33 protein-coding genes (1 of these 33 running past the window's edge) are annotated in these 57,671 nt (G+C 68.5%); 13 read left to right on the top strand and 20 right to left on the bottom strand.

The genetic code is table 11. The annotated features are described in order from the left end of the window. Positions 1-604, top strand: partial view of a TetR/AcrR family transcriptional regulator gene (locus CHC09_RS40490; RefSeq protein ID WP_179277490.1) — the 3' portion only. 8 nt of this gene lie to the left of the window's left edge; only the last 604 of its 612 coding nucleotides appear in the window; its start codon lies beyond the left edge, outside the window; it ends in the stop codon at positions 602-604. Here the strand turns inward: CHC09_RS40490 and pdxY are convergent. From pdxY to CHC09_RS40470, 4 genes are all read right to left on the bottom strand, one after another. After that, entirely contained in the window at positions 559-1,410 is an 852-nt protein-coding gene (gene pdxY, locus CHC09_RS40485; protein WP_089298572.1) for a pyridoxal kinase PdxY, read from the bottom strand. The genes CHC09_RS40490 and pdxY overlap by 46 nt on opposite strands. 146 nt (positions 1,411-1,556) lie before the next feature. Then, complete coding sequence (locus CHC09_RS40480; protein WP_143232852.1) at positions 1,557-4,874, bottom strand: toll/interleukin-1 receptor domain-containing protein; 3,318 nt, start codon at positions 4,872-4,874, stop codon at positions 1,557-1,559. A gap of 274 nt (positions 4,875-5,148) precedes the next feature. Next, entirely contained in the window at positions 5,149-8,049 is a 2,901-nt protein-coding gene (locus CHC09_RS40475; RefSeq protein ID WP_179277489.1) for a PAS domain-containing hybrid sensor histidine kinase/response regulator, read from the bottom strand. Between the two features lie 42 nt (positions 8,050-8,091). Further along, complete coding sequence (locus CHC09_RS40470; RefSeq protein WP_089298569.1) at positions 8,092-8,328, bottom strand: hypothetical protein; 237 nt, start codon at positions 8,326-8,328, stop codon at positions 8,092-8,094. Between the two features lie 321 nt (positions 8,329-8,649). Between CHC09_RS40470 and CHC09_RS40460 the strand changes: the two genes are divergently transcribed. The 3 genes from CHC09_RS40460 (at position 8,650) to CHC09_RS40450 (ending at position 13,788) form a co-directional block, all read left to right on the top strand. Further along, on the top strand, positions 8,650-10,665 hold the full coding sequence (locus CHC09_RS40460) for an APC family permease (protein WP_425320683.1): 2,016 nt from the start codon (positions 8,650-8,652) through the stop codon (positions 10,663-10,665). 163 nt (positions 10,666-10,828) lie between these two features. Next, positions 10,829-12,382 carry a GGDEF domain-containing protein gene (locus tag CHC09_RS40455; protein WP_239138846.1) on the top strand — a complete coding sequence of 518 codons (1,554 nt, stop codon included), beginning with the start codon at positions 10,829-10,831 and terminating at the stop codon, positions 12,380-12,382. 176 nt (positions 12,383-12,558) lie between these two features. Then, complete coding sequence (locus CHC09_RS40450) at positions 12,559-13,788, top strand: sensor histidine kinase (protein ID WP_143232851.1); 1,230 nt, start codon at positions 12,559-12,561, stop codon at positions 13,786-13,788. On the opposite strand, the gene CHC09_RS40445 is transcribed toward CHC09_RS40450, so the two are convergent. Beyond that, positions 13,776-14,411, bottom strand: coding sequence for a transcriptional regulator (locus tag CHC09_RS40445; RefSeq protein WP_089298565.1), 636 nt, complete (start codon positions 14,409-14,411; stop codon positions 13,776-13,778). The genes CHC09_RS40450 and CHC09_RS40445 overlap by 13 nt on opposite strands. A 224-nt stretch (positions 14,412-14,635) precedes the next feature. On the opposite strand from CHC09_RS40445, the gene CHC09_RS40440 reads away from it, so the two are divergent. From CHC09_RS40440 to CHC09_RS40415, 6 genes are all read left to right on the top strand, one after another. Then, positions 14,636-16,402 (top strand): hypothetical protein, encoded by a 1,767-nt coding sequence (locus CHC09_RS40440; RefSeq protein WP_143232850.1) that lies wholly within the window; start codon positions 14,636-14,638, stop codon positions 16,400-16,402. A gap of 411 nt (positions 16,403-16,813) precedes the next feature. Then, positions 16,814-19,168: a sensor histidine kinase gene (locus tag CHC09_RS40435; RefSeq protein ID WP_239138847.1), complete on the top strand. Its 2,355-nt coding sequence runs from the start codon at positions 16,814-16,816 to the stop codon at positions 19,166-19,168. Positions 19,169-19,215: 47 nt separating this feature from the next. Then, the gene (locus tag CHC09_RS40430; protein WP_089298601.1) at positions 19,216-19,641 is read left to right on the top strand and encodes a roadblock/LC7 domain-containing protein; all 426 of its coding nucleotides are present in this window, start codon (positions 19,216-19,218) and stop codon (positions 19,639-19,641) included. A gap of 73 nt (positions 19,642-19,714) precedes the next feature. Continuing rightward, on the top strand, positions 19,715-20,128 hold the full coding sequence (locus tag CHC09_RS40425) for a DUF742 domain-containing protein (protein ID WP_089298563.1): 414 nt from the start codon (positions 19,715-19,717) through the stop codon (positions 20,126-20,128). Next, a complete protein-coding gene (locus CHC09_RS40420; RefSeq protein ID WP_089298562.1) occupies positions 20,112-20,714 on the top strand; it encodes a GTP-binding protein in 603 nt (200 codons plus the stop codon). Before CHC09_RS40425 ends, CHC09_RS40420 begins: the two co-directional genes overlap by 17 nt. Further along, entirely contained in the window at positions 20,708-21,667 is a 960-nt protein-coding gene (locus CHC09_RS40415) for an ABC transporter substrate-binding protein (protein ID WP_089298561.1), read from the top strand. The genes CHC09_RS40420 and CHC09_RS40415 overlap by 7 nt, the downstream gene beginning before the upstream one ends. Positions 21,668-21,701: 34 nt before the next feature. Here CHC09_RS40415 and dacB read toward each other — a convergent pair whose 3' ends face one another. From dacB to CHC09_RS40370, 8 genes are all read right to left on the bottom strand, one after another. Then, entirely contained in the window at positions 21,702-23,309 is a 1,608-nt protein-coding gene (gene dacB, locus CHC09_RS40410) for a D-alanyl-D-alanine carboxypeptidase/D-alanyl-D-alanine endopeptidase (protein ID WP_179277488.1), read from the bottom strand. A 134-nt stretch (positions 23,310-23,443) separates the two neighbouring features. After that, positions 23,444-24,868 carry a WGR domain-containing protein gene (locus tag CHC09_RS40405; RefSeq protein WP_089298559.1) on the bottom strand — a complete coding sequence of 475 codons (1,425 nt, stop codon included), beginning with the start codon at positions 24,866-24,868 and terminating at the stop codon, positions 23,444-23,446. A 120-nt stretch (positions 24,869-24,988) separates the two neighbouring features. After that, positions 24,989-26,992 (bottom strand): hypothetical protein, encoded by a 2,004-nt coding sequence (locus CHC09_RS40400; protein ID WP_143232848.1) that lies wholly within the window; start codon positions 26,990-26,992, stop codon positions 24,989-24,991. 117 nt (positions 26,993-27,109) lie between these two features. Next, positions 27,110-27,880: a hypothetical protein gene (locus CHC09_RS40395; protein ID WP_143232847.1), complete on the bottom strand. Its 771-nt coding sequence runs from the start codon at positions 27,878-27,880 to the stop codon at positions 27,110-27,112. A gap of 288 nt (positions 27,881-28,168) precedes the next feature. Continuing rightward, the gene (locus tag CHC09_RS40385; RefSeq protein ID WP_089298555.1) at positions 28,169-29,455 is read right to left on the bottom strand and encodes a TIGR02679 family protein; all 1,287 of its coding nucleotides are present in this window, start codon (positions 29,453-29,455) and stop codon (positions 28,169-28,171) included. Continuing rightward, the gene (locus tag CHC09_RS40380; protein WP_089298554.1) at positions 29,452-33,609 is read right to left on the bottom strand and encodes a TIGR02680 family protein; all 4,158 of its coding nucleotides are present in this window, start codon (positions 33,607-33,609) and stop codon (positions 29,452-29,454) included. Before CHC09_RS40380 ends, CHC09_RS40385 begins: the two co-directional genes overlap by 4 nt. 17 nt (positions 33,610-33,626) lie before the next feature. Next, the gene (locus CHC09_RS40375; protein ID WP_089298553.1) at positions 33,627-34,793 is read right to left on the bottom strand and encodes a TIGR02678 family protein; all 1,167 of its coding nucleotides are present in this window, start codon (positions 34,791-34,793) and stop codon (positions 33,627-33,629) included. Next, positions 34,790-36,328, bottom strand: coding sequence for a DUF2397 domain-containing protein (locus CHC09_RS40370; protein WP_089298552.1), 1,539 nt, complete (start codon positions 36,326-36,328; stop codon positions 34,790-34,792). Before CHC09_RS40370 ends, CHC09_RS40375 begins: the two co-directional genes overlap by 4 nt. Before the next feature lie 410 nt (positions 36,329-36,738). Between CHC09_RS40370 and CHC09_RS45845 the strand changes: the two genes are divergently transcribed. Continuing rightward, positions 36,739-37,221 (top strand): hypothetical protein, encoded by a 483-nt coding sequence (locus tag CHC09_RS45845; RefSeq protein WP_143232846.1) that lies wholly within the window; start codon positions 36,739-36,741, stop codon positions 37,219-37,221. Positions 37,222-37,372: 151 nt separating this feature from the next. Here the strand turns inward: CHC09_RS45845 and CHC09_RS40365 are convergent, their stop codons facing one another. After that, on the bottom strand, positions 37,373-38,185 hold the full coding sequence (locus tag CHC09_RS40365; RefSeq protein ID WP_089298551.1) for an IS3 family transposase: 813 nt from the start codon (positions 38,183-38,185) through the stop codon (positions 37,373-37,375). A 420-nt stretch (positions 38,186-38,605) separates the two neighbouring features. Here CHC09_RS40365 and istA point away from each other — a divergent pair, with 420 nt between their 5' ends. Next, positions 38,606-40,246 (top strand): IS21 family transposase, encoded by a 1,641-nt coding sequence (gene istA, locus CHC09_RS40360; protein WP_089298550.1) that lies wholly within the window; start codon positions 38,606-38,608, stop codon positions 40,244-40,246. A gap of 17 nt (positions 40,247-40,263) precedes the next feature. Continuing rightward, positions 40,264-41,031, top strand: coding sequence for an IS21-like element helper ATPase IstB (gene istB / locus CHC09_RS40355; protein WP_089298549.1), 768 nt, complete (start codon positions 40,264-40,266; stop codon positions 41,029-41,031). A gap of 402 nt (positions 41,032-41,433) precedes the next feature. Here istB and CHC09_RS40350 read toward each other — a convergent pair whose 3' ends face one another. From CHC09_RS40350 to CHC09_RS45840, 6 genes are all read right to left on the bottom strand, one after another. Further along, positions 41,434-41,898, bottom strand: a complete 465-nt coding sequence (locus CHC09_RS40350; protein ID WP_239138848.1) for a phospholipase D-like domain-containing protein — start codon at positions 41,896-41,898, stop codon at positions 41,434-41,436. 243 nt (positions 41,899-42,141) lie between these two features. Beyond that, the gene (gene drmB, locus CHC09_RS40345; RefSeq protein WP_239138849.1) at positions 42,142-44,196 is read right to left on the bottom strand and encodes a DUF1998 domain-containing protein; all 2,055 of its coding nucleotides are present in this window, start codon (positions 44,194-44,196) and stop codon (positions 42,142-42,144) included. Beyond that, positions 44,193-47,870 (bottom strand): DISARM system helicase DrmA, encoded by a 3,678-nt coding sequence (gene drmA / locus CHC09_RS40340; RefSeq protein ID WP_239138850.1) that lies wholly within the window; start codon positions 47,868-47,870, stop codon positions 44,193-44,195. Before drmA ends, drmB begins: the two co-directional genes overlap by 4 nt. Before the next feature lie 8 nt (positions 47,871-47,878). Next, complete coding sequence (locus CHC09_RS40335) at positions 47,879-51,958, bottom strand: Eco57I restriction-modification methylase domain-containing protein (protein ID WP_089298547.1); 4,080 nt, start codon at positions 51,956-51,958, stop codon at positions 47,879-47,881. Beyond that, entirely contained in the window at positions 51,958-55,131 is a 3,174-nt protein-coding gene (gene drmD / locus CHC09_RS40330) for a DISARM system SNF2-like helicase DrmD (RefSeq protein ID WP_089298546.1), read from the bottom strand. Before drmD ends, CHC09_RS40335 begins: the two co-directional genes overlap by 1 nt. A 530-nt stretch (positions 55,132-55,661) precedes the next feature. Beyond that, entirely contained in the window at positions 55,662-57,611 is a 1,950-nt protein-coding gene (locus CHC09_RS45840) for a tetratricopeptide repeat protein (protein WP_143232844.1), read from the bottom strand. Between the last annotated feature and the right edge of the window lie 60 nt (positions 57,612-57,671).

Below are 57,671 nucleotides of genomic sequence, written 5' to 3'. Positions count from 1 at the left end.
CACTCGAGCCCAGGTCGTCGCCGCCGCGGCCACTGTCGCCGACCGGCAGGGGCTGGCCGAGGTCAGCCTCGCCACGGTCGCCGCGACTCTCGGCGTACGTACCCCCTCGCTCTACGCACACGTCGACGGGCTCACCGGGCTCCGGCGGGCCCTGGCCCACCGCGCCGGCGAGCGTCTCGCCGCGTGCCTCGCCGCTGCCGCCGCGGGTGAGCCGAGCCCAGCCGCGTCGCTGCGCGCGATCGCACGGGCCTACCGGGCGTTCGCACGGGGCCATCCCGGCCTGTATGCGGCGTTGCGCTCGGGGCCCTCCGCGGAAACCGATCCCGAGTGGGCGGGCTGGGTCGCGGAGCCCACGCAGGTGATCGTGACCGTGCTCGGCGTGACCACCGACCGGCACATCCATCTGGTCCACACCCTGCGCGCGATCCTGCACGGCTTCACGGACCTCGAGCAGAGCCACGGCTCCACGCCGGCCGGCCCGGTCGACGACTCCTTCGAGACAGCCCTCGATCTCGTCATCCACGCACTGACCGGCGAGGCGGTCGACGGGATCGCGACTCAGCGCACCTGTCTGGCGCTGAACTGCATTCGCGGCGTGGCGTAGAACTCCTGGGCCGGCACCAGTTGGAGCTCACGCTGGCCGGACCGATAGGTCATCTCGATCAGATCGAAGACACTGGAAGCCGTTCGTTCCAGCGCGACCGCCGCATCCTTGGTCGCCACGTAGTGGGCGGTGAACAGCGCGGCCGTGACGTCGCCCGATCCGTTCGCCTTGAACGGCAGGTGCGGGGTGCTCACGATCCAGGCCCCCGACCCGTCCACGACGAGCATCTCGATCGTGCCCGCCTCCCGGTCCGGCCGCTCCACGCTGGTGACCAGCACGGTCGAGGGTCCCATGCCACGGGCCAGGTCGGCCGCCGCGAGGGTCGACTCGAGGCTCGCCGGCTCGGTCCCGGTCAGGAATCCCAACTCGAACTGGTTCGGCGTGATGATGTCGGCCACCGGCACGACTCGGTCCCGTAGCAGTACCGGGATCTCGGGCGCGACGAAGCATCCGGACTTGGCATTGCCCATGACCGGATCGCAGGCGTACACCGCCGAGGGGTTCGCGGCCTTCACCCGGCGCACCGCGTCGATGATGACGTCCGCGATGCCCGTCCCGCCCTGGTATCCGGACAGCACGGCGTCGATCTGTGGAAAGACTCCACGCTCCTCCACCCCGAGAAGAATCTCGGCCACGTCCGCCGGCGGGATCAGCGGCCCCCGCCAGGCGCCGTACCCCGTGTGGTTGGAGAAGTTCACCGTGTAGACCGGGACGACCTCGACACCGATGCGCTGCAGGGGGAACACGGCCGCGGAGTTCCCGACATGGCCGTGGGCCACCGCCGACTGGACGGACAGAACCTTCATCCCCCCAGCCTAGAGATCCACCCACAGGTCACAGCGGGCGCGTAATGAGAGTCGATTGGTTCCGAAGATCGGCCGGCACGCACACGAGACCGCGGTCGTGCCCGGGAACGCAGGGGTTCCCGGGCACCGCCGCGAGCGGCGAGCCGTCAGCCGGTGCACGAACGCTGGTACGGGATTTCCGGAATGTAGCGGGCCCATTCCCGGGCGTCCAGGCCGCGGCCGGCGACGGCACAGGCGAATTTCGCCGGGTCAGCGCGGAGCCTGTTCAGCTTCGTGTAGTCCAGCAGCGTGACGGTCGCGCCTCGGCTGCCGGACTGGCCGGCGACGGCCAGGGTGCGCCCGTCGGGTTTGAACAGCACCGCCTGCACCCGGCCGCCGAGGCCACGCGGAATGACGAGCCGGATCGGCCCGGCGGGGTTGGCGATGTCCCACAGGAACGCCTCGGAGCCCTTGTCCCCGGTCACCAGGGTGTGCCCGTCGGGGCTGAAGGCCACCGTGCTCACCACGAGGTCGTGGCCGTTGAGTGTGGCGAGCCGGAGCGGACGGGTCCGGTCGGTGACGTCCCAGAGCATCGCGATGGCGTCGGAGCCGCCGCTCGCCACCGTGTGCCCGTCCGGGCTGAAGGCCACCGACGCCGCGGGTTTGCGGTGGCCGGCCAGCGTGCCGAGCCGGACGGGGGCGGAGCGGTCGGTCAGATCCCACAGCGTCAGGGTCCGATCGCCGCCGCCGGTGACCAGAGAGCGTCCGTCCGGGCTGAAGGCCACCGCCGCCCCGAACTTCACGCCGCCGCTCAGCGTGGCCAGCAGGGCCGGGCGGGTCCGGTCGGCCACGTTCCACAGCAGCAGTCTGGTGGGGCCGGCGACGACGGCAAGGGTGCGCCCATCCGAGCTGAACGCCATCGCGTTCGTCCCTGCCACGGCCTCGATCGAGGTGGGAAGCGTCACCGGCTGGCTCGGGCGGGTCACATCCGTCAGCGTCAACTGTCCGTCCTCGCGCCCGACGGCCGCCGCCGTGCGGCTGTCGGGGCTGAACGCCACCGACCTGACGCCGCCGCCGCGGATGGTCAGGTCGGCACCCCGGACGGGCCGGGCGGGGTCGGTCACGTTCCAGGAGTTCGCCGTGCCGTCGGAGCCGGCGGCGACCAGGGAACGTCCGTCCGGCCGGAACGCCGCCGCCTGGACCTGCCCACCCTGGACGGTGAGCGCGGCAAGCGGGTCCGGCGTGCCGAGGGGCGTGACGTCCCAGAGAGTCGCCACCGCCGAACTGTCGGCGGTGACCAGCGTTTCCGTGCCCGAGTCGACGGAGACCCCGCTGATTGCGCCGTTGGCCCGCACGGTGTTGACCAGACTGGGCCCCTCCGCCTTCGTCATGTCCCACACGGCCGCCGTGCCCTGCCCGCTGCCGGCGGCCAGATAGTGCCCGTCCGCGCTGTAGGCGATCGCGCTGGCGTAACCGGAAATGCCGGTCAGCCACTCGAACGGATCGAATTCCGGCTCCTCGGGAGGCATGTCCGGCGGCTCGATCGGGTCGGTGTCCGGCTCCTCGGGAGGCATGACCGGCGACTCGACCCGACCTTGCGTGACCCGGGCGTTGGTCGTACGCCTCATGTCATACAGACTCACCTGGCCCTCGAGTTCCCCGACGGCCAGGGTTGAACCGGTCGGATCGAACGCCATCGCCGTGAAGGTGAAGCTGGGTAACTCGCGGAACCAGACGGGATCGGTTCGATCGCTCAAGTCGAAGGCCGTGACGAATCGGCCCTTGTCCACGATCAAGATGCCGCCGTCCGGGCTGAACAAGAGCTTGTTCGCCGTATAGGGGGCCCCATCGGTCATCGTGGCGAGCTGCCGGGGCCGGGATCGGTCGGCGATGTCCCACAGGGTCGTCTTCCCGGATCCGTCGCTCGTGGCGAAGGTGATCCCGTCCCCGCTGAACGCCTCCGTCTGCACGTGGCCGCCGTTCGACAGCGTGGCAAGCCGGACCGGATGGGACCGGTCGGACAGGTCCCACAGGACCGCGGCGCCCTCCTTGCTGACAACGGCCAGGGTCCGCCCGTCCGGGCTGAGCGTCACGGGGGTCTCGACCGGATCGCTGATCGTGGTGACCCGGGCCGGATTCCTCCGGTCGGTCACGTTCCACAGCGACAGCCTGCCGTCGGCGCCGAAAGCCGCCAGGACACCGTCCGGCAGGAAGACGGCCGATGTCACGTCGCTGATCGTACCGGCGTAGCTCGTCGCTGTGACGACGCCGGTGACTTCGCTGCGGGTCCCGATGTCGGGCGAAAGCGCCTGGGCGGCCGCCCCCAGCATCAGGGCCGTCTTCGGGTCGCTGCCGACCGTCGCGTTGGCCTGAACCGTCAGCCGTCGACTGCTCGCGATCCGCTGCTGCTGGTCCGCTTTGGCCTGCTGCCTGGCGGCCTCCTCGGTCGCCTTCTGAGCCTCCCGCTGCTTCTCCTCGGCGATTTTCGTCAGCCGGCGCGCCTCCGCCTCCAGCTTCCGCGCCTCCTGCTCCAGCTGCCGTACCCGCTGGTCGGCCGCCTTCGCCAGCCCCTGTAGTTCGCGGGTCCGCTTCGCCGCCTGATCCGCGATCCGCTGCTGCCGCTGGGCCTCGGCCGTCGCCCGATCCGCCAGCCACTGCTGCTCCTGCGCCGACTGCTCCGACTGCTGCGCCTCAGCCTTCGCGGACGCCGCCAGAGCCTGCTGCTGCTGCGCCGCCTCCTGCTGCCGGGTCGCCTCCTCCGCGGACCGATTGGCGTTGCCGCGTTGCACCTCCGCCACCTGCTGCTGACGCAACGCCTCCTCTGCCGCGGCGGTCGCCCGGTCCGCGTTGCGCACCGCCGAAACGCTGGTCAGCCCCACCAGCAAGGTCAGCACCACCAGCATCGCAACCGCCCCGGACCCCAGCCGGCGCGCCCGGCGATGCTGCCGGACGTCCTCACCCTCCAGTTCGTCCTTGCTCACCCCGTGCATCGGCGCGGCCAGTTGGGCGATCGCATCCCGGAAACGGGAATGTTGCAGGCTGAGATGCTCGCTGCCGCGCGCCCACCGCAGATCCAGGAACAGCGGCTCCTCGTCGAACACGCCCCGCAGCGCCTCGGGCACCGCCGTCGATTCCTCGGCGAAGTCGTGACGTTCCTGGTCCCACGCCCACTCCCCGTCCGTCACCACGGGCAGGATCCGATCCGCCGACTTCGTGGCGATCCAGTGCTCGATCTCCCGGTTCACCCAGCGCGATTGCGCCGCCTCGGGCGAGGCGAGCAGCACGAAGTACTCCGAGCCGTCCAGGGCGGTCTGGATGGAGGACCACAGCCCCGGGGTCACCGACAGTCCGGTCTGATCCCGGAAGATCCACAGGGCGCGCCGCCGATGCCAGGGCTTGGCCAGACGGTGCAGACCCCGTTGCACGGCCGGCGCCAGTCGCCCGTCCGCGGCATGGCTGTACGAAATAAACCCATTGAAGGTCACTACAGGTCCCCTGGTGATCAACACGTTCGGCGACCAAAGATCGCCGCCTGCCTCGGCCCCATCATGAAGGAACGAGATCGTATCGACCGTCGTCGCCGCCGATCCATCCGGACCGCGGACCGCGACACGCGGCAGCGGCCGCGCGGCGGCACGGGCATCGCGCGACACCGGCACGGCAACGAGGCCGCGAGGCCTGTCCACGGGACCCCATCGGCCGTACCAGGGAATATGGATCTTGAAAGCCTGTTGTCCTTCGCTCTGTCTCCGACCCGTCTCAGGGACGGGTCGCGCAGGCGGTGGTGAACAGGGTGTGCACGGTGTCGAGCAGCTCGCCGGCGGTGAACGGTTTCTGGATGAGCCGGGTGGTTTCGGTCAGGAGGTGCTGGGCGGACAGGAGCCCGTCGCTGTAACCGGACATGTAGATCACCGGTAGGCCGGGGTCGTTCCGGCGCAGGGCGTCGGCGAGGTCGCGGCCGTTCATCTCGGGCATGATGATGTCGGTGAGGAGCAGGTCGACATGCTCTTGTTCGACCAGACTCAGCGCGTGTGGCCCGGATTCGGCGATCAGGGTGGCGTAACCGTTGCGGTTGAGTATGCGGGCCACGAGGTGGCGGATGGCCGCCTCGTCGTCTACGGCCAGTACGACCTGCCCCTGCCCGCGGGGTGGTTTGGCCGCTGGCCCGGTGACGACCTGCTCGGCGGCCGGCCGGGCGACCAACGGGAGGTAGACGCGCATCGTGGTGCCCACATCGACCTCGGAATAGATCTTGATTTGGCCACCGAGCTGGGTGACGGTGCCGTAGGCGGTGGCCAGCCCGAGGCCGGTGCCCTGCCCCTTGGGCTTGGTGGTGAAGAACGGCTCGAACACCCGCTCGACCACCTCGGGGGGTATGCCGGTGCCGGTATCGCTGACCAGCAGCCGGGCGTACCTGCCCGGGTCCAGGCCCAGCGAGGGGCTCGTGGACTGCGGGTCGAGGTCGATGGGGGTGGCTTCGATGATCAACGTGCCGCCCGCGGGCATCGCGTCGCGGGCGTTGAAAGCCATGTTGAGCAGCACCTGCTGGATGCGAGCGGGGTCGGCACGGATCGGCAGCTCGACGTCGGACGGGGTGACAGCCAGGTGGATGTCCTCGCCGAGGGTGCGTTGCAGCAGCCGGCGTACGTCGGCGAGCGTGGTGTTGAGGTCGAAGACCTCGATGGTGGCCGGCTCGGTGCGGGCGAAGATCATCAGCTGGTCGGCGAGGGCCGCGGCGCGTTGGGCCGAGGTGGTGATCTGGGTGGCGTCGGCGTGGATCGTGCTGTCGGGTGGGGTCTGCTCGGTGATGAAGGTGGCGTAGTTGCCGATGATGGCGAGCATGTTGTTGAAGTCGTGAGCCACCCCGCCGGCGAGCTTCCCGAGGCTCTCCAGGCGTTCGGCGGCCTGCGAGCGGTCCCGCAGCATCTGCTCTTGGGCCTCGGCGGCCTTTCGGGCGGTGATGTCGTGCGCGAGCACGGATACGCCGGTGACCGCGCCGGCCTCGTCGAGGAGCGGGGCCAGGCTGATCGATACGTCGACCACCGTGCCGTCCTTGCGGATCCGCTGGCCGTCGAACCGGTCGACGTGCTCACCCCGGCCGACCCGGCTGATCCGCTCACGCATCATGGACTCCTGGCCCGCGGGGATCAGGGGGTAGACGCTCCTGCCGATGGCCTCCTGCGCGGAGTAGCCGTACAGGAGCTCCGCGCCCGCGTTCCAGGCGGTGACCCTCCCGTCCAGCTCGAACGCGATGATCGCATCGTCGGAGAACTGCACGATGGCGGCCAGCCGGCGCGCCTCGGCCTGGGCGACCTTGCCGGCGGTGATGTCACGGGCGATCGTCGCGGCGCCGGCCACGGAGCCGGTCTCGTCGAACACCGGTGCGATGCTCACCGACACGTCCAGCACCCGGCCGTCCTTGCAGACTCTGCGGGTCTCGAAGTGCTCGATGTGTTCGCCGTGACCGACGCGGGTCAGCAGGGCGGGCAGGTCGGCCGCATGATCCGGCGGCATGATCATGGTGGTGTTGCGGCCGATGGCCTCCTGCGCGGAGTAGCCGTACAGCAATTCCGCGGCCGCGTTCCAGGCAGTGATCGTGCCGTCCAGGGTCACGCTGATGATCGCGTCGTAGGAGGACCGCACGATCGCGGCCAGCCCGCGTAGGTCGGCGTTGGCGCGATCCAGCGCCTGGTTACGCCGGTCCAGTTCCTCGTTGGCGGCCGCGACCGCGGCCTGTGCCGCGGCGCGGGACTCGACCTCCTGGCGCAGCTGGGCGGCCAGCCGGGCGCGTGCGTCCGCGCGGTTCAGCTCAGCGGCCAGCCAGACCACGACCGCGACCAGGCAGCCCACGATCAGCACCAGCACCACAGCCGTGCCCAGCTGCGCCTCGACCAGGCCGTACCGCTCGCCGAGGTGTTGCAGCCAGCCCAGGGTCAGCGGTACTCCGACCGCGATCGGCAGCAGCCGGCGGGCGGCCACACCGCCGGCGTGCTCGCTCAGGATCACGGCCATCAGCCCCTGCCGGGGGCGGGCCGCCAGCGCTCCCAGCGCGGCGAGCAGCAGTGCCCACACGGTGGGATAGGCGATCGCGTACAACCCGGTCAGCAGCGGCACCGCGTACAGGTGCCCGACCGCCGCGAGCAGCCCGACCGCGGCGGACGCCAGCAGGCACGCCTGGCCCAGCCCGCGCAACGCGGGCCGGCGGGCGTCGTGCAACAGCAGCCCCGAGCCGATCAGCCAGAGGCCCGCCATCGCCATGACCGACATGCGGCCCGGATCGAACACCTCCGTCGCCGCCCAGCGGTCCTCGATCAGAATCTCGGCGATGTACGCGCGACCGGACAGGTACTCGAGCGCGGTGATCGCCGCCACCGCGATCGCCCCCGCCGCCAGCCCGTACCCCCACCGGCGGGCCCGGCGGCCCGGCGACGGGCCGCCCAGCATCGTCACCGCCAGACCCAACGCCGCGTAGCCGACAGCGGTGTTGAACTTCGTCGTCCCCGCGGTGCGGGAGAAAGCGGCCAGCCAGCGCACGTCCAGGAGCCAGCCGCAGATGACCACCCCGCTGATGGCCGTCGCCGCGACGCCCGCGATCCGGGCCACGGCGTGGCTACGCGCGACGTGGGCCTCGGGAACCACCAGCTCGACGTGTAACGCCACCGCAGGCCCCGCAGCAGCACCCGAACGAGCGGACATGACGTCTCAGCCCCGCCGGTCCGCCGGCGCGGACACCCCTTCGTCCAGGGCGTCACCCGCCGAGGGCCGGTCCGGCCGATCATTTCGCAACGCCGCCCGCTGGTCGTCAAGGCGGTGCCGCCACGGCTCGACCGCCGCGGCCGGCTCGCCGTGCCGGGCCGGCGGCACCGGCCGGCCTTCAGCGGCCACCCGGAGCACCGCCGACAGCTGCGCCCGGGCCGGATGCACCTCGATCCTGCGCATACCGAAAGTGTGTACACAAATCGGCTTCGACAAGGGCGGCTTCGGCAGAACCCGCCGCTGGTGCCGGACGACCGAGACCGGCGCCGCATTCTTGAACACCTGGATCTCCGGCGTCGATGCGGACGCGCGGGGTGGTGCGTACGCGGCCGGCGGGCTCACCTCGGCGGCGACCGCCGTGACCCTCTCCGCCCGTCGTCGCCGGCAGCGTGGTCGTACCCGGGCGGCTTCATCAAAGACCTTGCAGCCGGCTGTCCTCGTATCTGGGGCATAACGTCACCAACCGGGCACGCCACCGGTGTGGGGTGTCGTAGCGTTCGCGGTGTGGCGAAGAAGGCGGACGAGCCCGATACGCAGGCGGAAGCCGGTAACGAATTCGCCGTTCCCGCGGTGATCGACACCCCGGCGGCCCGGCCGCAGCCGGCCCGTGGACTGGCCGGCTGGCTGCTCAAGCACCGGGTGCAGCCGAGCGGGCCGGCAGCCGGCGAGGCGCACGCCGAGCAGCACCCCTGGTGGCAGGTGATGTGCCTGACCGGAGTGGACTACTTCTCCAGCCTGGCCTATGTCCCGGCGATCGCCGCCGCGGCCGCCGGCGTGGCGTCGCCCCTGGCAACGCTGCTCATCGTCTTGTTGACCCTGCTGGGCATGCTGCCCATGTACCGCCGGGTGGCCGAGGAGAGCCCGCACGGCGCCGGGTCGGTGGCGATGCTGGAGCGTCTGCTCCCGTTCTGGCGCGGCAAACTCTTCGTGCTCGTCCTGCTCGGTTTCGTCGCCACCTCGTGGATCATCACGATCACCCTGTCCGCGGCGGACGCCACCCTGCACGTGGTCGAGAACCCGCATGTTCCCAGCGCCTTGCACGGCCACGAAGTGATCTTCACCGTCGGTATGTTGCTGGTGCTCGGCGGGGTGTTCCTGCTCGGGTTCAGTGAGGCGGTCAGCGTGGCGATCCCGCTGGTCGCGGCCTTCCTCATCCTCAACGCCGTCGTCGTCACCAGGGGTCTGGCCGAGATCGTCGGCAAACCCTCGACCTGGTCGGCATGGACCTCGGCGCTGACCTCCGGCGACGGCGGCTTCGGCCACCTGATCGGTCCGGCGTTACTGGCGTTCCCCCTGCTGGTGCTGGGCCTGTCCGGGTTCGAGACCGGGGTGAGCATGATGCCGTTGGTCGCGTCCGAGGGCACGGACGCCGAGCAGCGGCTGCGCTCACGGATCCACAACATGCGCCGGCTGCTCACCTGCGCCGCGGTGATCATGAGCGGGTATCTACTGACCAGCAGCGTGGTCACCACCGTGCTCATTCCGGCCGAAGAGTTCGCCCCGGGCGGCGACGCCAACGGCCGGGCCCTGGCCTGGTTGGCCCACAAGTATCTCGGCGAGACGTTCGGCAGCCTCTACGACATCAGCACCGTGCTGATCCTCTGGTTCGCCGGCGCGTCCGCGATGGCCGGATTGATCAACATCGTGCCGCGTTACCTGCCGGGCTACGGCATGGCGCCGGAGTGGGGCCGCGCGGTGCGGCCGGTAGTGCTGGTCTACACCGCGATCAGCATCGCCATCACCATCGCGTTCGACGCGGACGTCGACGCCCAGGCGGGCGCCTACGCCACCGGGATCCTCGCCATGATGGTCTCCGGGGCGTTCGCGGTGACCATCTCCGCGATCCAGCGTCGGCAGCGGTCGTTCGCTGCCGGATTCGGGCTGTTGACCACGGTGCTGGCCTACGCACTCCTCGCCAACATCATCGCCAAACCCGACGGGCTCGCAATCTCGGCGATGTTCATCGCCGGTATCATCATCATTTCCCTGATCTCCCGGGTGGCGCGTACCACCGAGCTGCGCGCGGATCAGATCGTGTTCGACGATGACGCTCGTCGATTAATCACGAATACGCTGGCCCATGACCAGCAGATCAACATCATCGCCCACCGGCGCCTTGCCGGCGACGCCACCGAATACGAACTCAGGGAACGCAAGCAGCGCGGTGACAACCCGGTGCCCGGCAACGCTGACGTGATCTTCCTGGAGATCGACGTCATCGACCCGTCCGATTTCAGCGACACCCTCACCGTGCACGGCGTCGAGGTCGACGGTCACCGGGCCCTGCGGGCCGAGGCACCGGCCGCGCCGAACGCCATAGCCGCGATCCTGTTCGCCCTGCGCGACACCACCGGGGTACGGCCGCACTGCTACTTCGCTTGGGCCGAGGGCAGCCCGCTGGTGCACATGGTGCGGTACTTCCTGCTCGGCCGCGGTGACACCGCCCCGGTCGTCCGGGAGATCGTCCGTAAGCACGAACCCGACCCCGGCCAACGCCCGGGCATCCACGTCGGCGCCTGATCGACCGGCAGCTCGGGCGGGTGGTCCTGAACCGGCGCCGAGTAGGTGTATCAGGCGATTCAAGGGGTTCGTCCCCGGTTGGGCATCCTGGCAAAGCTCACAGTTGTGTCAGGTCGGGTTGTGTGAGGTCGATGTGAGGCGGAACGCGATACGGGGGTGAGCCTTGAACAGCAGCATGTCCGGCGCCGAGCAGCTGTCGGCTGCCCTCTCGGCGATGGAGAACGAGATCGTCTGGGACGCCGAGGCCGCCTATGCCGCTGCGGTGGAGCTCGAACGCCAGGCCGACGCCCTGGGCGACGAGACTCTTGTCGTACGGGCCCGGCTCTGCCGGATCTGCATGGAAATGCGCACCGGTGACCTCGAGGGGGCGGCACGGCAACTCGATGACATCCACGACTGGGCTGTTGCGCACGACGATTCCAACCTGCAGGCCCGCACCCATTTGACCTGGGCGAACATTCGCCGTCTCTCCGGTGACCTGGCCCAGTGCCTGGAGCACTCGCTCAGCGCGGTCGAACTGCTCGACGAGAGCGCCACGCCGTACATGCAGGTCACACACCGTACGAGGCTGGCCGACGCGCTGGGCCTCAACGGGGCGATCGACGCTGCCCGCGCACGGTACCGCCAGGCTGAGGAACTCGCCCGGGAGTTGCACCAGTGGGAGCTGCTCACCATGCTCCTCAACAACTGGGCCTACACGGAGTACAGCTCCGGCGACTTCTCGCGCGCCCAGCAGGTGGCCCGCCGGTTGCAGGAGCACGCCACTACTCATGGTCCGGAGCTCGACCCCGCGGCGCTGGACACGATCGGCGTGATCCAGATCGAGAACGGCGAGTACGCGGAGGCCGTACAGACGATGCGGTTGTGCATCGCTCGCCATGCCGCCGGGTACAGCGACGACGCTGACGATCTGGCCGAGTATCACCTCACCCTGGCGCGCGCCCAGCGTGGCCTCGGCGCCTTCGACGAGGCCCAGGCCGGCCTGGACGCGTCACAGGCGTTGTGCGTCGAGCGCAAGCTGCACCAGGTGCTGGTCCGGGTGTACCAGGAACAGGCTGAGCTGCACGCCGCGCGCGGCGAGTACGCCGAGGCGTTCCGGATGCACAAGATCTTCACCGACGCCAGCGACGGTCTGCAGTCGCGCCAGGCGGAGGTCCAGGCTCAGACGAGGCTGGCGTTGTTCGAGCGGGCCGAGGCCCGTGAGGACGCGGAACTCTTCCGGGAGCAGGCCCGCCGCGACCCGCTGACCGGCCTGCCCAACCGCCGCTACATCGACGAGGAACTGCCCGGGCTGATCGCGACGGACCCTGAGCTCACCGTGGCGATCGTCGACCTGGACCACTTCAAGCAGATCAACGACCGGCTCTCCCACGACGTCGGCGATCAGGTGCTGGTGCAGACAGCGAGGATCCTGGAGAGCCGTCTGACCGCCGCCGCCCCGGACGGATTCGTCGCCCGGCTGGGCGGCGAGGAGTTTCTCCTGGTTCTGCCCAGGACGTCAGATGCCGTCGCCGCCGTTCAGCTCGACGACATCCGCAAGGCCGTCAGTACGTACGGGTGGCAGGAGATCACGGGCGGGCTGCCCGTCACGGCCAGCATCGGGGTGGCCGGCATGCACGATGTCCGCACCCGCAGCCAGGCTGCCGTGCTGTCCGTCGCGGACCGCAATCTCTACACGGCCAAGCGGGCCGGACGGAACCGGGTCGTCTCGGGCTGATGCCGGCCCGCACCGTCTGAGGCGTGTCCCCAGCCTGGCCCCGCCGGAGTCACAGCGCCGGGCATGCGCCCGGATCGGACGGTCACAGGCGGGGCTCGCCGGCGCCGGATGGTGGGAACTGTGGGCTACAGTCCCGCTGACCAGGACGGATCGGTGGCGAAGGCAGGGTGGCGGAAGTGCAACGGGAGGTTCTGTCCCGGGTGCGGTCCGGCTGGGTCGACGTACGGCGTAATTGGGTCCCGCGCAGCGGGCAGCACGCGCTGCGGCTGGTGGCAGTGGTGCTGCTGGTGCAGCGGTCGAGCTACATCGCGGGTGCCGTGACGAACTCGTGGTCGCACGGCGCGACGCATGTCGTGAACCCGGCGGCGAACGCGGCGGCGATCGGCGTAGCCGTGGCGTGGAACGGATGGCTGACCGTCGCGGTGTGGCGGCGGGGCTGGATCACCGAGCGCCTGCTCGGGGTGGACGTCCTGGTCACCGTGGCATTGCTGTTCGCGCAGAGTCACATTCTGCAGACGGCGTTCGCGACGTCGACCGAGAACTGGGCGCGGAAGTTCGTGATGGCGACGGCGGCCACGGCCGGGGCCGTACTCGCGCTCCGGCGGGCGCTGGCGCTGGTCGCGCTGGTGTTGCTGGCTGCTCTGGCAGCGCTCGTGGTCCACACGGGAGCGCTGCCGCCGCTGACACCCGGCTTTCTCGACCTTGCCAACTGGAGCATGTGGTTCGCCTTGGCGCTCTACTTCGTCGCCAAGCAGGCGCGGGCGGCGGACGAGGCGACCCAGCGGCACATCGAGGCGCGGGCGGCACGTGCCGCGGATCGGGCTCGGTTCGCCGAACGACTACAGCATCACCGGGCCTTGCACGACACGGTGCTCGCGACGCTCACGGCGATCGCCCGCGGTGGCCTGGACCACCGGTCGGAGGCGGTCCGGCAGCGCTGCGCCGCCGACGCGGACTACATCCGGCGGTTGGTCGCCGCCGAGGAGGAGGAAGAAGCGTCGCCGTCGACGCTGGGGTGCCGCCTCGCCCGGGTCGCCGCGGACGCCGGGGCGCTCGGCCTGCGGGTCAATCTGTATGTCGGCGAACTTCCGGCGTGGTTGTCGCACCGGGCCGCCGAGGCGATGTCGGACGCGTGTCGCGAGGCCTTGAACAACGTGGCGAAGCACGCCGGTGTCCAGGAGGCGTGGCTGACGACGGAGTGGACCGGCCGGCGACTGACGGTCCGGGTGGTCGACCGGGGCTGCGGCTTCGACCCGGACATCACCGGGTACGGCTTCGGGTTGCGGCACTCGATCGGTGAGCGGATGCGCGAGGTGGGCGGCGAGCTGCTCGTGTTCTCGATGCCCGGCGAGGGAACCAGCGTCGAACTGGCGCTTGACGCCGTCGATGCCGTTCAGGCCGGGTAACGGACGAGCCCGTCCTCGCGTACCCGGTCGGCGAGGTCGAGCTTGGTGTAGGTCGGCCGTCCGGCGTCGCCGTACTTGGCCTTGACCCGGTCGAGGTACTGCCGGGCGGTGGCGGGGCTCACGCCGGCCTTGCGGGCGGTCGCCGCCAGGGTCAGCCCGGAGGCGTAGGCCACCAGGACGGCGCGTTCCTGGCCGGACAATCGAGGGCTGCCGGGCCCGTCGTCGGTGGACCAGGCGAACGCGAGCTCCGGCGAGTGGGCGTGCCGGCCGGTGGCGACCTCGCGAATCGCGTCGGCCAGCACCGGCAGCCGGTGATCCTTGGTGAGATAGCCCAGCGCACCGGCCCGCGCGATGTCGATGCCGTGCCGTGCCTGCGGAATGACGCTGACGACGAGCACCCGGCGGCCGTCGTCGCAGAGCCGCCGGACGTTCGCGACAGGCTCGGAGCCGTCGGCGAGCAGCAGGTCGAGCACGACGACCTCGGCCGGCTCGGGCTCGATGGCCAGGAGTTCGGCGACGGTGGTGGCGGAGGCGACGATCCGCAGGTCCGGGGCGTCACAGAGCCAGGCGGTCATGCCGTCGAGCAGCATGCGGTCGTCGTCCACTACAGAGACGGTGATCACGATGACTGACCGTAAGCACGAGATCGGCCGCCTGTCAAGACGGCGGTTGGTGCGTCTGTTGCACACCACCCCTGGATCTCTAGCGTTGTGACGAGTTCGTCTCCGAACGACGAAGGCCGATGCGACGGCCTGACCCGCGGCCTTCTCCATCCGGAGGCCCGACCCCGCCCGCGCGTCCTCCCGGCCGCTCCGCGGGCGGCGTTTCACCCATTCAAGGAGCACCATTGCGACTCACTCGCATCCGAGCCATAACCGCCGCCGTTGCCCTAGGTCTGTCGGTCACCCCCTTGGTGCTGGCCGCCGCGGCGTCGGCAGCCGACGACGTCGTCGAGTGGGCGACCACTGACGGCGAGCCCGTGAAGATCGCCACCACCTCCGCGGACCAGAAGGCGCATGTCTTCTTCACCGGTTCCGCGGGCCGGCACCTGATCGTGTCGTGCGATCCGGGCACCACCGCGTCGTCCTATGTGATCCAGCGAGCCGACGGCAGCGAACTCAAGAAGAGCAAGTGCGACGCGCACAAACCATTGGACTTCGACCCCTTCCGGGACAGCGGCCGCCTCCGGATGCTGTTCACGGGCGAGAACGGCCAGCCGTTCAGCGCGACCATCAAGGTCCTGATGATCGAGGACGTCACGGGCACCGTCACGCCGGGCGGTGCGCCGCTGACCCTGGCGGCGGCCAAGCCGGAGCAGAACCTCTCGTTCGCCCTCCCGCTGCGGGCGGGACAGCGGGTCCAGATGATGTGCCAGTCGACCGCCACCCCGTGGATCATGATGGTCGACCCGCGCGGAAAGGCCGTCGAGGAGGACTTCAAGGCGTTCGCCCGCTGCGGGAGCAGCGACCCGGACGAGGCCGGGCTGTACACCGCCGGCGAGGCGGGCACGTACCGGTTCGTGATCTACCCGGGAAGCCGCGGGAGGACCTACAGCGCCACGGTGAGCGCCGTCTCGACGCTGCCTGACGTGACGGCGGAACTCGCCACCGACGGCACCCCGGTCACCCTGGCGACCACCGTCGCGTACCAGCGGGTCAAGGCCACCTTCTCGTTGCAGGCCGACACCCGCGTGTACATCACGTGTGAGCGGAAGGGCAACGCGTTCACGCTTGCCTGGTTGTACAAGCCGCGCTACTACGGTCAGGTACTGGACGGCTGCCAGGACGACGGCCCCGGCGGGGAACCGACCTTCTTCAACGGCCTGCTGCAGGCCGGCACCTCGACCATTCTGATCAACCCCGGCGGCGAGAACACCGATGAGTTCACCCTGCGGGTTCACACGGTTCCCGCACCGGTGACGGCCGAGCTGCCGCTCGATGGCACGCCGGTGACGCTGGAGACCACCACGCCGGGCCAGGTCGCGCAGGTCACCGTCAAGGCCGAGGGCGGCGAACGGGTCTGGATCGGCTGCCGGCTCGGCTCCCACCGCGCACCGATGCGGTGGACCGACACCGACCGGGCACGTGTCGGCTTCACCCAGCCGGGTGGGCAGATCCTCGCCCAGGGCGCCTGCAACGCCGCGGAGGACTCGCCGTACAACGACTACCCCTCCGCGTTCAGCTCTTCCTCCCGATACACCGCCACGATGACGAAGGCGGGCACGCACACCCTGACCGTCGCCATGAACACGGCGGAGACGAACACGGTGACGCTCTGGGCCTACCGGATCCCGGGCAACGTCGAGGCCACCGCGGCGGCGGACGGCGTCCCGGTCACCGTGGAGACCACGGTCCCGGGCCAGCAGGCGCACGTCCGCTTCACCGGTGTCGCGGGCAGCAGGTACACCTTGTCGTGTGATGTCACCGGCAGCAGCCGGACGGGGACGGTCTGGCTGACGAGCCCGAGCGGCAAGCAGGTCGACCTCACGCATTGCAGCCCGACCGGAAAGATCACCACCAGTCCCCTGACGGAATCCGGGGACTTCCGGCTCGAATTCTTCTTCGCGAAGGACGGCACCGGCAAAGCCGCCCTGGCGGTCACGCCCGCCGGCTGAGGGTGCTCCAGCAGTGATGGGGCCGGCGCACAGCGCCGGCCCCATCGTCAGTCGATATCCGTAGTGGAGTCCCCGTCCTCCCACCCTCCGGAGGTCGGCGGCATTGGGCTTCCCGTCGCATTCACAGGCAGCGACTGAGAGCGCTCCCAGATGACCTTGAGTGATCGCGCCGATGCGTAAAGACGTTGCACCGACGTAAATATCGGCCCGCGGTGTTGACCATCAAGGACAAAAAGCAGATTCTAATGCGGCGATCATGGTGGGTCGGCCCCATTCCCCCATGGCCGCATCTCGCGCTGCGCCGCCTCTCCACTCTGCGAAACAAACTTAACGGTAAATCCGTAGCAATGATCGCCGTTGCCTGCCGGCCGTAACCGTGCCGGGCCGGCAGTCGACAGAGGAGCTGATCGCTTGTCCGTCCATACTGAGGGCGCCGAGCAGTCCGCGCCGGACGGGGAGAACCCGCCCGACCCCAGCGCCGGCCTCACGAACCGGCGGCACCGAACCGGCGGCACGATCCGCCGGCGCGTGGTCCGCACCCTGGCCCTGCCGGTCGCGACGACCCTGATGCTGCTCGCCATCGTGGCGGTCGACGAGGTCCGGAACTATCGCACGGCGTCCGCGACCGCCCGCGCCGTGACCGTCGATCTCGCGGTGCAGGAGCTGATCCAGGGCCTGCAGACGGAACGTGGCCTGGCCGCCGGGCTGCTCGGCGGCAACGACGGATTCCGTTCCGAGCTGCAGCGCGCCCGCAACGAGGTCGACCTGAGCCGCGGCTCGGTGGAGCGGCTGATCGACGACGGCGGCGAGGCCGACGAACGGGTCGCCGGCGTGGTGCGTGAGCTGGACGGCCTGACCAGTGTCCGGGCCGGCACCGACACCGGCTCCGGCAAGCCGGCCCCCACCTTCGCCTACTACACCCAGCGCATCACCGCGCTCGGCAACCTCGACTTCGACCTGGACAGCGCCGACGACGAGGAGCTGCGCCGGGGTGCGGCCACGCTGGAGGCCCTCGGCGAGGTCAAGGAGGCGATCGCGCAGGAGCGGGCGTTCCTCAACGGCGTCTTCTCCGCCAGCGGCTTCAAACGCGGCGAGTACCTCCAGTTCGTCACCATGCGCGCCACCAAGGACACGGCACTGGCCGGCTTCGACCGCTTTGCGGACCCGACCGCGCGGGCCGGCCGCGACTACGCCCTGGACACCGGTGCGGCGCGCGAGGCCGCCTACTTCGAGCAGGTCGCCCTGCTCTCCGGTGACGACAAGTACCTGCAGGTCAACCCGCAGTCCTGGTGGTCCGCGCAGACCACCGTGCTGGACGACATCCTGCAGCTGGAACACCACGTCGGCTCGGTCATCTCGGTTCGCGCCGCGACCCTGAAGGACGAGGCCTCGGTCCGGCTCGGCGTGCTCCTCGCGGTGGTGCTGATCTGTCTGGCCGGCTCGGTCTGGCTGGCCACGGTCGCCTCGAAGTCGGTGGCCCGGCCGCTCGCCCTGCTGGCCGGCGAGGCCAACCAGTTGGCCGGCGAGCAGCTACCGGAAGCGGTCGAGCGGGCCTCGGCCGGGGCCGGCACCGACCCGCCGCCACCGGTGCTCGTGCCCCGCGGCGCCAGTGACGAGGTCCGGCTGGTGGCCGACGCGTTCGACCGGGTGCAGGCGACGGCGTACGCGCTCGCCACCGAGCAGGCGATGCTGCGCCGCACCACCGCCGAGTCGCTGGCCAACCTCGGTCGCCGCAATCAGAACCTGCTCCGCCGCCAGCTCGCCTTCATCACCAAGCTGGAACGGGAGGAGTCCAGCCCGACCGGGCTGGCGAACCTCTTCGAACTCGACCACCTCGCCACCCGCATGCGCCGCAACGCGGAGAGCCTGCTGGTCCTGGTCGGTGCGGCGAGCCCGCGACAGCTCTCCGGGCCGCTGCTGGTCCCGGACGTGATCCGCGCCGCGCTCTCCGAGGTCGAGGAGTACCGACGGGTCACGCTGCGCCGAGTGGACGACGTGCTGGTGGCCGGCTCCACGGTCAGCGGCATCGCGCACATGCTGGCCGAGCTGATCGAGAACGGCCTGTCGTTCTCCCCGCCGGACATGGACGTGGAGATCCACGGCCGCCGGATCGGCTCCGATTATCTGATCGCCATCACCGACCAGGGCGTCGGCATGACGCCGGACGACATGCGGCGGGCCAACGCCCGGCTGCGCGGCGAGGGTGACTTCATCACCGCGCCGGCCCGCTTCCTCGGCCACTACGTGGTCGGCCGGCTGGCCCTGCAGATGGGCATCGACGTTCAGCTCACCCCGTCGCCGGTGACCGGGGTGACGGCGCGGATCACCCTGCCCGCCGAGCTGCTGACCGACCAGCCGGTGGTCACCGCGCCCCGTCCGGCCCGGGCCCCGGCGCGCCAGGTCACCGCCACGGTCGAGCCGGCCCGGCCACTGCGGCTGCCCACCGCCGAGCACGCGCCCGTCCAGCCGGCGACGACCACGGTCGTCGCCGTCGACCGGGCGCTCCGGTCCACGGCGATCGAGTACGTGGTGGTGGACGACACCGTGCCCGCCTTCTCTGACGACGGTGTGCCCCGCACCCCGAACGGCCTGCGCAAGCGCATCCCCCGTGCGCAGCGCGACCGGCCGCGCGTGGACGCGCCCAGCACCGCGCCGGCCGACCGGCCGGCCCCGGTCAGCGACTCGCCGGAGGCGGTACGGGCTCGGCTCAACGCGCTGCGCGGCGGCATTCAGCGTGGTAACGCCGAAACAGCGGGGTTGTCGTGACCGGAGTTCCGAAATGGCCCCTTGGCAGCAACCTGGAAAGAAGAATGATGAGCGTTGACACCTCGGCGGATCGCCACCAGTTCAACTGGCTGCTCGGCAACTTCGTTCACCAGACGGACGGCGTGCGCGACGCCGTGGCGGTGTCCTCCGACGGATTGCTGATCGCCAGCTCGGACGGGCTGAACCGGGCCGAGGCCGACCAGCTGGCCGCCATCGTCTCGAGTCTGGCCAGCCTGGCCCGCAGCGCGTCGCGCCGCTACGACTTCGACGGCCTCAAGCTCATCATGATCGAGATGCATCGGGGCTTCCTGCTGGTCTCGGTCATCACCGGCGGCAGCGTCCTCGGCGTGGTGGCCGGCAGCGAATCCGATCTCGGCCTCGTCGGCTACGAGATCTCGCTGCTCGCCGACCGCTTCGGCACCCTGCTCACCCCGGCCCTGATCGCAGAGTCCCGGCAACACCTACCGCGATGAGCGAGCTTGCGAGCGAATCAGTCAGCTCAGTCATCAGGTCATGCCGACGCCGGAGCGCAGCGGAGGTGGCGGCATGACCGATTCTTCGTGGGGTTCCGGGGCCGGCTTCCCATATGCCGGCGCGCCGCGCACATCCGTCGGGCGGCAGTCCGACGACTTGGACGAGGACCCGGTGATCCGGCCGTTCATGCTCACCAACGGGCGCACCCAGCCGCTGCACGACGGCTTGCGGGTCGAGACGTTGTTGCGTGCGGAGCCGGCCGCGCTCTCCGCCCCGCTGCGCTTCGAGTCGCGGCGCATCGTCGAACTCGCACAGTCACCGATGTCGGTGGCGGACCTGTCGGTGGTGCTGCGGGCACCGCTCGGCGTGGTCCGCGTGATCGTGGCCGACCTGATCACTCAAGGGTTCCTCGCCGTGGAGAAACAGCCCGAGGAACTGTCCACCAGTTTGATCGAGAGGATCAGGGACCGTGTCCGGGCGCTCTAGGGAACCGTCGGCAGCGCACCCCATCGCTGTCAAAATCGTCATCAGCGGCGGTTTCGGCGTCGGCAAGACCACCTTCGTCGGCGCCATCTCCGAGATCGAACCGCTGGTCACCGAGGCCGAGCTGACCGAGAGGTCGATCGGCATCGACGACACCTCCGCGGTCGCCGGCAAGACCACCACCACGGTCGCCCTCGACTTCGGCCGGATCACCCTGGACGAGGCGCTGCTGCTCTACCTGTTCGGCACCCCCGGCCAGGACCGCTTCGCCTTCCTCTGGGACGACCTGGTCACCGGCGCGCTCGGCGCGATCGTCCTGGTCGACACCCGCCGGATCGAGGACTCCTTCCCCGCGATCGACTACTTCGAGGAGCACGAGATCCCATTCATCATCGGCATCAACCGCTTCACCGGCGCACAGCGCTTCAACCCCGCCGAGATCCGCGACGCGCTGGGCGTCAGCGCGGGCGTCCCGATGGTGGAGTGCGACGCCCGCAACCGCGAGTCGGTCAAGAGCGTGCTGGTGTCGCTCACCGAAGAGGTTCTCGCCAAGCGCGCGACCCGGGTGCGGGCGGAGTCGACATGGTGAGGCGCGGACTCTCCCTCGGACTCGCCGTCCTCGGCCTGACCGCCCTGGCCGCCTGCTCGAGCAGCGAGGCGACGGTCACCCCGCCACCCGGGGTGCCGGCCCGGTCCGCCTGCGGCACCGTGAACATCGCGGTCAACCCCTGGTCCGGGTACGCCGCCGACGTCGCCGTCGTCGGATACCTGCTCAAGTCGAAGCTCGGCTGCACCGTGGTGACCAGCGAGCTGAGCGAGACGACGTCGTGGGCCGGCCTGGCCGACGGCAGCGTCGACGTGATCCTGGAGAACTGGGGCCACGACGACCTGAAGAAGAAGTACATCGACGGCCAGAAGGTCGCCGTCGAGCTGGGCCTGACCGGCAACAAGGGTGTCATCGGCTGGTACGTCCCGCCGTGGATGGCCAAGAAGTACCCGGACATCACCGACTGGACCAAACTCAACGACCGCGCCGACCTGTTCCGGACGTCGCGCTCCGGCGACAATGGACAGTTCCTGGCCGGTGACCCGTCATTCGTCACCAACGACGCCGCCCTGATCAAGAATCTCAAGCTCGACTACACCGTGGTCTACGCCGGCAGCGAGGACAAGCTGATCGCCGCGTTCCGGAAGGCGGAGAAGCAGAAGACCCCGCTGATCGGGTACTTCTACGAGCCGCAGTGGCTGCTGTCGGACATCGAGCTGGTGCACATCCCGCTGCCGAACTACACGCCCGGCTGCGACGCCGTCGCGGACAAGGTCGCCTGCGACTACCAGCCGTACGACCTCGACAAGATCGGCCGTAAGGCGTTCGTCGACTCCGGCTCCCCGGCGGCCACCTTCATCAAGAACTGGACCTGGACCAACGCCGACCAGAACCAGGTCGCCAAGGACATCACCCAGAACGGCCTCTCCCCCGAGGCGGCCGCCAAGAAGTGGGCCGACGCCCACCGCGGCACCTGGGAGAAGTGGCTCGGCTGAGGACTGCTTTTGTGCCGAGCCACTTCGCTGCTTCTCAGCAGGCGTTGGGCACCCAGGAGCACTCGACCTCTTCGCCGTCACGGGTGACCACGTGCGGTTTGACCTCGATGTTGCTCAGCTTCCGCTGCATCAGGGTCGCCGACTGCGCGGCGCCCGAGCTGGCCAGCGCCACGGCGGCCCGGTCCAGGATGTCGGCGACGCTGGCGGGCGCGGCGTTGGAGACCGAGGAGAAGACGAGCGTACGGCCGGACTGGTCCTTGACGTAGCCGGACAGAGCGTTGACGCCGGTCAGGGTGCCGGTCTTGCCGTGCAGGTTTCCCGCCGCCGGGGTTCCGACCATCCGGCTGCGCAGCGTCCCGCCGACCAGCGGGTTGGGGTCGCCGGCGACCGGCAGCGCCGCATACCAGGTGGCGAACCACGGACGGGTCTGCGCGGCGTTGAGCAACGCGGAGATCTGGCCGGTGGTCAGCCAGTTGCGGCGGCTCAGCCCGGAGCCGTCACCCATGGTGATCTTGCTGGTGTCGACGCCGAGCTGCTTGAGCGCACCGGTGGACGCGGCGAGCCCGGTCGTCCAGCTGCCCGCCGACCCGGGCGTCTTGGCCCGGCCCATCGCCTTGGTCAGCAGTTCGGCGTGCCCGTTGTTGGAGAGCTTGAGGAAGTACGGCAGCAGTTGGCCGAGCGGGATCGAAGCGTGGTCGGTCAGGAGCGTCGTGCCGGACGGCGTCGTCCCGGTGGTGGTCGCGCCCGTGATCGTGACGCCGCGCCGCTTGAGCGCGTCACGGAAGACGCCGATCGCCAGCTTCGTCGGGTCCTGTGTCGCCACCAGGCTGGTGTGGGTGGCGGTCGGCTTCAGCGGGGTGGAGCCGCTCACGGTGATCGTGTTGCTGCCGTGCGCCCGGGTCGCGGTGACCGTGTTGGCCGAGCCCTGCTTGCCGGTGACGGTGTGGTTGACGATGGTGACGACCGAGTTGGCCGGCGTCACGGTCAGCACGCCGGCCTTGCCGGCCGCGGTGCCGGGCTTGTCGACGATCGACAGGGCGCCGGTGTTGTAGTTCCCGTCGGCGGCCACGGTCAGCGCCGAGATCGGCGCGTTGTCGAAGTACGGCTCGTCCTGCCACGACCAGTCCAGGCCGAGCGGCACGCGATCGAACCACGAGTCGTCGGCGACCAGGCTGCCGGTGAACTTCTTGACACCGGTCTTGGCGACCGCGGCGGCCAGCGCGTCGAACTGCGCGTACGTCATCGTCGGGTCGCCCTGCCCACGCAGGTAGAGATTGCCGGTGACGGTCGTGCCGCTGCGCTTGCCCGAGTAGCGGGCCACGGTGTGGAATTTGTAGCTCGCCCCCAGCACCTCGAGCGCCGCCGCCGAGGTCAGAAGCTTCTCGTTGGACGCCGGGATGACCCGCTGGTCGGCGTTGTGCGAGTAGATCACCGTGCCGGTGGCACCGTCGCGCACCTGCATGCCGGTGGTCGACCCGGCCAGACGCGGGTCGGCGAACACCTGGTCGAGCGTGGCGACCAACGCGGCGTCGGCAGTGGTGTCCGCAGACGCGGCGTTCACCGTCGACAGCGCGAACGCGGTGCCCGTGACGGCCACCGCGGCGACCGCCACGACGGAGAGGGTACGACGGGAAAGGCGCATGACACTCCGCAGGATAAGACGATGATCAATGGCGGCGTACATGATCGCACAGCCCGGCCCGGCGCGCGGACCGTTGTCCGGTTTCGAGATGTCCGTCCCGCCGGCCGATGTCACTCGCGCGTAAGGCGCTACCGTCAGGTGAGGCGGCGGATCTCACCGTAGGCGCGGTAGAAGCCGCCGCGGGAGGCTTCGCGGATGCCGGTGACGACGTAGCGGGTGCCGCGTTCGCGGATTCCCTTGGGGAACTGGACCTGCCAGTCCTGGTGGTAGCCGGCGGAGACCACGCGGATGCGGAGGCGACCGGACTCCTCGACGCATTCGACGACGATGCCGTCGGCCGGGTCGTGGACGATCTCGACGATGGTGGAGGGTGCCACCTCCGCCATGCGGGGCGGCGCCTTGACATCCACGACCTGAGGGACGGTCCCGTCGACGGCCGAGCGGATGGCCTGCTCGCTGGCGTCGATGCAAGCAAGGGAGCCATCGGTGGTGACGATGTATAGGCGCTCGTCGTGGTACTGCATGGAGTAGGCGGATCCGCACCCGGTAGCGAGTTTCCAGAGGCGGTTGCCGGCAGCGTCGAAGCAGTAGATGGAGGAGGAGCTGTCGCCGGCGAAGATGTAGCGGCCGTCCTCAGCAGCGGCACAGGAGAAGACGGCAGAGTCGCACTGGTAGCTCTGGCGGTGGGTGCCGTCCTTGCCGAGCTCGGCAACCTTCCGGTCGGACGTGCCGGCGTAGACCGTGTCGCGTTCCTGCCAGCCGAACAGGACAGCGCCGCGGGTGCCGGTGTGCCACAACTCCCGGCCGGTACGCCAGTCGTAGCTGGTGACACCGGCACTGTGGCCCTGGTGGACGGCGTTGTCGTCGCAGCGGACCATCCAGCCCGACGAGCCGCGGCCGGGGCGCTGCCACAGGAACTCATCCTCGTGGTCGATGGCGGAGATACCGCCGTTGGCGTCGGAGACACCGAGAACACCGTCGTGGATGTCCAGCCAGTAGATGTCGATCTCGGGGGCGATGCGGTACGCCAGGCGGGGCACCTTGCCGGAGAGGTCGTACACGTTGCCGTCGTCGCAGCCGGCGTAGATCCAGCGGTCGTCGGCGACGATGCACTTGACACCGTCGGGGAGCCGGAACTGCTGCTGCACCTCGGCCTGATGGCTCAGCGTGGTGATGAGACCGGCCTCGTTACCGACCATGCAGACGTCGTCGTCCACGAAGACACCGAACGCGGGGCTGCCGGTCTTGTAACGCCAGAGGACGGGAGCACGCTTGGCGGTGGAGCGGGTACTGACGATCTGCCTGCGGGTGACGGAGCGGGCCTGCCGCTGACCCATGACGGCCGGTGCGTACCCCTTGCGGACCTTCTCGCCGATCTTCTTGGCCGCCTCGGAGCGCGCCTTGTCCTCGTTGGCGTAGGACGACTTCTTGACCTGGCCACTGTCGCCGATCCGCCCGAAGCGGACGGTCAGGTCAGTGCCGTCGATGGTCACCTCGTAGAACTTGTGGGAGGTCCCACCGTCTTCGGAGAGTTCGAGGTACGTCGTATCGGCCGGCATCCGGGCCACCTTTCGGCAGAAGGGGGAACGCCGAAGAACATAGCCAGGGGGTACGACATTCTCGCCTCGCGTGAACGACAGGTGGGCGTCGTCGACCCTCGTGGGCAGTTGAATGCGGTGTCAGGTGGTCGCTGTGACGGCCGCCAGCGCCTTCCGGCACAGCGCCAGGTAGGCCTCGTCGTCCTCGATGTCGGCGCTCCCGTGGCTGCCCGGCTCGTACGTCGACCGTACCGGCTCCGCCAATTCCGCGCGGAGCAGCGGCTCGGCCGCGGCCGCCGCCGGGCCCATCTCGATCCAGGCCTCTGCCGTCAGATTGTTGCGGGTGCGCTTCCGTCGCCAGTTCTCCAGGAGGGCGGGGAGGTAGGTGTCGGTGTCGCCGGTGATCTTCCACAGCAGGGTGAGGACCGCCTCCGGGAAGAACGCCTTCGTGACAGCCGCACGCAACCGGGGCACCAGATGGACCGCGGCCGGCCCGACGGTACGCAACGACCAGTAATCGTTCTCCGCGTAGGCGTGCAGGACCTCCGCCGCCGGGACCCCGATCGCGCGGAGCCCGTTGGCGGCGCCCTTGCGCACGTCGGCGTTCTCGTGCGCCAGCAGTGCCCGGAGTTCCGCCTCGGCGGCGCCGCCGAGGACGGCCGCGAGCGTCTCGGCGGCCTGGCCAATGATCCGTGGGCCGCCGTTGACAAGACGCTCCCGGACCAGTGGCGCCGCCGAACTCGCGGCGGGCCCCATCTCCGCCAGCGCCAGCAACGACTGGCCCCACGAGGTGTCGTACGGCACCAGCGCCGATACCTCGGGCAACGCTTCGACCGCCGCCGGCCCCGCGCGGCGCAGGTTCCACAGCAGATCCAGCCCTGCCTCGTGATCGCCGTCGGTGATCGCCCGCCGGATCTGTCCGCCCAGCAGAGGGACCAACGGTGCGATCTCCTCACGGTAGGCATACAGGGGCGGCCGACAGCCGACCGGCAGCACATCCTCCTCGAGCGCACGCGCGATGATCGGCAACGCCCGGGGGTCCCGCAGCTTCGCGAGCGTGGTGGTGAGCGCCCAGATCGTTCCGCCCTCGAAACTCCAGAAGTGCGGTTTCTGAGCGGCGTAGACGGGGGCGCCCCGGCCGAGCGCCTCCTCGATGAACCCGAACACCCGGTCGGCCACCGGAGCGACGAGCGGCCAGCTGTCCCCAGCGAGCATGCGCAGGGCGAGAGGACGGGTCCGGGGGTTCGGAAGCAGTTCGGTGAACGCGAGCATCAGGTCGCTGTAGTCGCCGCGCCAATGGCTTGCCGCACCGGACGCCGCCCACATCGCGTTGAGCCGGCGACTGTCCGAGCCCGCACGGACGATCCGTGTCAGCAGGCTGTTGCGTACGGCAACGCGGTCGCCCAACGCTTCACGCAGGTCGCGCAGATCGATCGCATCGGTCTCGCCGAGCATGTCGTGCAACGTCGACGCAAGGTCGTCGTCCGACTCGTCGGTCAGACGCAGCCGCTCGGTGAGGGCGGCCAATCGTACGTCGGGATGGGGAGAGCCGGCGACGAGCTCACCGAGCCAGGCGAACAGCTCGTCGGAGTCGGCACCGTCGAGGTGCCCCGCGCGCAGACGCCGCACGATGGTGCCGATGGCGCTGATCATGGCGGCCCGCGTGGCGACGTCCTTCTCCACGGCAAGACGCTCCCGCAGCGACCGCACTGTCCCGGCGGTGCGGTCGCGACATACCAGCAGCACCTCGGGCGCCGAACGCCGAACACCCTTCGTGCGGTCGGCGAGCAGGGTCAGGAACGTCGAATGCCCCTGTGCCACCGCCGGTTGCGCGGCACGCCACAACCCGCCCGTCGCGGGCAGCGCATCGAGGTCGTCGACCTCCGCGCTCCCGATGCTCGCGAGCAGCCGCAGGATTTCGGCGCGACCCGGAAGGTCGGGTGTCGCGGCCGCTTCAAGGAGGAACGGGACGGCCCGGAGCGTGCATTCGTAGACGTCGCCCTGATGATGGATTCCGGACCACATGCAGTCCTGCGCCCAGGATCGGGTCTTCTTCCGCTCCGCGATCAGTCCGCGGATCACCTCGGGCATTTCGGCCGCGGGCCCGTAGGCGTGCCTCATCGAGGCCCAGTCGATCTCATCCATCCCGGCGAACATGGCGCCAACATCTACCAGACGGTGTCACTCCCGGGGTGAGATCGACGCACGGGTCCACGCGATGACACGCATAGCGTGCTCGGGGAAACCAGGGTTGGCCGGGCGTCAGTGCTTCGCGGCCCACAAAAGCACGGTGGTCAAGTCCACGACCGACTCCGCCGGTGGGGCCGCGATCTGCCCGAATTCCGTCCCGAAGTCGCTGAGCGCGGCCGTCGTGGTGAAAAGGTTGAGCTGGAGCGGGTAGGGCTCACCGGTCGCGGCCACGACGATGGAGTCGAAGCTCTTTTCGACGCCGAACGAGAAGGCGGCCTGACCGTTGACCTCCGTCGACCCGCCCTTGGCGACCTTGTCGATCGAGTCCAGCTCCGCGATGACTGCGGCCGGCCTGAACACGGCGCCGTACCGCGGGAATTTCTCCGTATCGACCCATCGGTCGCCCACGTACTTGACGATCGCGTCCGCCCCGGCCCGGGTGTCGTCGAACTCCTGCTCCCACCACGCCGCGTCCGGTCGCATGTAGTAATGGCCGCCGACCGACAGGATCTCCGCTCTTCCCGCCAGGATGTCCCCTTCCCCGTCTGCCGGCTTCAGCAGGCCGATGAAGTCGTTACCGACAGACTGGTATTCGGCGCAGTCCCAGGGCCCGCCGACCCGCTTGCCCCGGCAGCCGTTGAAACGGAACGAATCCGCACCTCGCAGCGCGTTCTGTGTCCGCTCCAGCGCCTGTTCCACGGGGAGAGTCTCGACGCCGTTGGAGGACGGTGCCAAGGACACCGGCGGCGGGACGGGTTTCGCCCTATCCAGTCCCTGGCAACCGGCGAGCAGCAGACCGGCGGTCAGCGTAGCCGTAGCCGCTCCCCATGCTCTGATCGTCATCCTGATCCTCCCGTGATCGACGTCCGGGACCCTACCCGGTGAAGATCACCGAGGCCGCTCGGTTTCAGGCCCGCGCGGGCGGTGCCCGCCGCAACCGCGCCGGCCAGCCCGCTCGGGTCGCCACCGCACCACGGCTCAGCCTGCTCGCCGAACGGGAACGGCAACTCTTGGGCTTGGTGGCGTACGCCGGTCGAACGAAATCGCCGTCCACCGGGCGATGACGAAGTTTGACGCCCGGGACCGGGCACGACTCGGGGTGCAGGCGTGCCACCAAGCCGAAGGTTGGCGTCATCGAACTTCGAGGTCGCCAAGAAGGTCGAGAAGTACAAACTCTTCGTGGATCGCCAGGCCGTGCGCTGACATGGCCGCCGCCAAGCCTGGATCCCACGGCGTCGGCGCCGGGCGGCCGACCAAGGCGACGGCATGGGCCGCGTCAAGCTCGGCAACGGCGCCGGTGTAGTCCTCGGCGAACATCCGCCACGGTCTGGCGCCCTGCTCCAGGACACGACCGGCGATGGCCACCCCGGGCCAGTCGAAGTCTCCGTGGTAGCGGACGGGATTGCCGGCCGCGATCAGGCGCCGCAGCAACTGGGTGCCGACGCTTGCTGGATTGCCGGAGAGACACAGCAGGGGCGCTGCCGTCGCCGCTCGCACCGCGGCCTGCATGACCTGCGGGTTCTCGCAGACCGACACGACCTGCCCGGCAGGAAGCCAGGAAGCGGAACCCGCTACGGCCAGCTCGTGGAGAGTGAGATGGGTTATCAGGCCAAGATCGGCGCGGTCCCGCATCATGGCTGACCAGCTGTCCCGTCCCGGCGGCCGGACCTGCCAGGACAGCACGGTTCCGGAAAGCATGTCGGTGGCGACGCCGAGCGCTCCCCACAACTCTCTCCGTTCGGCGGCGGACTCGGGAACGGGGCGATCGAGAGCCTGCGCCGCGGCCCGCAGGAGCACGGAGGAGGCGAGCGTCGTCTCGTCGAAGCCGTGCGCGGTTCCGGTGACCCGGCTCGCCAAGGCGGCGAGCTCCCAGATGTGCTCGGGTCCGGGCGCCGCCTCGAGCAGAAGGGCGAGCCCGGCAACGGCGCTGTCCAATGCCTGACCAGCGGCGACCGAACCGGCGCGAGTCAGTATGCCGCCACGTTTCAGGGCAGCGATCCACCCGGGAACCCACGCCGCTCCGGCCAGCCCGGCCTCGCGGAGAGCGTGGTCCAGCCGCTGCCAGACCTCGGCCCAATCGGCATGGTCACGGTCACGGGCGGCACGCCGGTCCACGACCGTACGCCCATCAAGGGTTTCGAGTACGGAGACGAGACCGCGCCCTCCGCTGGAGCGGCGCAGTGCCTTGTCGAGATCGGCCAGTCTGATTCTGCGGCCGGCGCCTGGGGTTACCGTCTCACCGAGCAGGCCGGACAGCTGCTCGGCGGCGGAATGGTCGAGGTCGGCCGTAATGCCGCCGGTCGGCTGGAGTCCGTTACGTTCGAGTCGGCTTCGCGCGGCGGACCAGACCGGCGCGAGGCCCGGAACGGAAAGGTACGCGCGCAGTGCCGGCGGCAGCGTGCCCTCGATGCCGGTCATGCGGAGTGCAGGAAGTGTCGGGTGCGACCGTCCCAGCGCACATGTGCGGTCGCCGCAGGCGTGCCCTCTTCCCTGCAGATCTCGTAGATGTCCAGCGCGGGTACCTGAGGAACGCAACCCCAGAGGGCATGACCGGTCATGGCGAAATCGACGTCGAGGCGTACGAGGAGCCCGAGAAGCTCCGCCACCGTCTGGTCATCGACCTTGGCGAACGCATCGTCGAGCAGGATCAGGCGCAACGCCGTCGCGGTGTTCTCCAACCCCGTCAGGTATGCGTCGACGGCGGCGAACAGGGTCACGTACGAGACGAATCGGGTCTCTCCCTGCGAGAGCTTGGCGCGCCGGCTGATCCGCCGCTCCCGGCCCGGCTCCGGACCGGTGATGATCACCTCGACGGTGTGCCACGCGCGGTAGTCGAGGGCGGCTCGCAGGTGGACGGCGTACCCGGCGCTCGGGTCCTTGCCCGCCTCGGCGGCGACCCTGGCGGTCAGCAGATCCGTCAGCTCGTTGTCCTGCGCGGTGTCGCGGACGGCCGCGGCCGTGCCGACCAGCGTTCTGATCCGGGCGATGTCCGCACCGGTCTGCTCGGCGAGCTTCCAGCTCAGCCGCACCCCGATGCCGTGACTGGTCCTGATCGAGCGCAGGCTCGCGTTCATCGCTTTGATCAGGTTCTCCGCCTGGCCGAGCCGGCGCCGCAGTTCCTCGCCGACCTCACCGAGAACGAACCGCTGGAACACGTCGTGCTCCCGTTCGGTGAGAGCGGCCCGGCCCAGCTCGCACTGCCGGTCGATCTCGATCGCCGCCTGAGCCAGCGGCCGCCGGCCCTCCGCGTCCACCAGCTCGAAGAGCTTGATGCCCGCGGCAACGGTAGCGGTCACGTCATAGCTGCCGGAGATCTCCCGTTCGAAGATCTGCTGGGCGCGCAGGAGCGCGTTCTCGTCCGTACGCCCTCGTCGCAGGGCGGCGAGCAAATGGCCCGCCTGCTTCTCGACCGATCCCGGATCGGGATCGTTCAGTATCTCGCCGGGCGCGGCGGTGAAGGCGGTCGCGACGACTCCCGGCTGGCCGAACTGCTGCCGAACTGCGGTCACCCGACCGCTCAGCTCAGCGCGGAGCCCGGTCGCCCGGTCCCGTGCCGTCCGAGCCTCTGATCTGGCGATGCCCGCCTCGTAGCTCAGCGTCTCGGCCGTCTTCCGGGCGTCCCGGAGCTCGGCCGAGACCTTGGCAAGCAGGGTTTCCGTGTCGGTGACCTGGCGCTGCACCTCAGCGGCGGCGGTGCCGACCGAGTCGCGCAGCGTCCGGAGTCTCGTCAGGATGTTCTGCCAGGACTGGCAGGCTTCGGCGGCGTTCTTCTCGGCCTTCTCCCGGCGACGGGCCACCTCCACGATCCGCTCTGTCATCTGTTCGTGGCGGCGCAGCACCGTGGTGAGGCTGCCGGCCTTCTCCATCGCTTCGGCACATCTCTGGCTCGCGCTCGTCGCGGTCGCCTGTACGGCTCGCAGCGAATCCTCGTCGGTGGGCAGGCCGAAGTCGGAGCAGGCCAGCCGGTGGTCACGATCCTGGACGGCCCAGGCGCGGGCAAGGTCGTCCGCCGCTGTCCGTAGCCGTCTCGCCTCGGCTCTCAGCCTGCCTTCCTCGCGTAGCTTCTCCGCGGCGACGGATCTCGCCTGGGCGAGGTCGATCGACGAGGGAACCGCGCGGCCCCAGGAGCGAATCTCTCCCCTCCGTGCCTCCAGATCACCGCGTTTCTCCTGTCTGGTGGTGGCTTCTTCGGCCAGAGTGCGGAGCTCGGCCTCGATGGCAGCCAGACGAGCGGCCCGAGCCGCGGCTCGGGCCGCGGCACCGATGTGCCGGGCGGCCGTGACCTCGTGCCGCCCGCGTAGCGCTCCGTTGCCCCAGCTGCCGTCGGCGCCGACCCAGGTGGTGGCCTCGGTGTCGTCGAAGCCAATCCGGTTCAGGACGCCGGCGACCGTCTCGGCGGGCAGCGGACTGGCCGGGTCCACGGTGAGGACGGTCGCCAGGGACGTTCGGACATTTCCGTCGTACGGCGTCAGGAGGAGCTGTCCGGTGTCAGCCGTGAGCCGGCCCGCGTCGTCGATCGTCGCGGTGAGCAGGCCGGAGGCGATGAGGGCTGCCTCGACAGCGGCGCGGCGTCCCGCCTCGACCGTCTCCACGAAGTCCACACACCGCCACAGCGGTACGCCGCCGGTCGCTGTCACCCACGCCGGCCGGTCCGGTTCGGGGTCGCGGGCCGAGCGCAGTTCGGCCTGTTCTCGTCCGAGCTCCTTGATGCGCGGACGGGCCGCCGTGTCCTCGGCGTCGAGCCGGCTCAGCTCTGTCACGACGGCCGACGTGGCCGCCGAGACGGCGTCGTCCGCCGCCCGGTCCAGCTCTCGCAGATCGATCTCAGCTCCGTCGTCGCTGAGCGCCATCCGGTCGGTGAGAAGGTTGCCGAGGATCGGGTGAGCCGCCCAGCCGACCGCCCCCAGCAGGTCCGCCGTGGCCGGAGCGGAAATCCAGGCACGCCAGCGGTCGACCAGGGCGAGAGCGGCGTCCTCGCGCGTCTCGGCGGCCTGCTGGCTCGCTTCCACGGCTTCGTCGGCCCGCTGCTCGGCGCCGGTCGCGTCGTCCGATGCCTTGTCGACCTTCCGGCGCGCCTTGGCCAGCTCACGGGCGTCGGCGGCACGGTTGCCCGCCTGGCCGGCCCGGGTCTGCGCCGCGCGGCCGGCCCGGTCCACCGCGCCGGTGACGATGGCCGGGTCGGCGGGGATCACCGCAACGACGTCGGGCAACAGCTGAGTCAGAACCTCCGGCTCGCCGACGCGCGCCGTCCGGACCACTCGGGAGGGACCGGAGGCCGGCCGGCGATCGGCGCGGATGTCGGCGAGGAGCCCCGGATCGGTGAGCCCGGCCTCGGCAAGCCGGTCCCGGATCTGCCCGAGAGTCAAAGACAGGGCGGCCGCGGCTCCTTCCACGTCCGCGGCCTGCCGGTCCGCGTCGGCAACCGCTTCTTCTTCGGTACGACGAAGGTCCGCCGCCGACCGCAGTGCGCTGTCCGCTTCTCCGGCCCGCGCCTCGACCACCGTGGTGAGCTGGCGTAGTTCCTGACCGCTGCGATAGGCGTCAGAATCCCTCAACCCCTCCAGCCGTACGCCCAAAGTCTCCTGCTGGGTGTCCAGCATCTGGATCTCGCTCTGCACCGAGGACAGCTGCTCCTCTTTCCCCGCAGCGGCGGTTTCGAGCCCTTCCGCGTTCTCGGCAGCGTTCAAGGCCGTGACCGCCTCGGCACGCAGGTCGTCGAGCGATGTCGCGAGCACGCCGGTGACGTACTTGCGGTAGGCGTCGAGGAAGCTGCGGACGTGATCGCGGGCGGCTTCCAGCCGAAGCTGATCCTCCCGGGTGCTGGTGAGGCCGTCGAGCTGCTGTCCCGCGTCGGTCAGGGCGTCCTCGGACAGCGGCGGAAGCGCGTCGGCCAGGATGCCCGGCAGTCTGCCTTCCTCGATGCGGTTCCCGACATCGGGTGAGCGCAGCGTGTGCAGAAGTTTGGTCAGTCCCTCGAAACGCTCCTTGCCCAGTCGGCCGGTGAGACCGAAGACCTCGGCGCGGACCCGTTCACGGTGGTTCTCGGCCACATCGGTGATCCGCTCCTCCGTGATGAGGTCAGCAAGGGCACCTCGCGACAGCGCCTGGCGATCGGCGCCCAGAAGTGGCAGCTGCGTGCCGACCCGCAACGGAGTGGTGAAGTACCAGACCTTCGCTTCCTTCGTGCTGATCGCGAAGCGGACCAACGCACCCAGAGTCAGGTAACGGGTTGCCGGATCGTCGCCGAGGTCGGCGTCCGGCTCCCGGCACAACTCCAGCCACATGTATCCGAGCCGGTTGCCCTGGTCGCCGGCACCGGCGCTCATCAGATCCTCCATCCGGACCGACGAGCCGGTGCCCATGTTGCGCCGGTCCGCGTCGAGCAGGAACGGAAGCAGCATTTCGAGGGCCCGCGACTTGCCCGATCCGTTGGTGCCGCGCAGGATCAGCCGGCCGCCGGAGATGTCGAAGGTGTTCTCGTAGTAGTGCCAGACGTTGACGAAGCCGGCTCGGGACAGCCGCCACCGGTGCGGGTTCTGCCGCAGGGGTGTCTGATCGAACAGGTCGGTCACGAAATCTCCAGTTCGCGCTAGCCGGTGAGACGACGAGCCGCACGGGTCGGCGGGGCGGTGCGAGGCTGCGGCCGGTAGCGGGCGGCCGCAGGGTGCAGAAGCAGCCCCGTCGCGGTAGAGCGGGCCACGCCGATCTCGCACAGCACGAGGACGACATCGCCCCGCAGAGCGCCAGGTTCCTCGGCGAGCGCGTCACCCCAGGCCCTGGCGTGTCTTGCGGTGAGGTCGGCCAGGACGGCGTCGACCTCGTCCCAGGTGACGGCAAGGCTCCCGGTGGACGCCGGCGCCCTTCGCTCGATCAGTTCACCCAGCAGCAACAGAGCCGCCTGCTTGATCCGGCCATTGCCCGGAAACCCGATATCAGTGAGGTCCCCGGCCGGGTCGTACGCGAGCGCACCCTCGGCCCGAACCTCGAGCGCGAGACCGAAATTCTCCGCGAGAACCCTGGTCAGTTCACTGCGTTCGCGCGACAGGACGTCACGCTCGCCGTCGCTCAGATCCTCCCGGCGTACGAGGGGATTCTCGACGAGTTTGCGGCGCAGCGACCGCCGGGGCTGGTCGTCGAGATGAGAGTCCGGCGTCAGCAACTCGTCGGCGTGGCCGAGCCCGGACAGCGGCCGGGCAAGCAGATGCGGCAGGACCGGCCGATGGATGGTCAGCAACGCTTCGTCCCGGCGTTCGCCCCAGCCGCCGGCCGTGCCGTCCGTCTCGGTCAGGACGCCCCAGCTGACCAGCTGCCCGATCGCGGTCACCAGGGCTCGCCGCTCCGGGAGGGTGTCGCCGATCCGTACCCCGATGGTGGCTCCGTCGGAGCGAACCTGGTCGATCAGCGCCGAGATGAGAATCTGGTCCCCCGTGCCGGGTACGAGCAGGGCCGCGCTCAGCAAGCAGAGAAGGGTGTAGGTCGTCGGGGTGAAGGCGAGACCGTCCGGGCGACGCGCGGGACGGGCCGGGCCGTCGTTGCTCACCGCTCCCTTGATCAGTCGCGCGAAGGTCGGCTCGACGACGAGGTGGTAATCAAGGACCGTCTTGAACATCGAACGCAGCGCCGCCGCGTGGAGGCGGACGAGGGCGAGCTCTTCGGCGTGGTCGGCGGTGAGGAGCGGATGTATGAGGAGTGCGCGGGCCGCTTCCCGCCGCTCTCCGGAGCTCTGCGACGTGGTCCCGGTGGCAGGCGAGGTCACGCGGGCAGCCGCTCGCCGGACTGCCAGTTGGTGGCCTGCAGCGGCAGGGCGGTGAGCACGACATCGTGCACCGTGAGGATGCCGTCGTCACCGTTGATGACCACCGTCTCCCCTTTCGCGGGCCTGGCCCGCAGAAGCAGATCCAGATCGTGGTCCCGATCCTCGGCGACCGTGTCCGTGAGCGAGACCGCCGCGATCAGCGGTGACAGCTTGTCCAGCAGCAGCTCGCGGGCCGCCCGGCTCAGCCGACTCCGGTGCAGCGTGCCCGCCGCGGCGAGTTCGGCCGCGGCCGCACGACGGGCCTCGTTGCGGCGGCGTGCCCGTTCCAGCAGATGTTCGGCGTCGGCACCCGGATCCGGCACCCGAGAGTTGCGGCCACGAGGTGTGCGGTCTCCCCGCTCACGCAGCGAGACCGGGACGTCGACCGGCGAGCTGTCCCACCAGGATGTTCCCGGCCCGGCCGACGCATCGGCCTCCTCCGGACCGATCAGCAGATGACGTACGGGGTAGCAGCCGAACGCCGCGTCGTAGAGCCGGTGCGCGGTGTCACTGTCGGTGGTGTGGAACCAGGAGGCCAGCTTCAGCAGGTCAGCGCGCCGTGACAGCCCGGTCCCGGAGGCCGTCAAGATCCGCCGCGCGTTGATGATGAGCTGCCCGAGGGCCTGGCGAGCGGCCGCCCGCAACTGATCAGGACCGGACGGGACGTCGCCGGCGCCGTACCAGACCGCAAGCTGCTCCCACTCCATCCGGGTGCGGCCGGGCAGCCGCTCCACGGCCACCAGGTCATTCTCCAGCGCTGGCGCTGAGGGCAGGTTCTCCAGCACCGGGTCGAGCAGCTCGAGCAGCAGGAGCAAGCGCCGCCGGATCTCCGGTGCGTTGCGGTTGACGTCGGCCCCGATAAGATCGACATAGTCGAGCAGCAGGTCCTTGAACTGCGCGTACTCCTCGCTGGCCAGGTCGTAACGGGTCAGCACACCGGCGAGGTAGGCGTAGAAGTCGGTGACCGATTCAGTGAAAACTCGATGATCGGTGAAGACACTGGTGACGGCGCCGGCCAAGGCTTCGGGGTTGGGAGCGCGATGTCTGTCGGCCGCCTGCTGGAGAATCTGGCCGAGGCTGTCCACGATCCTGGCCAGGAGCTCACGGGCCACCTCCTGCACGCCGTCGACCGCGCGCAGGATCTCCTCGGCTTCCCGATGCAGCCGGCCACCGAGCTTCGACACCTGGAAACGGGACCGGGACCGATGGTAGGCGGCGACGGTCGGCACCCGGGTCTCCCGCACCGACCGCACCAGGTTGCCCCAGACCACGAGCTGCCTGCAGCGTTCCTCAGCCAGATCGGGTTCAAGCACAATGCCACGGTCACGCAGCTGCGCGGCAACCTCGGCCGCCGAAAGATCGGTGAGCAGCGTCCCGGTGAACAACCGCATGATCGCGATGTAGTCATCAGCGGCGTCGGCGGTCAGATAGGTGAACAGTTTGCGGTGGACCGATGTGTCGGGCGCGACCTCGATGAGGTCATCCTGATCGCTCATCACCCTCCCCGTGACAACTCACCGTGCCCCGACGTTAACCGAAACCGTCCGCGACCTTGCTGTCAGCCGCTGGCCTCAACTCACCCTGATAGGTAGGGATGCAGGGCAGGCATGGTCACCGGCTTGCCGGCGCACCGTCCGCCTGCTCCAGATGTGATCCACCGGCCGGTCCTGCCGGGGACACGACTGGTTGGAACACTGAAATATAGCGTATTATCCGAATTCGGGTTTGATCCTGGGTCGGCCACGGGGTGAAGCGGATGGCTTAGCCTATTCTCGGGCCGGTTGTCTGGATGGCGGCTTCCCGCCCTTCAGGGCGGTGGTGCGTCGGCTGCTTGGCCGAGGGTTCGACTTTGCCGTGATGGCTCTCCGCGTGCGCTTTGGACACGCGGCCCTCGTAGGATGCGATCGTGTCTCAGTCTTATCTGGTCGTGCTTGGCGATCGGCGTGCGATCGGCTGGGTGCTCCGCGAGCAGCGTATGGCGTTCCCAGCGACTCCGCGTGCCGAGGTCAGGACGCTTGCCTCCGGTGATGGTCTGTATCTGTATGCAACCCGGGGAGCTTGGGGTAGACCGACCCGAGACCGCGGGCGTGTTATTGCGTACGCGACAGCAAAGTCCGGGGTGCAGGTGCTGGATGAGCCGGTCGAAATTGCCGGGCGTTCGTTTTATTCGGCGTGTGATCTCCAGATTGCCAAAGTTGCCCCGTATCCGAACGGCCTGGAATTGCAGCCGCTCGTGGAACGAATCTCGGCTTTTCCAAAGCCCGAGGCGTGGAGCGCCTACCTGCGGCGTCCCTTGGTAACCTTGTCGACAGAGGATTCGGTGTTGTTGGATGAACATATTCGACCACTACTGAAAAGCTACCGTGAGGCCATCGCTACATACCCGTAATGTTTCTTGGCTCGCCCCGTGTGAATGGCGGCCGAATCTGGGTTCTGGCCCACGTTTCGTGCCGCATTGACGCCCGGAGCAGGTTGTCAAGCCCCGGGTTTGATGGAGAGTTTGATGTTCCCCGGGTTTTGTGGTGCCGTGACGGCTGGTTCTATGCGGCGGACAGTGTGGTATGGAGCCTTTCATATTCGTTGGGTGTGAGCATGCCCAGGGAGCTGTGGCGGCGTTGCCGGTTGTGGAAGATTTCGAGGTAGTCGAAGATCGCGTTGGCCAACTCGATGGGGGTCTTCCACTTCTTGCGGTTCAGCAGCTCCGTTTGCATGCGGCCCCAGAACGACTCCATCATGCCGTTGTCGTAGCAGTCCCCGATGGTGCCCATCGACGGGACCAGTCCGGACGCGCGGGCGCGTTCGGTGAAGGCCCAGGACGTGAACTGCACTCCGTGATCGGAATGTATGACTGTGGCGTCGGGCTGCCGGTTGCTGATGGCCATGCTCAGCGCGTTCGTGACCAGTGCCGAGGTTTGTGACGCGTCGATGGACCAGCCGACGACGCGGCGGGAGAACGTGTCGAGCACGACGGCGCAGTAGACCTTGCCCTCACGGGTCGGATGTTCGGTGATATCGGTGACCCACAACAGATCGGGGGCGCTGCGGGTGAAGTCTCGGTTGACCAGATCGCTGGCGGTCGGGGTCTCGTGTAGCGGCCGGCGATACTTGTGGGTGGGCAGTCCTTTGAGGCCGGCGCGACGCATCAGCATCTCGACCGCGTTGTGTCCGACGACGATGCCGTGGCCGAGTTGGAGCTCGGCGTGAACCCTCAGGGCGCCGTAGGTGCCGCGGGAGGCGGCATGCACCGCGCGGATTCTTCGGTGAGCCAGGAGTGGCGCAGCGACCGTGCCGACGGTGGCCGGTTGAGCCAGGCGTAGTAGCCGGACTCCGACACCTCCAGGACCCGGCAGCACAGGCTGACGGAGAATCCCTCAGCGGCCAGGGTCTTGATGGCCGCGAACCGGGCTTTTGGGGGCACCGCCTCCTTCAACAGATCGACGGCTCGGCGGTGGATCGCCAGCTCGGCCTCGAGCTCCGCGATCCGGCGGCGGCCTTACTCAACTCGGCCGACTCGGTGGACGCCGCGCCCGGTAGAAGACCGTTGTCGATGGCCTCCTGCCGGCGCCAGACATAGATCGTCTGATCGCTGATCTGTAGATCGTTAGCGAGCTGGGCTGGCTATGACGGTTGCATTTGGCCCCACCAGGACGGCTTGAACTGGCCCCACCCGCGGGGGACTTTCTCGCACGGATGGGCGATGACGGCTTGAAGTGGCCCCACCTGCGGTGTTGCGCTTGAGGTTCTGAGTGTGCTCGCCGTCTTCGGGGGCGCCGATGCCGTTGACCAAGGACGAGTTGTTCCGCCGGATCCGAACTGATGCGGTGCTCGAGGAACTGTCGATTCGAGCGTTGGCCCGCAAGCACTGTGTGCATCGGCGGCTGGTTCGGGAAGCGCTGACATCCGCTGAGCCGACGCCGCGCCGGCAGTCGGTTCGCCGTTCGCCGCGGCTGGACCCAGTGAAGAAGACGATCGACGAGTGGCTGCGGGCGGATCTGGAAGCGCCCCGCAAACAGCGGCACACCGCTCGGCGGATCAAGGACCGGCTGGCGGAAGAGGCTGACGTCGACGTCCCGTATTCGACGGTGCGTGATTACGTGTCGATGCGGCGGCGGCAGATCGCGGCGGAGGCGGGTGCTCCGGCGGACGGGTTCATCATCCGGCACAACCGGCCCGGCGCCGACGCGGAAGTCGACTTCGGTGAGGTCGTGATCTGCCTGGCCGGAACCATGACCCGCTGTCACCTGTTCGCGTTCCGGCTGGCCTACTCCGGCCTTGCGGTGCACCGCGTGACGGTGTCCTGCGGACAAGAGGCGTTCCTGGAAGGACACGAGTACGCCTTCGAGTTGATCGGCGGGATCCCGGTCGGGCAGATCCGCTACGACAACCTCAGCTCGGCAGTACGCCGCGTCGTGTTCCGAAGCCGATCGAGGGTCGAGAACCCCAGGTGGGAGGCTTTCCGAGAGCACTACGGATTTACACCTTTCTACTGCATTCCAGGCTTGGAAGGGGCTCACGAGAAGGGCGGGGTTGAAGGACAGGTCGGCTACTACCGCCGCAACCGGCTGACCCCGGTCCCCACCGTCGCCACGCTGGAAGAACTCAACCAGCGGCTCGCTGCTGCAGACCTGGCTGACCGGGACCGCAAGATCCGGCTCCGGTCCAGAACTGTCGGCGAGGACTTCGCCGCCGAAACTCCGCTGCTGGCCCGCCTGCCGACGGAGAGTTTCGGGGCCTCGCTCACGCTGCGGCCACGGGTCGATCGCGAAGCGACGGTGACGGTCCGGATGAACGACTACTCGGTCCCGGCGCGGTTCATTGGCCGCAAGCTGCAGGTCCTGCTCGGCACCACCGAGGTGGTCATCTCCGACGGCCGGACCGAGGTCGCCCGGCATCCCCGCCTGCCCGGACGCGGCGGCCAGCGCCTGCTGCTGGATCACTACCTGGAGATCCTGCTGCGCAAACCCGGAGCCCTCGCCGGGTCGGAAGCCCTCGACCAAGCCCGCCGGGAAGGCACCTTTACCGCCGATCACGAAGCGTTCTGGACGGCGGCGAAGGCCTCCACTGACGACGAAGCCGCCGGCACCCGGGAACTGATCCAGGTCCTGCTGCTACACCGGCACATGCGAGGTCAGGACGTGACCGCGGGCATCCGGGCCGCGTTGAGTGTCGGCGCCGCGACCGCTGACGTCGTGGCGGTCGAGGCCCGCAAGGCCGCCCAGAACGCCGGGCCCTCACCCACGATCACCGCGGGCCCGCCGCCGGCACCGCCTCCTCCACTGCCGCCGCCAGCGCCGCCGCCGGTCACGGAGCGGACCCTGCAGCGGGTGGCCCAGTTACCCGCCGACCACCGTCCGCCGCCGGACCTGAATCGCTGGGACCAGCTGTTACGCCATCGGAGAAGGGAATCATCGTGAGCCGTGTTCCTCGAGCTATGACGGAGAGCGCCGCCGACGCGGCGATCGAGACCTCCTGCCGGGTCCTGCACCTGCCCACCGTTCGCAGCCAGTTCTCCGAGATGATCACCCGCGCCGAACGTGATCAGCTCAGCTATCGCGGCATGCTCGCCGAGCTGCTGATGGCCGAATGCGAAGAACGCGACCGGCGCCGTTCCCAACGGCGGCTGCAGGCTGCCGGCTTTCCTCGGCAGAAGTGGCTCAGCGACTTCGACTACACCGCCAACCCGAACATCAACCCAGGCCTGATCAACAACCTCGCCAACTGCGACTGGGTTCGCGCGGGCCAGCCCCTCTGCCTGATCGGTGACTCCGGCACCGGCAAATCGCACCTACTCATCGGCCTGGGCTCGGCCGCAGCGATGGCCGGGTTCCGGGTCCGCTACACCTTGGCCGCGAAGCTGGTCAACGAGTTGGTCGAGGCCGCCGACGACCGAGTACTGACCAAGACCATTGCTCGTTATGGCCGGGTCGACCTGCTCTGCATCGATGAACTGGGGTATCTCGAACTTGATCGCCGCGGCGCGGAGATGCTGTTCCAGGTCCTGACCGAACGCGAGGAGAAGAACAGCGTCGCGATCGCGTCGAACGAGTCCTTCTCCGGCTGGACCCGCACCTTCACCGACCCGCGGCTCTGCGCTGCGATCGTCGACCGGCTGACCTTCAACGGCACGATTGTCGAGACCGGCACCGACTCCTACCGGCTCTCCCGAACCGCCGCGAAACAGCCCACCAGCGCATCCTGACCGGCACGCCGTCGGACCAGCCACGAAAGACTGAATCCGGCCCGCGGGTGGGGCCACTTCAAGCCGTCACAGTGGGGCCATTTCAAACCGTCACACCCGTCGCGGGTGGGGCCAGTTCAAGCCGCCCTGGTGGGGCCAAATGCAACCGTCATAGCCACTGGGCGACGGTTCTACCGGCTTTCAGCAGGTCAAGGACCTTACGGCGGAACTCGGGCGGGTAGCTTCTCGGCACAGGTCTCCTTCAAGAGCAGCTGAGCGTAGAAGATCCAACCAAACCGACTCCACGGAACCCAGGGAAGATCACAGACTACTGGTAGTGCGTTGACTGCCAACGTTTACCGGCGGTCTTGCAGCTCATTGGCGTTGGCCGAAAGGAGGTCATGCCGCTTCCTGGATGCCATCTCAGCTTTCGGCACCGATGGGCTCGTAGAGCAGGCCATGTTTGCTGCGTAGGAGGGACTCGATTGATTCGGCGAGGATGGTGTCGTGGATCAGCACGCCGAGTTCGATGTTGGTATTCTCGGCGCTCCATGAGAAGTTGGCGCTGGTCAGCAGCGTTACCACATGGTCCACGACGATAAACTTGGCGTGGCTGACGAACGGCTTGATTGCGCCCGGGACGGTCAGGGTCCGAAGCACGGTGGCTTTCGGGAGGTGCGCCGCGACGGCTGCCGGGGAGCCAGCGGTCGCGTCTACGTAGACCGTGACACTAAGGCTCGGACGGGTCGCTGCGGCTTGCAAGGAACGCCACATCGCCGAGTGTGGAGTGAAGTTGAAGCTGGAGCAGACGATCGACATCCGGGCGTCGTCGATGATCCGCTGGGCTTCGCTGGTGAGCCGGCCGATCGTGGCGTGCGGGCCGGGCATGGTCCAGACCGGGGTGATCGTGGTCTGGACCGCGCGGGCGCCGGCGATGGCCCGGACATCGCGACGGAGGCTTCCCGACTGCTCGGGACGATGCCGGCTTCGGCGAGCAGTCGTTTCGCCTCGCCGCGGCGGGCGGCGTGGACCTCTTTCAAGGCCTGGGTGGTGGTCGCTCCGGCGTGGAAGAGCGCGGCGAGGCGGGTTGCCTCATAAGCGGTGAGGAAGGCGCCGAGCGCCTCGTGGGGGTCAGTAGCCATCGACAGCGCCGAAGAATCCAGGTACTCGCTCGTCGTCGATCGTGGGCAGGGTGAGTAGGAAGCGGCGGTCGAGGAACCGGTTGGCCCGTTCGCAGGAGGTCTCCGAGGCGAAGGAACAGCAGTGGCAGGCGGCTCCGTGTAGGAAGTCCTCGCCGTGGCGTGGGGTGCGCTGGCCACAGACGGGGTCGGAGGAGCATCGGGCGGCCCGATGCAGCGCGTCGACCACGAGACGGCGGAGCCGGTCGGGTTGGCTGAGGGCGACGAGACCGCCGAGGGTTCCTTCGCTGTCGGAGGCGGTGGTGCAGATCAGCAGGCCGGCGGCGGCCGGACGATCGGGGGTGGCGGGCCAGGCGTAGAGGCGTTCGCTGAGGCTGGCGGCGCCGTAGCCGCAGGACATGGCCATTTCGCGGATGAGGACGTGCGAGAGCGTGTGGATCAGCCAGTAGCGCGGGGCGGGGAACCGGGTGTCTGGGTCGATGTCGGCCGCAGTGGCAGAGAACCTGCGGGAGAAGTTGTGCCGGTGGGCCTGCCGGTGCACTCGCCACAGGCTGGTGCCGAGGATCTGGGTCTCCCAGTCGGCGACTTTGTTCTCGTCCAGTTGCAGAAAGATGCCTTCACCGCGGTCCTCGGTGGCCGGCACCCAGGTCGGGCGGCCGTCGCGGGTGAGTTTGACCAGCCGGGTGGCAAGGTCGTTGACCCGGTCCATCTCGTCGATGCGCGTGAAACCGAGCACCGCGTTGATCTTCTTCATCCGGTTGACCGCGATGACCCGGTGAATCTGTTTCGGCAGGTCGGGGCTGGTCGCCGTCTCGGTGACCATGAGGCCGCTGGCGTCCTGCTGCTGCGCGAACAGCGTGGGTTTCTGCAGGTAGTCCCATTCCGGGATCAGGAGCTCGACCGGGTCCCACTGGCGCAACTTCTCCTTGCGGTCCTCCTCTGACGGCGGCGGCGCCAACGCTTCAGCGGCCGCGGCGGTCAACTCCTCGTCGGAGACGTCGGTGAGGTCGCATTTATGGGCTTTGAGTAGCGAGCGGAGGATCTTGGGCGCCGTCGCATAGTCGTTCAACTCTTCCTCTGTGAGCACGGTACGCAGCCGGGTGGCGAGCGCGATCTTGTCCTGCTCGGCAGTGCGCGGCATGACAATGATCGACTGGGTGGAGGCGAACCACAGGTTCGAGGCACCCATCATCATCAGGGTGGTCGGCTGTCCGCACCTGCTGTCGAAGGCGTTCAGATGCGGGTGCCGGCCCCGGCAGTCGGGCAGCTTCCGCTTCCCGGACGCGCCTTGGGCTTCGCTCATGCTGCGCCGTTGGCGGCAGCGTTCGCAGACGATGACCGCGCCGGCGCCCTGACCGATGTTGCTGTCGATCAGCTTCAGATCCGGCTGCGGCGCTGCCGGGCAGGGTTTGCCGTGGTGCGCCCACAGCGCGTACGGGAACTCGTCGAGGTGACCGTTGACGCAGGCCAGCAGATAGCGGGCGGGCACTGCCGGACTGCGCCGGGTCTTGCCCTTTCCTGGAGCCTTGCCCTTTGTGAGGCCACGGCCGGGGCAGCTGACGTGCTCGAAGGTGGCCAGGTCGGGCCGGAACGGGTGGGTGTTGGTGTAGCTGAACCGCGACAACGGCCCCAGATAGTCGCAACCGGTACACCGCAGCCATTGTGGGAACACCCGTGCCGGTATGCCGAGGTCGGATCCCTCCTGCGACATCGCCCGGGCCTTCGGCTGCCAGGGGAACGGACGTAGCTGCTGTACACGCGGCCCAAGGTGTAGCTGGACGACCTTGAGCAGCCGCGGCTCCTCGATGACCGGCACCGTCTCGCGCCGACGCCAGATCGGTTCCCAGTCGTCCAGACCGGCCGGCATGATCGAGAACTGCGGCAGGTCCATGATCGAACCGACGCCGTACGTATAGAGCAGCGACGACGGGCGCGCCGAGCCGACCTTCGCCCGGTTCTTGGCCCGCGCGTCCTCACTCTCACCCAGCGGGTCCATCGGCTCCGACGACTCGAAGATCATCTGACTGCCGTCGTCGGTGGCCGTCACGCGTTGTCTCCTTCGGGCAGCTCCCACACCGGCGCGTCGTCGGGCTCGACGACGAACAACCGATCCGGCAGCGGGCTCACCAACAGGTTGATCTCCGGCTGCACCTCACGCATCGAGTGCGCCACCACGAACGGCGCCCGGTCCGGCTGCGCCTGATGCGCCTTCGCGTTTTCCGGGCTGATCAGCAACGGCATGTACGAGTCGTTGTCGCCGGTTCGCTCGTACACCAGCGTCTTGTGCTGCTGCGCCGCGTACTTCCCACGTGCGTTCCACTGGTCAAGGCGGTTGATCAGCCTCTGGTACGCCTGCGACATCAGCTCGTCCAACTGGGCGGCCGGTTTGATCCGGTCGTACAGCCGGCCGACCAGAGCGTTGAGGGCGGCACCTTCGTCCCGGACCCGCCACGCGCTGCGTTCCGGCGACAGGCCGTCACTGCGATGGGCCTGGATCACCCGGGCCGCGCCGACAAGCACGCCGTCGATGCCCCGGTCGAGCGCGGTCGGCGAGAACGGGGTGACCGACAGCGCTTCCACCTGCGAGTAGAACGTCTCGTGGTAGTGCCGGAACTGCTCGTAGTGCGCAAGGTCGCGGGGGCGGGCCCAGTTGCCGAGGGCCACGACCAGGCCGGGCCGGTTCGCGTCACGACCGACCCGGGAGGATGCCTGGATGTACTCGGCAGTGTTCTTCGGCTGTCCGACGACCAGCATCAGGCCGAGACGCTGCACGTCGACGCCGACCTGCAGCATCGAGGTGGCCAGGACCACGTCGAACGGCTCGGCTTTCGGCCGCTCGGTCTTCGTTCCGGCCGCCTGCTGCTCTACGCGCCGGCGCATCGCTGCTGTGGTGGCGTAGTCCGGGTCGAACTCCAGGGACAGGTTGTCCAAGGTGCGGCCGATGTCCACTGACGCGATTCGGGAGGTCAGTTCCCCGGTAACCAGGCGGCCATAGGATCCCAGTCGGCGCGGGAAACCCGATCCCGGCCGGGGCTGACGAACTCGGTTCTGCACGTCGTCGGCGATGTACCGGGCCATACCGGCCAGCTCCCGGGTGGCGTTGAAATAGCCAACCAGCGTCATGTACGGATCGGCGGCGGCACCGCTGCGGTCGAAGAGCAGTTGCCCCGCCGACAGCAAGACCTCGGCGACCCGGATCTCCGCGCTGGACAGGCGAACGCCTTGGGCGCTTACCCCGATGTAGCGGCGGCCCGGGGTGCCGGGACCGATCGGCACCTCCTGCGAGAAGTACGTGTCGGCCACATCCAGCACCTGCGGCGGGAAGATCTCCACGCCCCGCCCGTACAAGCCCCGAACCTGATCCTCCGCCCGACGCACCGTCGCGGTCGACGCCACGATCATCGGCTGGACCGGGACGCCTTCCGCAGTCTCCCAGGACGCAAGCGTCTCGACAGTCACTTCGAACAGCCCGACAGCGGTGCCGAGCGCGCCGGTGATCAGGTGCAACTCGTCCTGAATAATCAGATCCGGCGGCCGCAGCCGACCGGCCGGGCGCACCGTCGCCGCCGGCAGACCCGGCTCTTCCTTGTGCACGGTGGTGATGTCGCAGCCGGCAAAGTCGGGGTGCACGTAACCGTGCCGGCCGCAGTAACGGCCGACGTAGCCGAACAACGACGCCGCCTCGCCCTCACGGGCCAGCCGGGCGAACTTGTCGACCGTGGCGATCACGAACGCTGGCGGCATCCGGTAGATCTCCTCGTCCACCGTCAGCATCGGCAGGCCATCGTCGACCTCGCCGCCCTTCGCGAACGGACAACGCCCGAGATCATCGCCGCAGAACACCAGCACCCGCCGGGTCGCCTTGATCGGCTTCACGTTCGCCGCACTGATGGGGCTGCCACACCACGGGCACCGCTGCACCTGTAACACCGTCAACCGATGCCCGCCGTACGCGTTCGCCTTGATCAGCTGCTCGTTCGCCTCGTCCCACCGCTTCGGGCTCACGTCCGTGCCGACCCACAAGCCGATCCGGAACGGCGTCGTCCCCCAGGTGGTCACATCCCGGCGGCGAGCCAGCTCCGCGGCACACACCAGAGCGGTGGCCCGCTGGAACTGCTGAGCAGTTAGCAGCCGCAGCGTGTACCGCATGAGTACGGCCACCCCGTCACGCCCGTCCAGCGGCCCATCCGACGATGGCACGACCTGCTGCCGGCGCCGGATCGCGAACGTGTACGCGGCCAGCCCCAGATACGCCTCGGTCTTACCACCACCGGTCGGGAAGAACAGCAACTCCACCCGAGCCAGCTCACCGCTACGGACAGCAGCGGCCGGGTCGGTCAACGCCGGCAACTGCAGCAGGATGAACGCGAGCTGGAACGGGCGCCACGCCGACGGCGACTCCGCCTCCTCGGCGGCCACCAGTTCCCGGGCAGCATCGAACGACAGGTTCGGATCCGAGCTGCGCTTCGCCGAGATCTGCGAGTGGATGCGCTGGTCGCGCATTACCTCGTTCATGAATCGGAAGCACGCGAACGCCTCCGGATCAACGACGACATGCGCGAGGCCGTCGGCAAGTCGTTTCCGCACCGCCCGCGCCTCCTCGACGACCTCTTCTGCCAACTCCCGCAGGTGCTCGGGGAGCTTCGTGGCGGTCTCCGCTTGGCCGTCCTTGCCGTCGAGCCAGTCCCCGTATCCATCGACCAGCGGGCCGAGCCCGGCACGAACCTGCTCCGGGCTTGCCTTAGCCAGGGCGTCCATGCCGAGCAGCGCATCCTTGACCGACCGTGCCCGGGTCTGCGGCGTCTCCGCGACCGGAAGCCACGTCGTCCATACCGCGGTAGCCCGGCGCGCATCCTTCTCGGCCTTCCAATCCACCGAGCAGGTACGACCAACCGCGAACTCCAGCCGATTGCGGTACTGCAGGTGCAGCCGCCGCACCTCGTCGTCCTGCTCCGGCCACTCGTGCTCCAGCACATCCCGCACCGGCAGGAACACAGCCGCACCACCAGCATCGACGTGCAGCTTCGTCTGGAACAGCCACTCGTTCACCGGGATCGTCGGCGGCGTCTCCCGATCATTGACCAACGCGATCTCGATCAACCGCCGGTGCCGAGGCGCATCGTCGTAGGCGTCGATGCGCAGGCAAATGTCACCGGTCAGCAGGCGGGTGTAGGTCCGCCCAGGCGTCAGATCAGCCACCGCGATCTTCTCGACGATCCCGATCGGCGTACGCCGATACCGCCGCACCGGCTGGCCCCGCTTGTCAACCTCGTCAGTCTTCACGCTCTCGTACGTGCCCCACGACGCCGTCACCGTGAACTCGGCCAGCTCGTTCGGCACCTGGAACCGCAACCCCATCGACGACGGGATCATCAACCCCTGCTTGGGCGCCTTGTCATCAACGTCGTCTTCCTCACCATCAACGTCGGCACCATCAGCCGCCTCAGCCGGAATCCCACGTTGCGCATGAGCAGCAGCCGCATCGGATCGAACACCGACCAAGCCGTAGCCGTCCTCGGACCCAGCCGGGTCAGCCTCAGGCTCCGTCAGCTTCACCGGCGCGATGTGCCCGACCAGATACAGCTGCCGCGGACTCACCGGCAGCATCTCCTCCGGCCCACCAGCAGGACCCAACAGCTCCCGCTCGATGACGTCGACCAGATTCTCCCGAACCGTGAACGACTTCCCATCCGGCTCAACCGCCAGCTTGAAACCCGACACCGGCTCCGTCACAGCAGCGTCCCCTGATCCTCGTTCACGACCGGCCGCCGACTACTTGCTCGCGCGCTCTTCGCCGTCGTCTTCTTGGGCTGTTCCGTCTTCTCCTGCGCCGCTGCGCGACGAAGATTCTCTTCCAACAAGCGATCCACGATCTGCACTCGTGCCGCTGGGCTGACGGTCCATCGAGTCATTTGACGGTACCTGTGAAAACCGTGATCCAACGACACGTCTGACCAGCCGTAGGTAGCCATCACTGCTTCATCGAGCTGGACATGTAGCTGGCGGAGGTTCGCGACGTCACGGTCGCTGCCATCGTCCAGTCCTGGGTCGTTTACAAAGTTGTACAGCTTCGTCAGCCCCAGTCGCCGACGGAGCATGACCTCTCGGCGTTCTTCGTCCAGGCGTCGGCCAATCTCATCGAGTTCGGGCGTTGCCTCTGGCCGAGGGAGGGTGGCGAAGACATCTGACGGTGTGTAGCTCACGTCGGTCCGGAGTGTTGAGCTGTACTTGATCGCCCACGCTTGATGAACGATGGATGACAGAACAGCCTGATCGGCATACGAGTCCGTTGCGAATACGCACGTCTTCTCGTTGAAGACGAAGTCGTTCGCAACTCGAAGCGGCATTACTGTCTTGCTGATGCGAGCCATCGTAAGCACGTGGTCCAGGTTCTCGATCGTCTGACGCATCTCGGGCCGACTACGCTCATACAACCACCAGTACTTCTTTGATGACTCGCGCAGGTTCTTCGCGCGCTCGGGCTTTACAAGCTGCAATACGCGTTCGTATGGGCCTTTGTAGCGAGCGGCGCACTTCTCGCACCGACCGGTGAAGTCGATGACCCAGCGGGAGGCTCCGTTGTCCGGGTTCGAGTTCAGGTCCTCGCCGTTGAGGTAGGGGTACAGCACGTCGCGGTTTCGTTCGTCCTCCGCGATGAAGGCTTGGGCCTCGTCGGGTTCGAGCACGAACCCCATACCCAATACCGTGCAGCCTTGAAAGGCGATGTCTTCGTTCTCCTTCAGCCGGGCGGGAGGTCCAGCGACCTGGCCCTCTGCCTCGAGAAGAGTCGAGATTCGTGGCACGAGGATGTCGTCCGCGACTCGATGCGCTTCGTCCGCGACCGGCCCGCGGCTGCCCCAAACTGCCGCGTACTCGAGGTTCGCGCTCGCGGACGGCCAAGGGGCGCTCTGGATGGCTCGGGTGATCGTGAGGCCATTGTCGACGACCCGGTCGAGGCCTACCTGGCGAGTATCGCCCTGAGCGACTGTGTTGGTGGCGATCACGCCGAGTGTTCCGGTGCTGCGCAGCAGGGTGGCGGCGCGGAGCAGGAAGTAGGCGACAAGGTCGGCGCTGCCTCGGGTGCCGTCAGCGATCTGGTTGACGAACCAGTCGCGCATGTTGGTGCCTATGGCGCCGGTGAGTTTCTGGCCTCCGAGGAAGGGCGGGTTGCCGATGATGGCGTCGAAGCCGCCGTGGCCGACGATGACGTCGGGGACTTCGAGGACCCAGTGCAGGGGCTTCCAACGCTCGTAGTCCGTGGTGACGGAAGGAATCAGACCCTCGTCGATGATCTCGTCGAGCATGGTGGAGTCGGCTTCGGCCGTACTCCTGGGGAATGTGGCCCGGACGGCCTCGGCCAGGCTCTCGTAGCTTTCCTCGAGAGATCTGGTCGGTGCTCCGCCGAGGCGGAGGCCAGCGGCGATGACGCCGTCGGCGGCCTTGGTGAGCAGCGCCGTAGAAGTGTGGAGCTGGTCGAGGAGGCGGCGCTTCGCGCTGGCACTCCGCTGGGGGTCGTTCTCCTTGACCTCGCTGGCGAGTTCGCGGCGGATCGCCACAGCCGAGTCGATGACGCTCTTGAGGTTGACGATTCCGGTCAGTGGTGCCTGTCGGAACTTCGGTGCGTCGATGTGGAGTTGTTCGAGCTGGCGAAGGTTGGTAAGGCCGAGCAGCGTGTTGCCGTGCAGAATCTTGTCGTCGACGAAGGAGAACGGGAGGTCCCGGTCGAGGGAGACCAGCCAGAGGGAGAGTTTGCACATCTCGACGGCCATCGGGTTGACATCGGCGCCATAGAGGCAGCGGGCGACAACTTCGCGGATGGCGTGTTGCTTGAGGTCGCGTTGGGCGGTCTGGGCCGAGCCATGTTGGTCCCACGCTTCGACGAGTCGGTCGGCGAGGTAGCGGGCGGCGGCGACCAGGAAGGCGCCGGAGCCGGCGGCGATGTCGGCGACCTTGAGGTTCAAGATTTCGTATCCCTGGCGGATCTGCCAGTCTTCTTGGGTGGGGGTCTGGTGGGGGCCCGGGGAGTAGCAGAGCGGTTCGAGGGCGTGCCGGGCGACGCGTTCGGCGAGGTCCCGGGGGGTGTAGTGGGCGCCGGCGTTCTTGCGGGACGGGGTCTCGGTGACCAGCAGCCCGTCGGCGAGGACCACGGTTGGTCGGCCGCGAAGGTCTGGTTTGGTGACGGTGGCCCACTGGCGTAGCCGTTCGCGGAGTTCCTCGTCCTTGGTGACAGCCCGCAGGTGCCGGTCGGCGTCCTCACCGGGAGCCGTAGTGAGGAGTCTGGCGAGAGCATTGGCGCTGGGCGCAACCGCGCCAGGCTGGTGCTCCTTGAGCCACGCGATAACGGCCTTCGCGAGTGCGGCCGGCGTACCGTGCTGGTCGGCGAGCTGTTCGAGCAGAGTGAGGGAGACTTCGGGTTCGGAGCCGGCGGTGCCGACCAGACCGACGTGAACCTCGTGGACGCGGGTGCAGGTGTAGCCGAGCAGGCCCTCGTAGATGTAGCCGATCTGTTCGACGTCGATGTCACGGAACGAGATGCGGCGGGCGTCGCCGCCCTTGAGCTGGGCAACCTGCACGGAGCGTAGAACGTGCAGCATGACCCGGTCGGGGACCGGAAGGGCCAGGGTGCTGTTCTCGTTCGATGCGGTCAGGAACGGGTGGCGGTCGGGGTCGAACAGCGAGCCCCCGTACGCAGGCATACGCATGTTCTCGAAGCTGGCGCCGCTGTACAGGGCCTGACTGGTGGCGAGCAGCCGGTGCCAGGTCAGGTAGGTGCTGTCCAGAGACTCCTCGCCGTCGCCGATGTTGCGGTGTTCGAGGGCATCCAGCTCGCCGCTGATGCCGTACCCCTGAAGGAACAGCTCGCTCTGCGGCAGCAGGCCGCGTTCCTCGGCGAAGAGCAGGAAGACGACGCGCATCATGACCGTGACCGCGGCAGAGTAGGTCTCGTGCGGGTCGGCCGGCAGCGGATCGGGGAGCTTCTTGGCCCGGTGGTCGGTGGAGACCTCGTCGAACGCCTGGACCAGGAGTTCGACGGCGCGGCGGACCTGGGCGCCGAGGGCTTCGGTGATCTCCTCAGCGGCGGCGACGGATTCCTCGAAGAGTTTCGGGAGTCGTTCGTTCGGGTCGCCACCGACGATGTACTGCCGGGCGGTGACGGTGAGGAACGCGTTGCGGGTCAGCGGTTCCTCGACCCAGGTCTGGGCGTCGACGATGCCGGAGGCGACCATCGCTTTCGGCCGGGCACAGACCAGCGCCCACCAGCGACCGTCGGTGACGATGCCGATCGTGACCCCGGAGGCGCGAAGCATTGCCTCCATCCGGTCGACGGCGGTGGCGGCCCAGCCGTCGGTGCCGGTGGCGTGCAGGCTGTCGGTCTTGTCGACGACGCTGACCAGTGCACCGATGCCGTCGGGGCCGCGTAGTGCTCCGTCCGGGGTGACCGCCAGCCTTCGGTCGGGTGCGTGCGCGGTGATACCTGGTGCGGACTCGGGTCCCCAGGCCAGCAGCTCGCGCCAGCCGATCACATCACGCAGTACGGCCTGTACCCAGACGTCGCGGGCGTCGGCGTACTTGGTCTGGCGGGTTTGATCGTCGGGTTCGATGTCGAGGGCTTCCCAGGCGTGGTCGAACGCCGGTTTGGCCTGCCGCAGGGCGTCGAGCCGGTCCGGGTCGAGGGCGGGGATGCCTTGCGGCCAGACGCGTTTCAGGGGTGGGATGGCGAGGAACGGGCCGTCGGTCTCGACGAGTTCCAGCCAGGCCCGGTGCAGTTCGGCGGCGGTCTTGGGGCGGAAGGTACGGGCGGGGGGCATCAGCGTGCTCCTCCTCGCTGGGCATCGGCCGGGGTGAGCGCGAAGACGACCGCGGCGGCGGTGGTGTGCGGTTTGATGTCGCGGTAGCGCTCGGTGATGGCCGCGATTTCGCGTTGTTCCTCGTCGCCGAGTTCGTCCAGACGGCGGCGCATCGTGTCCATGTCCCGGTGCCGTTGCCGCTGCTGGTCGTCGGGGAGCAGGGTGGCCTGCTCCTGCATCTCCTTGGCGGTCAAGGTGTCGAGTGACTCGTTCAGGTTGCGACGGAACGCGGCGAAGATCTCCCGTGCCCGGGAAACGTCGACCTGTTCCCGCTTGGTCAGCTGCTCACTGACTCGCTGCTGTCGGGACTCGGCACGGCGGCTCATCGAGTCGAACAGCCGGGCTCGCAGCGGGGAATCCAGTTCGTTCCACTCCTGAACCAGGCCGTCCCGGATGTCCGTTTCGGCCAAGGTCAGGGTGCCGGCGTCGAGGGCCTGGTCAAGGAGCCGTTCGGCGCGTTCCTCGGCGATCGCGCGGCGGCCCCGCAGCCGGACACCGGCCAGGAAGATCTCCTCATGCAGCCGCAGGCCACCGCGGCCGACCAGCACCATGCGGGTGACGGCCGCGACGAACGACTCTTCCAGGCCGTCCACGACGACGGCGGTCACCCGGTGCAGTGGGGCGTCGGCACTCCACAGCGACCGACGCAGCAGCCGCTGGGCCTTCTTGACCAGCGGATGGCCGAGGTGCACGTAGACGACGTCCTTGCTGCCGGCGGCGGCCTGGTCGTTGAAGGTGATCGGTCGCCATACGCCCGGGTTCGAGCGGGTGTCCAGGCCCTTCAACGTCGACTGCCAGGCCGGGCCGAGCGCTGGCACGACGTACACGCCGTCGTCGGCGGGATGGTCACCGGAGACGGTCAGGGGCGGCTGGTGGCTGATTCGCAGGGCGGTGTCCACCACCCGGCGCAGGTTGTCCGGCTCCAGATGCAGCTGGGCCTTGCTGTCGGCGTACCCCTGTTCGAGTTGGGTCAGTTGGCTGTTGAGGTCCATGCCGCCGGCGAGCGCCCTGGTGATGATGGCGTTGCCGTCGAGGGCGACCTTCTTACCGCGCCGCGTGGTCGCCGTACGGGTGAAGTGGTCCTGGATCTCCTCGGCGATCACCTGGTTCACAGAGCCGAGGTCCCGGGCGACCGTCACGACCTTCTGCGCGATCCGGCCCATGAACTGCATGTCGGCGGCGTAGATCGTCGCCGACCGGTCCGGCATGAACTGGTACACCAGCGGCGTCTGCTGCTGGCCATACCGGTCGATGCGGCCGATCCGCTGCTCCAGCCGCGACGGGTTGAACGGAATGTCGAGGTTGATCAGCCGGTGGCAGTGGTCCTGGAGGTCGATACCCTCACCGGCCGCGTCGGTGGCCAGCAGCACGCGTACCGGATTGCGCACCGGGTCGGTCGTGAAGTGCTCGCGGATCAGCTCCCGTTCCTCGGTCGGGGTCTGTCCTTGGATCACCTCCAGCACGTCGCCGTAGCCCTGCTGCACCAGGACGCGCTGGACCCACTCCAGGGTGTGCGCGTACTCGGTGAACACCACGACCCGCTCGTTGGACCAGAACCCGGACGGCCGGCAGATCGCCTCCAACGTCCTGATCAACTCATCGAGCCGGGAGTCCGGACGGCTCGCGAAACCGAGACCCCATTCGGCCAGTCGCTCCAGCTCACCGGGTCCGGCTGCCACCAGGGGGTCGCTGGACTTGCTGTCCCGCAGGACGGTCGCCTCGTCCTGCTCCCAGAGGCCTTCTTCCTCGTCGGCTTGGCCTTCGCCGAGAATGTCGTCGTAGTCCCAGTCCGAGGACTCCTGCCCCACCGATCGGGCATCAAGGTAGGACCGCAAGGTCATGCCGAACGCCCACGGGCTGGACAGGAACCGCTTCTTGAACAGCATCGCGGTGATGTCGCCGGAGGCTCCGGTGCCGTTCGCCTTCGCGCTCTCCGACAGGATCCGGTCCAGCAGCGAGAACATCTCCTGTTCTTCGGCACTCGGCGTGAACGCGATGCCCTTCAACTCCCGAGGCCGGAAGTTCTTGTACGCCAGAGCGGGATCCGACTTCAGCCGGCGGACCGTCACCTCCTTCAACGCCTTCTCGTCCAGCAGGGCGCCACGGCTGAATCGCCGCGAGTCGATCATCTCCATCAGCGCGGTGAACGACTCTGGGTGCCCGTTGTGCGGAGTCGCACTCAGGAACAGGCGGTGCTCGCACTTTTCCGCCAGCTCCCGCACGGCGATCGTGCGCTGAGTATCGACCGCGTAGCCACGACCACCACCGACCGCCGACGGGCTGGCCGGCGCGACATGGTGCGCCTCGTCCACGATCATGATGTCGAACGCGTACCGCCGGGCGGTCTTCGTGCTTGCCGCCTGGGCGTACACGTCCCGCAGCATCCGCTGGGCCCGCACGCTCGGCAGCCACGCCATGCTCACGATCACCCGTGGGAACAGCTGGAACGGGTTCGAGTGCAAGCCGTACCGGCGGCGTACCTCACGCATCATGTCGCTGTTGATGATGGTGAAGTCCAGGCCGAACTTGTCTCGCATCTCGTCCTGCCACTTCAGCGCCAGACTCGGCGGGCACACCACGATCGCGGTTCGCGCCCGGTGCCGCAGAAGCAACTCCTGCACCACAAGTCCCGCTTCGATCGTCTTACCGAGGCCGACATCGTCGGCCAGCAGCAGGTTGGTGCGAGGTGACGACAGCGCCCGGCGCAACGGTTCCAGCTGATACGCCTCGACAGCGACACCGGAGTGGAACGGCGCCTGCACGCTGCGGTCGTCTGCGGAGGTCACCGCGCCCCACCGCATCGCGTCGACGAACCCGGCAAGAGTGTTCGGATCGTCGAAGGCGTCCCGGTTGATCTGTGTTGGCAGTCCCTGAGCCGGGGTGACCGTGTGTCCGACCTCCAGCTCCCAGACGACTGTCAACTCCTCGCCGAGCCGATCCTCGTCAAGAGCTTGCAGGGTGACGGCGTGGTTGAGAGAGGCGACTGTTTCGTCAGCCGGGCTGCGCGGTAGGCCCTGCCGCTCGACCTTCGCCACCGCCCAGGTGGAGCCCCGAACCTCCACCACCTGGCCCGGCTCCGGAACCGGGCTCCGCATGCCGCCCGAAGCCACCGACGACGTCTCTACCGCTGACATAGCCACCGCCGAACATTAACGGATCGTGCCCGGCCCATACACGATGTCTCGTTCGGCTGGTGTCGACGTCAGACATGAAGCTCCGGTCAGCGGACGCGGACTGCCGATCACCAGCTCGATCCGTTAATCAGGCGGTTCAGCTCAGCCGAGCTTCCGGTGGGGAACCGTCCGAGTTCAAGATCGCATTCGCGAGCACCATAAGCGGCACTACGGGAGCGATCCTCGCGCGCCAGTTGTGTGAGGTCCTGGTCGGCGCCGGAAGAAATCGTCAATCTCTGGAACGGATTCTGCGCAGTAGGACACCGCTGGCTGGACCCGAAGGATTCCCTCGCTGGATCCGACCGAGGTGGCGAGCGCCGGGCGCGCTGGGCGACAACGTGGTCGCCAGCCCGAAAGGCTCGACGTCGCCCGGGTGAGAGAGTGATCGAGCATCTTCGCCGATGACTAGTTAGGTTTGGATGTCTCCATCAAACCCGGAGCGGACATTTCACCAAAAACGGCAATTGTCCGCGGCGCAAACCGCATCCCATTCAGTTCGGCAGCAGATGATTGAAGGGGCCGAGGTCGAGGCCGGTCGCAATCCTTCCGTCGCCAGTCAACCCAAAGCGGATCAATTGCTGAGCCGTCTCTCTGTCACCTGTAGCGGTGAGCAACCTAGCCCAGCCGAAACCTGCGCCTCGGCCACCGAGGTCTACGGCGCGCCGGTACATGGCCATCGCGCCTGCCGGATCCCCTGCCTCAATACGAACCTCAGCCAAATCGTGGAGGGCATCCATGTCGCCGTGATCGGCGGCCAGCAGACGTAGCTCATCGGCGCCGGCATCGTCACCACTCCCCTCGCGCAGTCCAGCCAGCCAGAACAACAGGTGCGGCTGACCTCGATACGCAGCTTCCCGGCAGATCTCCTCGACGCCGGCCATGTCTCCCGCGTCGCGCATCAGCCGTGCCAGTGGTCGCCAGGCCTTGCTGGAACCGAGGTCAACCGCCTGGCGATACAGGTCGCTGGCCTCATCGACGTCGCCGATCTCGGCATACATCCTGGCTAAAGCGATCACCGCATCTGGCATGCCGGTTTTTGCTGCCTGACGGTAGTGGGCCGCAGCGCCCATAAAGTCATCGCACCGTTCCCGAAGGCCAGCCCAGACCATCCATGCCTCGCTAGACCCGCGCGCCGTGTAGGTCCGGCACAGGCTCTCGGCTCCGGCAAGGTCTTCGCGCATCACACGCCGATGGACGAGAAACTGCAGCGCAAGTGCCTCACCGACGTCGGCTCCCTGCTCCAACAGGCCCTCATAAGCTGCATCGTCCCCTAGCCGATCACGGATACCGGCCAGCGCGAGCAACCCACCTTCAACACGACGGTCGACTGCTTGTCTGCAGAGCGCTTCTGCACCGCTCAGATCGCCCGCGTTGCGGCACAGGTCGGCGGCACACAGCAGCGACTCTCCGTCGCCGCGAGCAGCCGCTCGCAGGTAAAACACCTTCGCATCGTCAAGGTTTCCCGCACGTTCATGCCGCTGGGCAAGCGCCACCGCTGCACTGACAGCTCCGCCGTCAAGCGCAAGCTGATACAGCCGCTCGGCGCCGATTGTCTCCCCCGTGCCGTCGAGCACCCCGGCGATGCCGGTCAGTGCATCGGGATCGCCCAGCTCGGCGGCTTTGAGATACAGCCGGATCGCTTCCTGCAAGCGCAGCCGTGATCCGGCCTGAACGCCTAGCCGCCGCAGCAACACCGGGTCCACGGTGACAGCGGTGAAAGCCGCCCACAAGCTCGGAGGTGGGCACACGGCGACACGTTCGGCTCGGCCGAGTTGTTCAAGATAGTCAGCCAGCCGGTAGCAGGGCTGCCCGCCATGGGCTGCTTCCTGGCCAGGACGAGGCTGGATCCGCGTCAGCATGCCACCGACGCCCTTGCCATCGAGGACGGCGTCCGCCAGCGTCTGATTCAGCCAGTTCTCGTCCAGACCATCCCACGTGCAGTCGTCGAGATAGCCCAGAACTGCCAGGTTCAGCAGGGCACGCGGCAGAGCGACGGGATGCCCGAGCCGACGAGCATCCATTGCAACGTCGATGATGGCCTTGGTCGCCGCTCTGGCAATCCGGTAGCGAGCCTCAAGCTCGGGTGCTCCGGCCAGATACTGCGCGATCCGGCCAGCTTCAGCGTGGTCGGCGGCGTGCCGTAGTCGAAGGTCGGCACCAGGCTGGATCAGTTCACCAAGTTCATTAGCTTTGAACGTCTCCGCGACCGGGACCACACTTCCGGCCAGCAGTTCCCGAGCCTGGCCGTGAGAATCGGACTGCCCAGGACTCGGCCGGACCGTCAGCACGTTCCAGAACTGCTGCCACATCGTGGCCAACACCAGGACCGGCCCACGCTGACGGTCTTGCAGCAGCGTCCGCAGCCGCGCAGCAATTTTCTCCCCCACCCCAGCGTCGGTCGGCATGAGAGGCCGGTTTGTGAGTTTCTGGTAGTTCGTCATCGCTCGATGGCGTGGTGTTCCGGCTGGTCATGAGGCTTGCCAGTACCCGGCGACGTAGGG

This window comes from Actinoplanes regularis, from assembly GCF_900188005.1.
Classification (GTDB): domain Bacteria; phylum Actinomycetota; class Actinomycetes; order Mycobacteriales; family Micromonosporaceae; genus Actinoplanes; species Actinoplanes regularis.
Note: the sequence above shows the minus strand (reverse complement) of the source record. Positions and strands in the feature narration are given on the sequence as shown.

What these genes read in the sequence shown, in the direction of transcription:
- CHC09_RS40405 (WP_089298559.1), bottom strand. Translation starts at nt 24,868, where the DNA reads ATGCCGGCCGATACGACGTACCTCGAACTCTCCGAAGACGGTGGGACC.
- CHC09_RS40400 (WP_143232848.1), bottom strand. Translation starts at nt 26,992, where the DNA reads ATGGATGAGATCGACTGGGCCTCGATGAGGCACGCCTACGGGCCCGCG.
- CHC09_RS40425 (WP_089298563.1), top strand. Translation starts at nt 19,715, where the DNA reads ATGACCGATTCTTCGTGGGGTTCCGGGGCCGGCTTCCCATATGCCGGC.
- CHC09_RS40415 (WP_089298561.1), top strand. Translation starts at nt 20,708, where the DNA reads ATGGTGAGGCGCGGACTCTCCCTCGGACTCGCCGTCCTCGGCCTGACC.
- CHC09_RS40370 (WP_089298552.1), bottom strand. Translation starts at nt 36,328, where the DNA reads ATGAGCGATCAGGATGACCTCATCGAGGTCGCGCCCGACACATCGGTC.
- CHC09_RS40350 (WP_239138848.1), bottom strand. Translation starts at nt 41,898, where the DNA reads ATGCCCGGCCCGCACGCCACGATCGGCCGGCTCACCAGCGAAGCCCAG.
- CHC09_RS40335 (WP_089298547.1), bottom strand. Translation starts at nt 51,958, where the DNA reads ATGCCCCCCGCCCGTACCTTCCGCCCCAAGACCGCCGCCGAACTGCAC.
- dacB (WP_179277488.1), bottom strand. Translation starts at nt 23,309, where the DNA reads ATGCGCCTTTCCCGTCGTACCCTCTCCGTCGTGGCGGTCGCCGCGGTG.
- CHC09_RS45840 (WP_143232844.1), bottom strand. Translation starts at nt 57,611, where the DNA reads ATGACGAACTACCAGAAACTCACAAACCGGCCTCTCATGCCGACCGAC.
- pdxY (WP_089298572.1), bottom strand. Translation starts at nt 1,410, where the DNA reads ATGAAGGTTCTGTCCGTCCAGTCGGCGGTGGCCCACGGCCATGTCGGG.
- CHC09_RS40395 (WP_143232847.1), bottom strand. Translation starts at nt 27,880, where the DNA reads ATGACGATCAGAGCATGGGGAGCGGCTACGGCTACGCTGACCGCCGGT.
- istA (WP_089298550.1), top strand. Translation starts at nt 38,606, where the DNA reads ATGCCGTTGACCAAGGACGAGTTGTTCCGCCGGATCCGAACTGATGCG.
- CHC09_RS40470 (WP_089298569.1), bottom strand. Translation starts at nt 8,328, where the DNA reads ATGCGCAGGATCGAGGTGCATCCGGCCCGGGCGCAGCTGTCGGCGGTG.
- CHC09_RS40430 (WP_089298601.1), top strand. Translation starts at nt 19,216, where the DNA reads ATGAGCGTTGACACCTCGGCGGATCGCCACCAGTTCAACTGGCTGCTC.
- istB (WP_089298549.1), top strand. Translation starts at nt 40,264, where the DNA reads ATGACGGAGAGCGCCGCCGACGCGGCGATCGAGACCTCCTGCCGGGTC.
- CHC09_RS40385 (WP_089298555.1), bottom strand. Translation starts at nt 29,455, where the DNA reads ATGACCGGCATCGAGGGCACGCTGCCGCCGGCACTGCGCGCGTACCTT.
- drmD (WP_089298546.1), bottom strand. Translation starts at nt 55,131, where the DNA reads ATGTCAGCGGTAGAGACGTCGTCGGTGGCTTCGGGCGGCATGCGGAGC.